The 56,041-nt window shown below is 57.2% G+C and carries 52 protein-coding genes and 4 pseudogenes (2 of these 56 only partly in view); 34 read left to right on the plus strand and 22 right to left on the minus strand.

Annotated features, from left to right (window positions below):
• From KGA85_RS27850 to KGA85_RS27860, 3 genes and pseudogenes are all read right to left on the minus strand, one after another.
• Positions 1-814, minus strand: the 5' portion of a protein-coding gene (locus KGA85_RS27850) for a hypothetical protein (RefSeq protein ID WP_223543550.1). The gene continues 551 nt to the left of window position 1, outside the view; the window shows 814 of its 1,365 coding nt (coding positions 1-814); the start codon lies at positions 812-814; its stop codon lies off the left edge, out of view.
• A gap of 708 nt (positions 815-1,522) precedes the next feature.
• Entirely contained in the window at positions 1,523-3,220 is a 1,698-nt protein-coding gene (locus tag KGA85_RS27855; RefSeq protein WP_223456241.1) for a right-handed parallel beta-helix repeat-containing protein, read from the minus strand.
• Positions 3,221-3,305: 85 nt separating this feature from the next.
• Positions 3,306-3,995 (minus strand): annotated as a pseudogene (locus tag KGA85_RS27860) (group II intron maturase-specific domain-containing protein); the annotation flags it as partial.
• A gap of 322 nt (positions 3,996-4,317) precedes the next feature.
• Here KGA85_RS27860 and KGA85_RS31200 point away from each other — a divergent pair.
• The 10 genes and pseudogenes from KGA85_RS31200 (at position 4,318) to KGA85_RS27900 (ending at position 11,501) form a co-directional block, all read left to right on the plus strand.
• Positions 4,318-4,608, plus strand: coding sequence for a recombinase family protein (locus tag KGA85_RS31200; RefSeq protein WP_263287520.1), 291 nt, complete (start codon positions 4,318-4,320; stop codon positions 4,606-4,608).
• Positions 4,608-4,943: a recombinase family protein gene (locus tag KGA85_RS31205; RefSeq protein WP_263287521.1), complete on the plus strand. Its 336-nt coding sequence runs from the start codon at positions 4,608-4,610 to the stop codon at positions 4,941-4,943. Before KGA85_RS31200 ends, KGA85_RS31205 begins: the two co-directional genes overlap by 1 nt.
• A gap of 262 nt (positions 4,944-5,205) precedes the next feature.
• A pseudogene (locus tag KGA85_RS27870) lies at positions 5,206-5,483 on the plus strand (hypothetical protein).
• Positions 5,484-5,613: 130 nt separating this feature from the next.
• Entirely contained in the window at positions 5,614-5,910 is a 297-nt protein-coding gene (gene ihfB / locus KGA85_RS27875; protein WP_108215432.1) for an integration host factor subunit beta, read from the plus strand.
• Between the two features lie 27 nt (positions 5,911-5,937).
• Complete coding sequence (locus KGA85_RS27880; RefSeq protein WP_223456243.1) at positions 5,938-6,177, plus strand: lipopolysaccharide assembly protein LapA domain-containing protein; 240 nt, start codon at positions 5,938-5,940, stop codon at positions 6,175-6,177.
• Positions 6,178-6,750: 573 nt separating this feature from the next.
• Positions 6,751-6,951, plus strand: coding sequence for a hypothetical protein (locus KGA85_RS27885; protein WP_223456244.1), 201 nt, complete (start codon positions 6,751-6,753; stop codon positions 6,949-6,951).
• A pseudogene (locus tag KGA85_RS31525) lies at positions 6,936-7,055 on the plus strand (UDP-N-acetylglucosamine 2-epimerase (non-hydrolyzing)); the annotation flags it as partial. The gene KGA85_RS27885 and the pseudogene KGA85_RS31525, both read left to right, overlap by 16 nt.
• A gap of 192 nt (positions 7,056-7,247) precedes the next feature.
• The gene (locus KGA85_RS27890; RefSeq protein WP_223456245.1) at positions 7,248-9,242 is read left to right on the plus strand and encodes a polysaccharide biosynthesis protein; all 1,995 of its coding nucleotides are present in this window, start codon (positions 7,248-7,250) and stop codon (positions 9,240-9,242) included.
• Positions 9,243-9,408: 166 nt separating this feature from the next.
• Entirely contained in the window at positions 9,409-10,386 is a 978-nt protein-coding gene (locus KGA85_RS27895) for an NAD-dependent epimerase/dehydratase family protein (protein ID WP_223456246.1), read from the plus strand.
• Positions 10,383-11,501, plus strand: a complete 1,119-nt coding sequence (locus tag KGA85_RS27900; RefSeq protein ID WP_223456247.1) for a glycosyltransferase — start codon at positions 10,383-10,385, stop codon at positions 11,499-11,501. Before KGA85_RS27895 ends, KGA85_RS27900 begins: the two co-directional genes overlap by 4 nt.
• On the opposite strand, the gene KGA85_RS27905 is transcribed toward KGA85_RS27900, so the two are convergent.
• From KGA85_RS27905 to KGA85_RS27915, 3 genes are read right to left on the minus strand one after another with little or no spacing between them, the layout of a single operon-like run.
• The gene (locus tag KGA85_RS27905) at positions 11,485-13,080 is read right to left on the minus strand and encodes a hypothetical protein (RefSeq protein ID WP_223533676.1); all 1,596 of its coding nucleotides are present in this window, start codon (positions 13,078-13,080) and stop codon (positions 11,485-11,487) included. The two genes, KGA85_RS27900 and KGA85_RS27905, sit on opposite strands and share 17 nt — an antisense overlap.
• Positions 13,077-13,988, minus strand: a complete 912-nt coding sequence (locus KGA85_RS27910) for a glycosyltransferase (RefSeq protein ID WP_223456249.1) — start codon at positions 13,986-13,988, stop codon at positions 13,077-13,079. Before KGA85_RS27910 ends, KGA85_RS27905 begins: the two co-directional genes overlap by 4 nt.
• A 10-nt stretch (positions 13,989-13,998) precedes the next feature.
• Positions 13,999-15,348, minus strand: a complete 1,350-nt coding sequence (locus tag KGA85_RS27915; RefSeq protein WP_223456250.1) for a lipopolysaccharide biosynthesis protein — start codon at positions 15,346-15,348, stop codon at positions 13,999-14,001.
• 609 nt (positions 15,349-15,957) lie between these two features.
• On the opposite strand from KGA85_RS27915, the pseudogene KGA85_RS27920 reads away from it, so the two are divergent.
• The 3 genes and pseudogenes from KGA85_RS27920 (at position 15,958) to fabF (ending at position 18,601) form a co-directional block, all read left to right on the plus strand.
• Positions 15,958-16,294 (plus strand): annotated as a pseudogene (locus KGA85_RS27920) (ComEA family DNA-binding protein).
• A 207-nt stretch (positions 16,295-16,501) separates the two neighbouring features.
• Positions 16,502-17,296 (plus strand): SDR family NAD(P)-dependent oxidoreductase, encoded by a 795-nt coding sequence (locus KGA85_RS27925; protein WP_223456251.1) that lies wholly within the window; start codon positions 16,502-16,504, stop codon positions 17,294-17,296.
• Positions 17,297-17,326: 30 nt separating this feature from the next.
• Entirely contained in the window at positions 17,327-18,601 is a 1,275-nt protein-coding gene (gene fabF / locus KGA85_RS27930; protein ID WP_223456252.1) for a beta-ketoacyl-ACP synthase II, read from the plus strand.
• Here the strand turns inward: fabF and KGA85_RS27935 are convergent.
• The 6 genes from KGA85_RS27935 to rfbB all read right to left on the minus strand — a co-directional run bounded on the left by KGA85_RS27935 (position 18,598) and on the right by rfbB (position 24,124).
• Positions 18,598-19,155 (minus strand): TetR/AcrR family transcriptional regulator, encoded by a 558-nt coding sequence (locus KGA85_RS27935; RefSeq protein WP_223533677.1) that lies wholly within the window; start codon positions 19,153-19,155, stop codon positions 18,598-18,600. The two genes, fabF and KGA85_RS27935, sit on opposite strands and share 4 nt — an antisense overlap.
• A gap of 166 nt (positions 19,156-19,321) precedes the next feature.
• Entirely contained in the window at positions 19,322-19,489 is a 168-nt protein-coding gene (locus KGA85_RS27940) for a DUF2897 family protein (protein ID WP_007985427.1), read from the minus strand.
• A gap of 141 nt (positions 19,490-19,630) precedes the next feature.
• Positions 19,631-20,995 carry an ethanolamine permease gene (gene eat / locus KGA85_RS27945; protein WP_223456254.1) on the minus strand — a complete coding sequence of 455 codons (1,365 nt, stop codon included), beginning with the start codon at positions 20,993-20,995 and terminating at the stop codon, positions 19,631-19,633.
• Positions 20,996-21,253: 258 nt separating this feature from the next.
• Positions 21,254-22,123, minus strand: a complete 870-nt coding sequence (rfbD, locus tag KGA85_RS27950) for a dTDP-4-dehydrorhamnose reductase (protein WP_223456255.1) — start codon at positions 22,121-22,123, stop codon at positions 21,254-21,256.
• A gap of 46 nt (positions 22,124-22,169) precedes the next feature.
• On the minus strand, positions 22,170-23,045 hold the full coding sequence (gene rfbA, locus KGA85_RS27955) for a glucose-1-phosphate thymidylyltransferase RfbA (protein ID WP_223456256.1): 876 nt from the start codon (positions 23,043-23,045) through the stop codon (positions 22,170-22,172).
• On the minus strand, positions 23,042-24,124 hold the full coding sequence (gene rfbB / locus KGA85_RS27960; RefSeq protein WP_223456257.1) for a dTDP-glucose 4,6-dehydratase: 1,083 nt from the start codon (positions 24,122-24,124) through the stop codon (positions 23,042-23,044). Before rfbB ends, rfbA begins: the two co-directional genes overlap by 4 nt.
• 343 nt (positions 24,125-24,467) lie before the next feature.
• Between rfbB and kdpF the strand changes: the two genes are divergently transcribed.
• From kdpF to KGA85_RS27990, 6 genes are all read left to right on the plus strand, one after another.
• Positions 24,468-24,557, plus strand: a complete 90-nt coding sequence (kdpF, locus tag KGA85_RS27965) for a K(+)-transporting ATPase subunit F (RefSeq protein WP_007899818.1) — start codon at positions 24,468-24,470, stop codon at positions 24,555-24,557.
• Between the two features lie 8 nt (positions 24,558-24,565).
• A complete protein-coding gene (kdpA, locus tag KGA85_RS27970) occupies positions 24,566-26,260 on the plus strand; it encodes a potassium-transporting ATPase subunit KdpA (protein ID WP_223456258.1) in 1,695 nt (564 codons plus the stop codon).
• Positions 26,261-26,270: 10 nt separating this feature from the next.
• The gene (gene kdpB, locus KGA85_RS27975) at positions 26,271-28,331 is read left to right on the plus strand and encodes a potassium-transporting ATPase subunit KdpB (protein ID WP_223456259.1); all 2,061 of its coding nucleotides are present in this window, start codon (positions 26,271-26,273) and stop codon (positions 28,329-28,331) included.
• A 122-nt stretch (positions 28,332-28,453) separates the two neighbouring features.
• A complete protein-coding gene (kdpC, locus tag KGA85_RS27980) occupies positions 28,454-28,999 on the plus strand; it encodes a potassium-transporting ATPase subunit KdpC (protein ID WP_223456260.1) in 546 nt (181 codons plus the stop codon).
• A 131-nt stretch (positions 29,000-29,130) separates the two neighbouring features.
• A complete protein-coding gene (locus KGA85_RS27985) occupies positions 29,131-31,782 on the plus strand; it encodes a sensor histidine kinase (RefSeq protein WP_223543551.1) in 2,652 nt (883 codons plus the stop codon).
• Between the two features lie 48 nt (positions 31,783-31,830).
• Entirely contained in the window at positions 31,831-32,529 is a 699-nt protein-coding gene (locus KGA85_RS27990; protein WP_223456262.1) for a response regulator, read from the plus strand.
• A 151-nt stretch (positions 32,530-32,680) separates the two neighbouring features.
• On the opposite strand, the gene KGA85_RS27995 is transcribed toward KGA85_RS27990, so the two are convergent.
• Positions 32,681-33,718 carry a patatin-like phospholipase family protein gene (locus KGA85_RS27995; protein WP_223543552.1) on the minus strand — a complete coding sequence of 346 codons (1,038 nt, stop codon included), beginning with the start codon at positions 33,716-33,718 and terminating at the stop codon, positions 32,681-32,683.
• A 221-nt stretch (positions 33,719-33,939) separates the two neighbouring features.
• Between KGA85_RS27995 and KGA85_RS28000 the strand changes: the two genes are divergently transcribed.
• The 3 genes from KGA85_RS28000 to KGA85_RS28010 all read left to right on the plus strand — a co-directional run bounded on the left by KGA85_RS28000 (position 33,940) and on the right by KGA85_RS28010 (position 36,035).
• Positions 33,940-34,218 (plus strand): hypothetical protein, encoded by a 279-nt coding sequence (locus tag KGA85_RS28000; protein ID WP_008000319.1) that lies wholly within the window; start codon positions 33,940-33,942, stop codon positions 34,216-34,218.
• A gap of 100 nt (positions 34,219-34,318) precedes the next feature.
• The gene (locus KGA85_RS28005; RefSeq protein ID WP_223456264.1) at positions 34,319-35,077 is read left to right on the plus strand and encodes a CHAD domain-containing protein; all 759 of its coding nucleotides are present in this window, start codon (positions 34,319-34,321) and stop codon (positions 35,075-35,077) included.
• Between the two features lie 160 nt (positions 35,078-35,237).
• Positions 35,238-36,035 carry an acyl-CoA thioesterase gene (locus tag KGA85_RS28010; protein WP_223456265.1) on the plus strand — a complete coding sequence of 266 codons (798 nt, stop codon included), beginning with the start codon at positions 35,238-35,240 and terminating at the stop codon, positions 36,033-36,035.
• On the opposite strand, the gene KGA85_RS28015 is transcribed toward KGA85_RS28010, so the two are convergent.
• The 3 genes from KGA85_RS28015 to KGA85_RS28025 all read right to left on the minus strand — a co-directional run bounded on the left by KGA85_RS28015 (position 36,036) and on the right by KGA85_RS28025 (position 39,013).
• The gene (locus KGA85_RS28015) at positions 36,036-36,401 is read right to left on the minus strand and encodes an Mpo1-like protein (RefSeq protein ID WP_008049048.1); all 366 of its coding nucleotides are present in this window, start codon (positions 36,399-36,401) and stop codon (positions 36,036-36,038) included.
• A 219-nt stretch (positions 36,402-36,620) separates the two neighbouring features.
• A complete protein-coding gene (locus tag KGA85_RS28020) occupies positions 36,621-38,102 on the minus strand; it encodes a methyl-accepting chemotaxis protein (protein WP_223456266.1) in 1,482 nt (493 codons plus the stop codon).
• 104 nt (positions 38,103-38,206) lie between these two features.
• Complete coding sequence (locus KGA85_RS28025) at positions 38,207-39,013, minus strand: TatD family hydrolase (RefSeq protein WP_223543553.1); 807 nt, start codon at positions 39,011-39,013, stop codon at positions 38,207-38,209.
• Positions 39,014-39,250: 237 nt separating this feature from the next.
• Between KGA85_RS28025 and KGA85_RS28030 the strand changes: the two genes are divergently transcribed.
• The 3 genes from KGA85_RS28030 (at position 39,251) to KGA85_RS28040 (ending at position 41,765) form a co-directional block, all read left to right on the plus strand.
• Positions 39,251-40,672, plus strand: a complete 1,422-nt coding sequence (locus tag KGA85_RS28030) for a transglycosylase SLT domain-containing protein (protein WP_223456268.1) — start codon at positions 39,251-39,253, stop codon at positions 40,670-40,672.
• Positions 40,673-40,775: 103 nt separating this feature from the next.
• On the plus strand, positions 40,776-41,210 hold the full coding sequence (locus tag KGA85_RS28035) for a DoxX family protein (protein ID WP_223456269.1): 435 nt from the start codon (positions 40,776-40,778) through the stop codon (positions 41,208-41,210).
• Between the two features lie 246 nt (positions 41,211-41,456).
• Positions 41,457-41,765 carry a hypothetical protein gene (locus KGA85_RS28040; RefSeq protein ID WP_008001428.1) on the plus strand — a complete coding sequence of 103 codons (309 nt, stop codon included), beginning with the start codon at positions 41,457-41,459 and terminating at the stop codon, positions 41,763-41,765.
• An 18-nt stretch (positions 41,766-41,783) separates the two neighbouring features.
• On the opposite strand, the gene greB is transcribed toward KGA85_RS28040, so the two are convergent.
• The 3 genes from greB to KGA85_RS28055 are packed head-to-tail and all read right to left on the minus strand — an operon-like array spanning position 41,784 to position 45,503.
• Entirely contained in the window at positions 41,784-42,281 is a 498-nt protein-coding gene (gene greB, locus KGA85_RS28045) for a transcription elongation factor GreB (RefSeq protein ID WP_007973570.1), read from the minus strand.
• Between the two features lie 34 nt (positions 42,282-42,315).
• Entirely contained in the window at positions 42,316-44,820 is a 2,505-nt protein-coding gene (locus tag KGA85_RS28050) for an ABC transporter permease (protein ID WP_223456270.1), read from the minus strand.
• A complete protein-coding gene (locus KGA85_RS28055) occupies positions 44,820-45,503 on the minus strand; it encodes an ABC transporter ATP-binding protein (RefSeq protein WP_223456271.1) in 684 nt (227 codons plus the stop codon). The genes KGA85_RS28050 and KGA85_RS28055 overlap by 1 nt, the downstream gene beginning before the upstream one ends.
• A gap of 10 nt (positions 45,504-45,513) precedes the next feature.
• Here KGA85_RS28055 and KGA85_RS28060 point away from each other — a divergent pair, with 10 nt between their 5' ends.
• The 4 genes from KGA85_RS28060 (at position 45,514) to KGA85_RS28075 (ending at position 50,159) form a co-directional block, all read left to right on the plus strand.
• Complete coding sequence (locus KGA85_RS28060) at positions 45,514-46,119, plus strand: arylesterase (RefSeq protein WP_008049055.1); 606 nt, start codon at positions 45,514-45,516, stop codon at positions 46,117-46,119.
• 56 nt (positions 46,120-46,175) lie between these two features.
• Complete coding sequence (locus KGA85_RS28065; protein WP_003226812.1) at positions 46,176-46,469, plus strand: hypothetical protein; 294 nt, start codon at positions 46,176-46,178, stop codon at positions 46,467-46,469.
• A gap of 767 nt (positions 46,470-47,236) precedes the next feature.
• Complete coding sequence (locus KGA85_RS28070; RefSeq protein WP_223456272.1) at positions 47,237-48,667, plus strand: IS1182 family transposase; 1,431 nt, start codon at positions 47,237-47,239, stop codon at positions 48,665-48,667.
• Between the two features lie 517 nt (positions 48,668-49,184).
• Positions 49,185-50,159 carry a L,D-transpeptidase family protein gene (locus tag KGA85_RS28075; protein ID WP_223456273.1) on the plus strand — a complete coding sequence of 325 codons (975 nt, stop codon included), beginning with the start codon at positions 49,185-49,187 and terminating at the stop codon, positions 50,157-50,159.
• 123 nt (positions 50,160-50,282) lie between these two features.
• On the opposite strand, the gene oprI is transcribed toward KGA85_RS28075, so the two are convergent.
• Complete coding sequence (gene oprI, locus KGA85_RS28080; RefSeq protein WP_003199355.1) at positions 50,283-50,534, minus strand: outer membrane lipoprotei OprI; 252 nt, start codon at positions 50,532-50,534, stop codon at positions 50,283-50,285.
• Positions 50,535-51,173: 639 nt separating this feature from the next.
• Between oprI and KGA85_RS28085 the strand changes: the two genes are divergently transcribed.
• Positions 51,174-51,461, plus strand: coding sequence for a GNAT family N-acetyltransferase (locus KGA85_RS28085; RefSeq protein ID WP_007973562.1), 288 nt, complete (start codon positions 51,174-51,176; stop codon positions 51,459-51,461).
• 71 nt (positions 51,462-51,532) lie between these two features.
• Here the strand turns inward: KGA85_RS28085 and KGA85_RS28090 are convergent, their stop codons facing one another.
• Both KGA85_RS28090 and KGA85_RS28095 read right to left on the minus strand, forming a co-directional pair.
• Positions 51,533-52,609: a 3-deoxy-7-phosphoheptulonate synthase gene (locus KGA85_RS28090; RefSeq protein WP_015094024.1), complete on the minus strand. Its 1,077-nt coding sequence runs from the start codon at positions 52,607-52,609 to the stop codon at positions 51,533-51,535.
• Positions 52,610-52,796: 187 nt separating this feature from the next.
• Complete coding sequence (locus tag KGA85_RS28095; RefSeq protein ID WP_150726280.1) at positions 52,797-53,240, minus strand: PilZ domain-containing protein; 444 nt, start codon at positions 53,238-53,240, stop codon at positions 52,797-52,799.
• On the opposite strand from KGA85_RS28095, the gene KGA85_RS28100 reads away from it, so the two are divergent.
• The 4 genes from KGA85_RS28100 to KGA85_RS28115 form a co-directional block, all read left to right on the plus strand.
• Positions 53,239-53,625, plus strand: a complete 387-nt coding sequence (locus tag KGA85_RS28100) for a thioredoxin family protein (protein ID WP_150726281.1) — start codon at positions 53,239-53,241, stop codon at positions 53,623-53,625. The genes KGA85_RS28095 and KGA85_RS28100 overlap by 2 nt on opposite strands.
• The gene (locus tag KGA85_RS28105; RefSeq protein ID WP_223456274.1) at positions 53,622-54,575 is read left to right on the plus strand and encodes a putative 2-dehydropantoate 2-reductase; all 954 of its coding nucleotides are present in this window, start codon (positions 53,622-53,624) and stop codon (positions 54,573-54,575) included. Before KGA85_RS28100 ends, KGA85_RS28105 begins: the two co-directional genes overlap by 4 nt.
• A 25-nt stretch (positions 54,576-54,600) precedes the next feature.
• Positions 54,601-55,506 carry a 5'-nucleotidase gene (locus tag KGA85_RS28110; RefSeq protein WP_223456275.1) on the plus strand — a complete coding sequence of 302 codons (906 nt, stop codon included), beginning with the start codon at positions 54,601-54,603 and terminating at the stop codon, positions 55,504-55,506.
• Between the two features lie 95 nt (positions 55,507-55,601).
• Positions 55,602-56,041, plus strand: the 5' portion of a protein-coding gene (locus tag KGA85_RS28115) for a universal stress protein (RefSeq protein WP_056727114.1). Its footprint extends 64 nt past the window's final position; the window shows 440 of its 504 coding nt (coding positions 1-440); the start codon lies at positions 55,602-55,604; the stop codon falls past the right edge of the window.

Raw genomic sequence — 56,041 nt, forward strand, 5'->3', positions numbered from 1 at the left:
TGTGAAAAGAATCTGGCTTGATGACTCCTGCGGCAAGCAGCCCCGCAACTACGCTCAGAGCGAGAGGCGCCAAGGTTGTGGCAGATCGGGTCAGCACCAGCCGAGCAGTAAAACCAGCGACTGTCAGCACTGCAAACGCCAAAGAAAACGAAAGCAGCCCGCCTACGAAAAGTAGGATGGTGGCTGTGGACCTGATCCGGAACCTATGGGCTGCGAGCAGAAATGCTGAAACGGTACCCACCATCCCCGGCTCATCATAAACCGCACACAAACGGTAGAGCGTTCCGCCCCATGGTAGAGACGTCACGTTATTCCCAAGCAATAGCACACCGGGCACATTCAGATAATAGCCCCCCGCTGCGGCCATTACAGGGTTTAGAAGCGGCCTGTGATTAAAGCTGATTTGAAGCCCGAGAATGGCGCCAATCGATACCAAAACACCTGGCAGCAAGCTCAACCCGAAGATAATCGAAAATGCTTTTATAAGCTCGGCTCTTCGACTGTCTTCGAATACGAAGAGCGCTAGCATAGTCGGCAGAACGAAATACCAACGTGTAAAGCTTCCGTCCGTTTTCGGGAGGAAGCTTATGTAGACTATAAAAATTGCCATCATGGCAAAGCCGATCATTTCACTTTTGCGTGGCCTATCACCAGCGATAAACGCGAGCACCGCAATGACGCCAGCCGTTAGTCCGGCAAGTGCAATATGCCTACTGGAGCCCCATAAAAAGTACGGATTCAAAGATGTCCATGAACACAGCGCTAAAGCAGGGGCAAGCAAGAGACTGCCACGATTGACGAATGATGAATACATTCCTGATTTCCTTGAAATACTAAGCCGATAGCCGGCAAGTGTATTGGGCACTCGGGATCTACCTGGCGCTTGCCACAATCGAGTCTCGCTTAGCTCGGGTGAGCTCCACGACGCATACCCTGTCGTAACTTTCCTATTTGATCACCCCCACTGTATCCAGAGAAGCTATCGCACAGGACATGTCAGATTGGGTTTGCTGGGTCCAAGAACGTGAGCCTACTTTGATTAGGCACCCCTCTTGATCTCTTACGGATTTTGGGACCGCATCAATCAGGTCCACATCCGGTATACTACAATCTCTCGCTTCCTGATCTGCCGTTTTCCAAGCTGCAGCTGCTTACTCTACCAAAGACGAGCCCAGCGCAGAGGAAGAAATCAAAACCAGAGCCAACCCCGCCAACCCCGCCAACGTAATCCGTTTCGGCGATGCACAGCGTATTACCTTGGCCAAAGTCATTGCCAGTCGTCCTTTAGGCGAACATATAGTCAGAAGGCCGGCATGCTATCAGCTTTGAGACTGGCCTGCGATAACACACCAGCCGTCCCTCGCATAGGATCGCTTGGGCTACTTCTCCGCTTCAGCCTTCTTGGCTGCAGCCAGAGCTACCTTTTCCGTATCGCAAGGAGGACCGACCTTATGGGTACCGTCGGCGTAGACGAGCTCCGCGCTGATCTTCCCGCTGCGCGGCCATTGTGTGTACTGAATTTTCATCCTACGAGAGCCTCCGCTACGACCGTACCAGAAGAGGCCAAAGCCGCTCCGTTGTAGTAGGTCTGATACTTGTCGAGGTACACCACAGCGCCTGTCACCCCATTGTTCACATGATACAAACGCGCCTTGTTCATATCGTTTCCGCTCAGCACCGTCTTGGTCGTGCCGTTATCGGTAGTTATGGTGCTTGACGGCAAAACGCTGTTTGCATAGTCGCCAGAACGGTTGTCGGGATTGATAGTGTTTCGATGCAGGTAAGGCTTAAAGCAACCCGACAGATAGATGAACGAATCGTAGATGCCCGTGTAGCGGGACGAGTAACCAGGGTGCTCCAACTGATTGATCGTGATTTGAGGCTGTTCGACGTTGATCAACGCCAGCGCCCCGCCGTTGGTCGTGATGTTGTTGTCATGGATGACCATCTGCTGAGCGCCAGACAAGCCGATCACCTCGATACCGCAGTTGCGACCGGTAATCGTGTTGTGCTGGATCGTGAGGCTGTCGCCCATGTAGGTGCCGTGGATGCCGCTGTTGATCCAGCAGCGCTCCACCACGCCTGTGAAGAACCCGTCGAGATTCTTGACGCTATTGTCGAACTCCAGGCCACGCCCCAGAACATCACCGATCTCAACGTAGCCGATACTGAAGTTGGACAGGAAGCAGCCGGCGTTCAGCTTGATGCGCATTCCGAAATCGCCGGTTCCAGCGGTTTTCGGAACCAGGCTGAAGTTATCCCAAGTCCAAAAGCGGCTTGCGGCCCGGCCGGTGGGTGGGGGCACCGTCAGACCAGAGCCCCCATTGAGAATGAAGCGGTCAATGCCTCTGCCAGCGCCGGACCATTTCGGTTGGGAGGTTTGGGTCAAGCCTTGGCTGATATAGAAATCAGCAGCGGGCACATAAAAGTTTCGAATGCCTGCTTGAGCGACATTCCGTGCTGCCTGTGATGGGGCGTAGTCGTCAGTCGTACCATCGCCGACCGCGCCAGCGTCGTATGGATCAACCGGGCGACCCGCACGGCGGCGAATGTAGCGGCCTGTCGCCACACTGGTGAGCTTGAAGACGTCGACCGAATCATCCGCGGCTGTGCTGGTTGCGTTCCAATCGAAGGCGTCACCGCCTCGAGGCACAGGATTCGCCCGCGCGTTGAAGCCACCGCGATAGTCACGCACGATGACCGTAGGTACAGCAGTTGTAAGTGCGCGCATCGCTGCCACCGAGTCGAGCGTCTGGCTACGCAGCGATATCAGTGTTTGCGCTACCGTGCCGCTCACAGGGTCGCCAATCAAAGCAGGACCGCCTTGGGCAGCGAGGCTCTGACGCAGCGATTGATCGCCGACGTCCACCAATCGAGCTAAGTCCATGGCCCACGTCCCGGACAATGTCGCAGGGAAGGAGGCTGGTGTTTTCACCCGCCAGACTGAACCGGCGTAGTCAATCAGCTGTGTGGGTCGCTGCACGGTCAGCGGGGAGCCGGCCACATAGGTGAAATGAACGGGCTCGAAACCGCTTGCCAAGATGAAAGCAGCAAAATCCGTTTCTATGCCTGCCCATGTCTTACGCACATTTCCAAATCGATCAACCCAAGATACCTTGGGTCCATTCATTGCCTCATCGACGTTCGACGCATTGTCGTAAAGCGCGCGTGGATCAGGCGTCCCCAAGGGCAGCGCCCGGGTGTCATATGTATTGGCCATGGGTTTCCTCAGTGATCGAGTAGGAGGCGGATTTCCATCCGCCGTCCTCTCACGCCACCGTACGTACGGTTCCGTATACGGCGGTTCAGGCCATGCGGCTAAGCCGGTTTATCGTATCCAGTATCGAGACCAGACCCAGTCGATCCCACAGTTTCTTCGGTAACGCCTGATTCATGTGTGGCGCTCCCGAGTTCCACCATGGGCCTCGGCCATTGGACGCTGATCTGCAGGCGCGCCCTTCGTTGAGCCCTAAGCGCATCAGGTTTCGTGCCCTCGTCGAGGGCTGCTTCCATTGACGCCGGACGACGCAGCGAAACTTGCGACGCACCCAGCCGTCCAGTCTCTCCAGCGGCCGCTTGCTCTGACTTAGCTTGAAGTAGCCAGCCCAACCGCGCAGTACGGGGTTTATCCGCTCGATGACATACGCCATCTTGTGGCCCCGCGCTCCACGCAGTAGCTCTGCGAGTCGGTCGCGCAAGCGACCCAGACTCATTGTCGCCACTCTCAGCCTTGGCTGTTGATGCCAGCTCATCCCGTAGCCCAAGTAGTCACACATCCATGACCCGGCTACCCGGCTCTTTTCCCGGTTCAGCGTCAGTTTCAGACGCTGCCTCAAGAACCGCTCGACGCCGGCCATCACTCGCTCACCGGCACGACGGCTGCGCACATAAATGTTCGCATCGTCGGCGTAGCGCACGAAACGATGGCCTCGCCGCTCCAATTCACGATCGAGTTCGTTGAGCAGGATGTTCGACAACAATGGCGAGATAGCGCCGGCAACAATAGAGCAAACTCTCGGATAAAATGGGGGCTGTGCATTGCCAGGGAGAGTTTTGCTCCGAGGTATGCGGGATGCCCCGACGTCGAGATTGTTCTCGTCATTGAGGTCATCGCCCCCACTGACGGGAGAATTCAGTCATGAGCCGAAAACCGCGGATCTGGCATATTCGTCTGGCTTTTGAGCCAAATCGATTCTTTTGTGAAGAGCTCGAGAGGGTCTACGAGCAGCTAAAACCGACAGAAACGCGGACTTCCTCAGAGTTGTCGCAATCCCGGTCCCCTGTGAAAAAGCATCGTACTGCCAAGCGAGGTGAGCAATGAGCCAGGCTGTGATGGTGGCGCTCTATGCCCGGGTATCCTCTGACCAACAGGCTAAACGCGGCACGATTGAAAGCCAGATTGCCGCGCTGATGGAGCGGATCGTGGCTGATGGCGCCCAAGTCGTTGAGGACATGCGCTTTATCGACGCCGGCGTCAGCGGCGCGACGCTGATTCGCCCACAATTGGAACGGCTCAGAGACCGCGCTGCACTTGGCTTGGTAGATCGTCTCTACGTCCTGTCCCCCCAGACCGGCTGCCGCGAAAATATGCCCACCAGGCATTGCTGATGGAAGAGCTATCGGCGTGCGGCGTACAGGTCGTATTCCGCAATCATGCCATTGGCGTGACGCTGGAGGAGTCGTTGTTGCTGCAGATGCAGGGCATGATTGCGGAGTATGAGCGGGCCAAAATCATGGAGCGCCATCGTCGCGGCAAGCTTCATGGAGCCAAGCGGGGCAGTATCAATGTGCTGTCGACTGCGCCCTACGGTTATCGCTACATTCGTAATCAACTTGATGGCGCACCCGCACAGTATGTTATCGACTTGGCGCAAGCGGCGACGGTCAGAGCCATCTTTCAATGGATTGGGATGGAGCGACTGAGCATTGTAAGCGACCCATAAACCACACCTCATTTTTGCCAGGTGTGGTTTATGGGTCGCTTACGAAAGAAGTAATCCAGAGCCTGCGCGACAAGCCATTAGCTACTGATGCTCCTGTGCTACCACTCGGGTTGAACAGGATATTGGTTCCCGGGGAGGATTGCAGAAACCCAAGGCGCTTCAGGTTGTCTCTTTCTTTAATCGGATCAGTCATTTATTTGCAGCTAGTCTTATGCCTGAAGGCGAACGACGGTCAGGCGAGGCGTCTGGCATAAGGATGTGAATGAAAAGGCTCATTGTCGTGATTGCCGTACTGACATTGGCGGGTTGTACGACTAATGCAAGGACCCATGCGGTACGCGGGGTCAGTGGCGTCGAGATCGATTGCTCGGGGCTGGATCGGGGTGGGAGAGGTGTCAAAAGCGAGCTGACAGGGAATGTAAGGGGGCAGGTTACAAGGTTGTGGCAAGGTCCGACGACGCCAAGGATGAAGATGAATACTTCTTTGGCTTCAATCCTGCGGGTTTATTGATACGGACCATGTTGGTTATCTGTAGGTGAGCTGTGTGCCGGGGCGCGGACGCTCATGCAGGGAGAGAATGCGGTAAATGCAATGGGCTGTTCAAAATCGTCCGGGCGTGCTAAAACCTTTGAAGCGCTGATCTAGCTGCTTGAAAAAGAAGGGAAAAATATGACGAAGTCGGAGTTGATCGAACGAATTGTCACCCATCAAGGACTGCTCTCATCAAAGGATGTGGAGCTGGCCATCAAGACCATGCTTGAGCAAATGTCCCAATGCCTGGCCACCGGCGATCGCATCGAGATCCGTGGCTTCGGCAGTTTCTCGCTGCACTATCGCGCACCGCGCGTGGGACGCAATCCGAAAACCGGTCAGTCTGTCAGCCTCGATGGCAAGTTCGTTCCGCATTTCAAGCCCGGCAAGGAGTTGCGTGATCGGGTGAATGAGGATGAGGAGGAAGTGTCGTGATAGTAAACGGAGTTTGGGTTGTTACTGATGCCTAATATTAAACGCGTAATGCTTGCGGTTTTGTTGTTGCTATTGATCTTAGTGGTCTTAGTGTTCGTCCTGGAAAACCAACAAACCATTTCGATGGTGTTTCTTGGGTGGACAGGGCCTGCATTGCCCGTGTCGGTAATTGTAGTGCTTTCACTGTTGGTAGGGATGGTGTTGGGGCCTCTATTGTTTTGGCTATTGCTTAGGATCAGGAAGGTGTCGCGGACGTCAGCCAAGTAAATTATAAAGAGATGAGCGTTCGGTTGACGGTTCAGTGATGTTTTCCGGGTATCGGTAATCCATCGTTTTCGATTTGTTATATCTGCAACTTTTTTCAGTTCGGTAGATAGAGCAGTTTCTCAAGAATGCAGGAGAAGTGCGCCTGCTAGTCTGCCTGCCTTGCTTGTCGATGAGATATAACTCTAGTGTGGTATTTATTGGAGTATCTGTACTGCTCAGTCTACGGGCTCGATGGTAGAAACTAGCAGGTTGTTAAGGCTGGAAGAAGATATTAACTTTCGGCAGCGGTAGCATGCTTGAGTTGGGGCAGGAACAGTAAAAATAATCACTGTTTTGATAATTTGTTATTGTTGGAGCGACGTTCTGTGGGTTGCATGTAATAAATATTTGAGAGTTTCTCAGTTTTGTTGGTTGGTTTAAGTAATGAGGAGATATCTCCTGCGCACTATGCAGTAAAGTCCAATCACATCTTGCGGCCGGTTGCCCTATCATGACGGCCTTGCAAGGAGAGAGATCTGCGTGATCGTTGAGTCGGGCGCCTGACTGGTTTGTGATCCTGATAACAGTGCCGCATTGGCGGCGCGCTATTACCGTATCCCAGCAGGTAGTCGTAATCTAAATTATAAAAAGTATTTTGTTGGAGGCGAAGAAGATATTTCTGAACTGGATGATTATACTTCTCATAAAGCGGGCCTTCAGGATGTGTCTGGTATCAAAGTGCTCCTGTTTAAGCTGGATTTTATTAGGGGGGCAGTTGAATGCTTAAGATTATGACTCTGCTTGGCGCTCGACCCGAACTTATTAAAATGAGTCGTGCAATTTTTGGGTTGGATAAGCAATCGAGTCATATTCTGGTGCACTCGAAACAGGGTACCGATATGGCAGTTCGGGTCTTGTAATTGCTAGTCTCCATTGGTCGTTCTGGCTAAGGTATTTCATCCGGGCGAGAAAGAAAAATTCAGGCCAGGCCCAGATGTTCGACTCTTACTGGTGTAAAATGACAGTCGTACGGGAATGAGCGCATTCTAAGCGTCATAAAAATAGGTGTGGTTGGAGCGTTCGAAGGGGTTATGGAAAGATTCCGGGCTTTGTTATTAGGTCTTCCGCGCCGCAGTAAACGACTGATCCAGGTTGCTGCTGATGTCGCGTTGGTGTGGCTAGCCCTGTGGATGGCATTTGTTGTCCGATTAGGCATCGATGAGATGGTCAACCCGCTCACTCAGCATCTCTGGCTTTTTTTGAGTGCGCCGTTTGTAGCAATTCCACTTTTCTTTCAATTTGGAATGTATCGCGCAGTCATGCGCTATTTTGGTAATGATGCCCTTATTACGATCGTCAAAGCGGTAAGTTTGTCATCGTTAATTCTTGGCGTCGTCGTGTATTGGTATAGTAATCATCAGAATATTGTGCCGCGGTCAATAATTTTTAATTATTGGTGGCTAAGTTTGGTCATGATCGGTGGTCTTCGACTGTTCATGCGTCAATACTTTCTCGGTGATTGGTTTTCCGCAGCTCAACATGTTCCTTTCACCAGCCGGGATAACGGATTACCTAAGGTGGCCATTTATGGAGCTGGTGCTGCCGGAAATCAGCTTGTAGCAGCTTTGCGAATGGGACGAGCCATGCGTCCGGTCGCCTTTATCGATGACGATAGAAGTATTGCCAGTCGAGTTATTTCTGGGCTTAAGGTTTATAAACCAAAGCATATCAAGGAGATGATTGAAGCTACCGGTGTGCAGGAAATATTATTAGCGATACCCTCCACATCTCGTGGGCGTCGTCGAGAAATACTTGGTTTTCTGGAGGAATATCCCCTTCATGTTCGCACTGTCCCCGGGTTCATGGATTTGGCTAGCGGACGCGTAAAAGTCGATGATATCCAAGAAGTAGATATCGCCGACTTATTGGGGCGTGATGCAGTTGCTGCCCAGCATGAATTACTCGAACATTGCATCAAACAACAGGTCGTACTTGTTACTGGGGCTGGTGGGTCTATAGGTTCTGAGTTGTGCCGGCAGATATTGTCATTGCAACCCACGGTCCTCTTATTGCTCGAACATAGTGAATTTAATCTCTATAGTATTTTGTCGGAGCTTGAGCAACGAATTGTTCGGGAGTCGTTGTCTACGAAAATTCTTCCGATCCTCGGATCGGTCCGTGATAAGGCTAAAATTTTAGATGTGATGTCAACATGGCATGTAGAGACCGTCTATCACGCTGCGGCTTATAAACACGTTCCGATGGTCGAACATAATATTGCCGAGGGTGTACTCAATAATGTAATGGGTACACTTAATACAGCCCAAGCTGCAATCCAGGCAGGCGTGGCTAATTTTGTATTGATTTCGACGGATAAAGCTGTACGGCCTACAAATGTCATGGGTAGCACTAAGCGTCTTGCCGAACTGACGCTTCAAGCTCTCAGCAAGGAGCCCGCACCGGTACTATTTGGTGACACTGCAAGCATATCTAGAGTCAATCGAACCCGATTTACGATGGTCCGTTTTGGAAACGTTTTAGGTTCTTCCGGCTCGGTGATACCATTATTTCACAAACAAATAAAATCAGGTGGCCCGCTCACGGTTACTCATCCTAAAATCACTCGTTACTTCATGACCATTCCAGAGGCGGCGCAACTGGTTATTCAGGCGGGCTCTATGGGGATGGGAGGTGATGTTTTCGTGCTGGATATGGGTAAACCGGTAAAAATTGTTGAGCTGGCAGAGAGAATGATTCATCTGTCAGGTTTAAGTGTTCGTTCAGAAAAAAATCCGCACGGTGATATCTCCATTGAGTTTACTGGGTTACGCCCGGGAGAGAAACTCTACGAAGAACTGCTGATTGGTGACAACGTAGTTGCAACTCAGCACCCGATGATCATGAGTGCTCACGAGGATTATTTGGCCTGGGAAGTCCTCAAGGTCAAGCTGAAGCATCTGCTTGCGGCGCTTGATGAGGATGATTACTCTCTCGTTCGACAATTATTGAGAGAAACAGTCCATGGATACACCCCTCAAGGAGAGATAGTGGATTGGATTTACGAACAGCGGCGTCTTGATCATTAAGCCGGTTATATTACGGATTTTAACTGAAAAAAATCTTGGATCCATGGCGGGCTGAGTAGGCGCACTGAATAGATGTATTATATTTTTTAAGCTGTTTTATATTTTTGATGGCGTTGGTACGAATACTAGGGCTTGAATTGTGTGTGCATTTAAGGAGTGAGTCATCTTGAATCTTGAGACAAGTGATACTGAATGCGAAGTTCACGCTACCATTGAACAGCGTATCGTTGTGATAGGTGGAACTGGCTTTGTTGGTCAGCATTTACTCAATTCTTTAGTTGATTGCAGCAAAGAGTTCGAAATTATTTTCGCGGTCCATCGAAACGAGCCACATTGGTTAACAGAATCGCCTATACAGGTTCGACATTTTGACTTGGATGATAGCGCGTCGTTAGAGGAAATTTTGAATTGCGGCAGCATCGTTTTGAATTTGCTGCGGCCAGACGGCACCGGATGGTTCTTGTCAGCGATCAAGAATATTTTGCGCGCTTGCGGCAATGCACGTGTTAAACGTTATATCCATGTTTCAAGTATTGACGTTTTTGGAGCAAGCCAAGACAGCATTTGTACTTCGGCTTCAGAGATCGTGCCTATCACGCCTTATGAGCGTGAGCATGCCGCTGCTGAGAAGTTTGTGAGCGCTGTCAATGCCGAGCATTTCGAAGCCTTGATTTTGCGCCTTGGCGCGGTATTTGGTGTCGGTGGATTAAATGTTGTTTCATTCGTAAGGGAAGTTTCGAGTGCCCCTGGCTGGAAACTCGCATTGCGCCGTTCATTGTACGGTGCGCGGCGAATGCATTTGGTCAGCGTTGAAAAAGTAGTCGAGGTTTTATTATTTGTTACAACGGCGGCACCAATAATTCAGGGGGAAATTATTGTAGTGACTGAAGACGCTGACGCTGATAATAATTTCGCTTATCTTCAGGATTGTTTGTTGGAAGTATTTAACCGTACGGCAGTATTGCATATACCTTACCTTCCCTCGCGAGTACTGCGTTTGGTATTAAATGCCAGGGGGATTAGTAATACCGATCCAATGCGCCGCTTCCATGAAGATCGATTGTTGCAACTTGGATTGTCTGATTCTGCACTATTCACCAATCGCCTAAAAGGTTACTTGAGTCACTTGAGGGCAACGGTATGAATATTTTATTGGTTAATATTTCTCTTGATGCACAACGTGGAGGGGGAACAGCTGAGCGTACGAGACATTTAGCCAATACCCTTGCGGATAAAGGCTGTCGTTGTGAAGTCATCGCGATGTCCGGTGATTCCTGGCAATCAGAATTTAATAGTCGAGGTGTTAAAACCTACATTACTGGAAAAATTGGTCAACGCCTTCCAATCCCATTGGTCAATTTTATGCGTCTGTGGAAAGCGGTGAAGTCTGCTGACATTATCCATATCATGGGCTATTGGAATTTGTTGAGCTTTATTACAGGCTTCTTCGCCTGGATCGCGCGGACTCCTTATGTACTTTGCCCCGCGGGTGAATTTTCTTCCATCGGAAAGCCTAGTCCAGTTAAGAAGCTGTTTCATTTGTTGCTTGGTAAATCACTTATAAAAAGGGCGTCGGGGTTTATTGCAATTACTCAGTTAGAGCGAATACTAATTGCAGAAGTTACAGGCTTTTTGCAGGATCGTATCCCGGTGTTTCCGAATGGGGTGTCGGAGCCCGCGTTAACTCCAATGCGTACACTGCAGTATCTGCCCGAAGAGCCTTATATTTTATTTATGGGTAGGCTTGCCCCTGTCAAAGGCCCTGACTTGCTTATTAAAGCCTATCTCTCTACAAAGGCAGCTCACCATTATCCTTTAGTGCTTGCCGGGCCAGACTTTGGAATGCAAGCCGAGCTTGAAGCCTCTTTGATTGGTCATGAAATAGCTCATCAGATTCATTTTATTGGATTTCTCAATGAGGCCCAGAGAAATGAAGCTTATCAACATGCATTGATGCTTGTCATTCCCTCTAGATCGGAAGCTATGTCACTTGTTGCTCTGGAAGCTGGAATTACAGGTTTGCCGGTGTTACTGACAAGTACATGTGGCTTTGACGAAGTACAGGCGATCAACGGGGGAAGCGTAGTCGAGCCGACAGCCGCAGGTATCAGTAGAGGGCTTCAGGTCATGTTATCAGAGATCGACGATTTGACGCTTAAAGGGCAGCGACTTAAGTCGTTTGTAATCGACCATTATAGTTGGCATGTGATTGTAACTAATATGGTCGATTATTTTGAGGGTTTTACTCAGGATAATTAGAATGGCTATTAATGTGAGGAGTTGATGGTTGCTTTTGTTTATTTAGCATCCATCTCAGCACGATTAATCCCATAAGAAAGGCGGTTATCTCAATCACGAAAAATAGAAATGCCCTGGGGAAATTAATTTGCACTATTAAGTATGCCATTGCAACGCCAATGGTAGCACTTGTCATTATGTTATTTAGTAATCGTTTGGCGGAAAGTTCGATGGTATAACCCAAGAAGAATAATAGAGCCATGCCAGCAAAGAGCGTGAGATAATTTCCGCTGTAATACAGTACTGCTATAGGACCAGGGATTGTCATGAATGTAAAGTTTTCTAATCTTTCATACTTTGCATTAGATATTCGCTGGTATATTGCTTGTGTGCCTTGTGCTGGATCTTCTTTTAAACCTCTCAGAAAAAGATCTAAATCCAGGCGATGTACGCTTGTTACTGCTAAAACTCCTTCAGCGCCAATCCAACGGTCTACGATTAGCTTGCTCATTTCGATTGCAATTAGTTTGACCTTCAGTTCGAGTGAAAGTGGATGCGGTGCGACGTACGGTTCTGGGGTGACGTCGTGTGTTAAAGCTTTTTCGGATAATTCCAAGGACGTGGAATTACTCCCGGATAATTCCAGATTCCCTGTCGCGGACGTGGAGCTATTCCCGGATTTTTCCAGATTTTCTGCCTCGATGGTTTTTTCTGTATAAGGTACTGCCTTTGCAAATGAAGAAAGGCGGTCAACTGATACGGAAATTATCGAAAATGCAAACAATAAAGCGGTCGTCGAAAAAATCTTTATCCAGCTAATTTTTGATATGTTCCACTCTAATTTTCTCCCTTGTATCAGGTAAGCAATAAAAGGGACCGAAACATGAAGGATCATTTGTGCACGACTGCCCATCGAAATTGATGTCAGCGCACCCTCAATAATGATGATATAAAAAAGCATGTTTGGGGTTAGTTTTTCGCTTTTTACCAACCAATAAGCCAAAGTAAAAATAGCAATAGCGTTGCCCCAGGCGACCATGAAGGAAAAGACTGCGTAAATATAACTATGCAGCTTTAAAGTTGGTTCGTATCCAACTTTGATGATTGAATGGTGATAGTTGAAAATTAGAGAGGCAATTGCGAAGATGATTGCCATGGCCAAGAGTGTTGATAGGAACTTTGTGTTTATATTGGTTTCTAGTTCTTTTCTTTTTTTCAAGCCGGCCACGACAATGAAGTAACAGATAAGCAGAGCGCTAAATGCCGTGATCAATACTACAATGGCGTTGTCCCATGCAGTTGGCGATTCATCAAAGCTTCCTATAGGCTCAATGAAATTGTTTCCAATGAGCAAATGTAAAGTTATTTTTGCCCAGCAACCTAAAGTCAAAAAAGAAAATAGAAAAAATATGAAGTAGCTTTTTGGTCGGTTTGTAATCGTGGCGTATATTATGGCAATGCTCAGCGTGCAATAGGTTGCAAATAAAGCGATCATGCCTGGGTAATAGAAACCTGCCCATATGCTAAGTAAAGTCACTGTGGCGACAATCCACTTTGTTGTCGCTTTATTATCTAAATGGCCTTCTGAGATTCCGTTCATTTCTTTACCGATGCGGATTTATAAATACCGATTACGTAGCTGATCATCTTGCGTGAAAGTATTGACGATGGGCTTAGTGTTGCGGCCCGAAACATCTGCTTTAAACTGATGAGGTAACGTCCGGAGAAACCATGCATGAATCCTGACAGCAGATAGGCGTTTGCCATCGCCCTTTTTTTCCAGCGAAGAAACCTTTTGGGTAAACCATTCGTATTATAAAAGTCTTTAATAACGGTAACTGGCTCATCTGAACGTTGAGCACTGGAGGGATTATAGGTAGTCGACCCAGAGTGAATGCGGAAATCTGCTAGCGCCTCCGGGACACGGATGAATGGGCCGTGTTGACAAAAACGTAGAAAAAAGTCCATGTCCGGAATATTTCTTAACCCAGTATTCCAGTCACCCACTAGCGCCCATGTTGTCCGTTTGAATAGCGCGCCCGGACCAGGCAAACATTGGAAATTGGCAATGAGCAGGTTTTCAGAGTATTCGGGGGCTGTAATGGTCCTGACATAGTTTGAGTCTTCGTCGATCACGCAAAAATCCGGGTATGCCAATACTGCTTCAGGTGACAACGCCATTCGCGAGACTATCGTCTCGATTGCATTAGGATGTAATCTGTCGTCAGCACTTAGATAGCCCAACAAATCACCAGAGCTTTGTTTCCATCCAAAATTCATGGCAGCGCTTTGCCCTGCATTTTCTTGTCTGAAATGCGAGAACTGCATAGGATGATTCATCAGCAAATTCGGAGTGTCATCTGTTGATCCATCATCAACCACAATCAGTTCGATATTTTGATAAGTTTGTTTTTTGACGCTATCAATTGCATCCAGCAAATATCGAGCAGTATTGTACGTGGGGATGACAATAGTGACTTTCGGTAGTGTTGTCGTTTTATCGTCCATGTGGATTCTCTTAGTGAAAATAGGATAGGCTGAATTTGATTGTTGATTTAAAGTTGGCAGTTGTTTTCAAGTTGAATATTCGATTTACATAATGAATCATCAAGGCTGACTGAATAATACTGCCCGAGCTATAAACGATCGCTAATCCAATTATGCCGAAATATATGAACGCCACACTTCCTCCGGCGATCATCAATACACCGCTGACAATAGAGATTCGCATGGTGATATGTTGTTTTTGCAACATGACCAAGACCATGCCGGCGGTTCCAGCAAAGGTCTGAATAACTTGAGCGAAACCGAGAATGATAAATATGAAGTAAGCTTCTGAATACTCTTCTGGCCAAGCTAGCGCAATAATGAGTTGACCTAAAATGGCAAATAATAGATAGCCCGTGATTGCCATTCCCGTTGCTGCACCCGCACCGATACCCATCACTTTTTGCAAGTAACGTTTTTTTCGTCGAACCCACAGACGCCCAATTGATGGTGCGATGACTGTATTGATTACTGCCAAGGGAATTATCACCAAGATAGCAAGCCGTGATGCCAGGCCATAGATTGCCACATCAGCGGTGCTGCCAAAGAAAACAATGATCCACAAGTCTGCTTGAGCTACGATAAATAGCACGCTTGTAGTGGTAAGGTTAGGTATGGTTTGCCACAGTATTTCGGAATAACCTACAGCTTCTTTGGTTTCCCCATCATGGGTATTATGCCAGCGCCACAGGGAATATCCACCCAGTAATGCGGTACATAAAACACCAAGAACTCCCGAGAAGAGAAGGGTATCCAATGGAAGTGTTGTTTTTGACTGCCAGGCAATAATGACGGCAGCAGCACTGGCGACACTAGCACCAACCATCAGGAAGCTCGCCTGAACAAAGTGTCCTAAAACCCGGTGTTGCTCGGATAGTAAAGTTACCGTGGCAGCTAACATCATGCTGATTGAGATAAGTGGTGCTAATTTCTGCAGCGCGCCTGCCAACTCTGAGTGCAACAGGTTTTCCAGTACCGTTAGTGTTATCCAAAAAGTCAACGCGAACAGACTTGCCGCTGAGCATCCAATGATTAAAGTGCGCCGTAAAGTTTGCTTTATCCTGGCAGTGTCTTTGTCACCCATGGCTCTGGAGATAATAGCTGGAGCTGTAATGCTTAAACCTAACTGACCCAAAGTGGCAAGCGCTGCTATTATGGACTGGCACAAAAAAAACAAGCCCACGGTCTCTTGCTTCATAGTGAGTGGCAGTAGAATTCCAGTCAGGGCCCCCGTACCAAGCAGGAGAAATCGACCGACGATAGCTGCAGCACTCGCAGCCACTGGAGAGGATAGAGCGCTGATATTTTTCTTCGCAGTCATTTATTGAGATTTCGCAGCAGGTCATAAGGCAGCTGCCGATTTTCACGGTTTTTCAATGCCCTGTCTACAGCCATGGTCCTCCAGTTCTAACCGATCGGCGGAGGCTGTGATTTCTGCCGTGGCTGACCAAACTTGCTCGCCTGGAAAATGCAGCGGTTGGTGACTCGGCAATCCACAGGCTATTTTAGCAACGCAAAAGGGGGGAGTAATCAGTTCCATCCACTGCCTCTTCACGGAGCGCTATCTGGTTTCAATCGTGCCATAGACCTATTGATGGTGCATCTTCTCAAGACGCTACACGCAACTCTTATAGTTAATCTTTCTGTTTTTATTTAATTTTCGATATGGCTAGATAAATTATTCGGAAAGATTCGCGATTTAAATATAGTTTTTTGGGACATTCTTCGTTCATCACACTGCTGCTGGAATCGTACTGCCAGTTCCTGCGTTTACATTGAAGAAAGTTATCTGGCCAAACTCATTTATCTCGACGTTTGATTGTCTCACATCCCGCAACAGACACATTTTTGACATCCTCCTACGTCGCCCGGTTTGAGGAAGCCGTTTCGGAAAAGCTGCTTCCTCAACCGATGTCATGAAGCGCCATTTATGTGTACGGGCTATTTCTACTCACAGGTTTTTGCCCTACTCACCAGCACCCCTATTGCTGCGAATGCAGCGCCTGCAGCGAAGCCGCAGGCTACCAAGGCTCCGGTGGCGATGCAGGCTTCAGCGAATGCGCAATCTGGCACAGTGGATCTTGGCAAGGCCGATGTGCCGACTTTGTAGCGTGAGTTAAGCGGTGTTGGGGGAGACCAAGGTTCTGGCGATTGTTGCGTATCGCGAAAGTAATGGTCTGTTTGTGTCCTTCGACGAGTTGTTCGAAGTGAAGGGTATCGGCAAGGCCCTTCCAGATAAGAATCGCGAGAAGTCTCGGTTGAACTAAGCTTATAGATCAGCCTTGGAGGCCGGTCATTGACCGGCCTTTTTTCATTTTGGTGACGGCTGCGAAGTTTTGCCTTCCGTCGGCGATGAAAAAATTACGACTATCATATACTGATTAAATTATGCGTATAATAAATGCTCCGCTCGTCCAGGCGCGCTGAGGCTCAGGCGCTTATCTATCCCTCTGGTATCTCCCAGGAGCAAAGTCATGACGTCCATTCAGTCCCAAGGCACCGCCCTCGTCACTGGTGCTTCTTCCGGTATCGGTGCGATTTACGCGCAACGGTTAGCAGCGCGAGGTTTTGATTTGTTGCTGGTTGCTCGTGACCAAGAGCGGCTTGAAGCCGCGGCAAGCGCGTTGCGCAATGCTCATGGGGTTCAGGTGGAGGTGCTCAAGGCAGATCTGACGCAGAAGGACGACGTGCTGAAACTTGAACAGCGTCTGCGCAGCGATTCGAGCATCAGCCTTTTGCTGAACAATGCTGGCGTGGCCGCGGATGGCTTGTTGGCCAACGCCGATACCGATCAACTGGAGCGAATGATTCAGTTGAATGTTACAACGGTGACGCGATTGGCATCGGCCGCGGCGGCCAGTTTTGCCAAGGCGCGCCGGGGTACCATCATCAACATTGCTTCAGTGGTAGCGCTGTTTCCCGAACGCTTCAACGCCACCTACAGCGCCAGCAAGGCCTATGTATTGAGCCTGACCCAGTCGTTGAATGCCGAACTCGATGGCACCGGGGTCAAGGTCCAGGCCGTATTGCCTGGGGTGACGCGCACCGAAATCTGGGAACGCTCCGGTATCGATGCTTCGCAGATTCCGGCCGAGATGGTCATGGAAGCTGGCGAGATGGTCGACGCGGCACTGTCGGGTCTGGATCAGGGCGAGTTGGTCACCATTCCTTCGCTGCCGGATGCCGCCGACTGGGATGCCTTTGTTGCGGCACGCCATGTGATGGCGCCCAATCTTTCCAAAAGCAAAGCCGCTGCGCGTTACAAATGAAACGCCCCTAATCGACTGAGGTATTGCGGTATGAGTGATCGTCGTGTGGTTGTAACGGGCATGGGCCTGGTGTCGCCGCTGGGGAGCGGTGTCGAAGCAGTCTGGGCGCGGCTGTTGGCCGGGCGCTCCGGGCTGCGTAATTTACCGCAAGAGGTGGTTGCCGATCTGCCGGCCAAGGTTGGCGGTGCAGTGCCTGCGCTGGCTGACGATCCGGAGGCGGGGTTCGATCCGGACCGGGCAACCCCACCCAAGGAACAAAAGAAGATGGACCGCTTCATCCTGTTCGCCATGGAAGCGGCGCGTCAGGCACTGGAGCAAGCCGACTGGCAAGCATTGGACGCCAATGCCCAGGAGCGCACGGCCACCATCATCGGTTCAGGTGTAGGTGGTTTCGGCGCGATTGCCGAGGCGGTGCGCACCACCGATAGCCGTGGTCCGAGACGTTTGTCGCCATTCACCATCCCTTCATTTCTGGTCAACCTTGCGGCAGGTCATGTGTCGATCCAGCATGGCTTCAAGGGGCCACTAGGCGCGCCGGTCACGGCATGCGCCGCCGGGGTTCAGGCGATTGGCGACGCGGCGCGGCTGATTCGTGCGGGTGAGGCGGATATCGCGGTGTGCGGCGGTGCGGAAGCGGCGATTGATCGGGTCAGCCTTGCCGGGTTTGCGGCTGCTCGTGCCTTGTCCAGCGCTTACAACGAAACGCCTGAGCGCGCTTCGCGACCTTTCGACAGTGGTCGCGATGGATTTGTCATGGGAGAAGGGGCCGGGTTGCTGGTCATCGAGTCTCTGGAGCATGCGCTGGCGCGGGGTGCCCACCCTCTGGCGGAGCTGGTCGGCTACGGCACCAGCGCCGATGCCTATCACCTGACCGCCGGCCCCGAGGACGGCAGCGGTGCGCGTCGAGCAATGTCGTTGGCATTGGCACAGGCCGGTGTTTCACCGGCTCAGGTTCAGCATCTGAATGCTCATGCAACCTCGACTCCAGTGGGGGATCTGGGTGAACTGGCGGCGATCAAGGCGTTGTTCGGTGCACAAAATGGCATCGCTGTGACATCGACCAAGTCGGCGACCGGGCATTTGCTCGGTGCCGCGGGTGGACTCGAAGCGATCTTTACGCTGCTGGCGATCCGTGACCAGATCGTGCCGGCGACCCTCAATTTCGAGAACCCGGACCCTGCCACTGAAGGTGTCGACATCGTTCATGGCAAAGCGCGGCCAATGGCCATCGAGTACGCGTTGTCCAATGGCTTTGGATTTGGCGGGGTCAATGCCAGTGTGCTGTTCAAGCGTTGGCAGGGTTAATCCTGCGAGTGCTTGAGGTGTTCGCGTGCGACGTCGAGAATCCGTTGGGCAAACTCGGCGTCGGCGACGCTGCGCGATAACAGCAAGGCGCCGACCAGCGTAGACATGATGACGATGCTGCGTTCGTCGGTGCGCTCTCCGTCAAGGGTGTGCTGGATCTGATCGAGTCGCGCCTGGAGCACGACGTCGCTGGTCGGACTCGGTTGACCACGCAGTCCCAGTTCCGAAGAAATGGTCAGCAGCGGGCAACCTTCTTGGGGTGAGGTTTGATGCCATTCGGACAGATAAGCGTCGATGAAGGCTTCGAGTGGCTGTTCCTCGGCGAAGATTTGCGCGCACAACTCGTCGACTTGTACGCCAGCCTCTTGCAAGGCTTTCTCTACCAGTTCGTCTTTGGACTTGAAGTGCGAGTAAAAGCCACCGTGGGTCAAGCCCAGTGCTTTCATCAGGGGTTGCAGCCCGGTCGCGCCTATACCGTCGCGTCGAAATCGCGCTGAAGCTTCCTTGATTATGCGTTGGTGGGTCTGGGCTTTATGGTCCTGCGAGTAACGCATCTGATATCTCCGCATCAATGCGGCCATATTAACCAATGAAAATTGCATGGTGACTGTACTTCTACTTCTTAAAAGCATGCAGATGCATCGATATGGGCACTAAGCGGCATGATTTCAGGAGATTTCACGCAAAAACAAACCCCGCCGTTCAAGGCGGGGTTTTCAGTCAGCGGTCCTGCGCTTCCTTGGCGTCCATTTCCGCATTGCGTTCGGCGACGCGCTTACGTTGCTCTTCGGTCAGTTCGACCTTGTTGGCGGTGTCGCGCAGCAGCATCAGACCACCAACGATCGAGCCGATGGCAACGACCAGAATCAACCAGGCATACCAGGGCATAGGACTCTCCTTGAAAAGCCGGCGGTCGGCGAGGGCTCGCCAACCGATCGTGCATACCACTTTGAGTGATGGGGTTTCATCGCAGCTCCATCGCTATCACCCCCATTCTATGCCTGTTGTTCAAGGTTCACTCGAACGCTTTCAAAGTCCGGTCAGCATCGCATCCGCCGGTGCGTCGGCACGCAATTGCGCGGTGAGCATGAAGTAAACGAAACCTACCGCCATGAAACCCAGGAAGATCAGGCCGATCAACGTGTTGAACCAGGCCATCGCCACCAGGCACACCACCGCCAGCATCAGCGCAATGAACGGCACCAGCGGGTAGCAGGGGGCGCGGAAGGTGCGTTCCAGGTTCGGCTCGGTTTTACGCAGTTTGAACAGGCTGAGCATGCTCATGATGTACATCACGATGGCGCCGAACACGGCCATGGTGATCATTGTGGCGGTTAGCGTCATGCCACCGAGGTTGATCAAACCGTCGCTGTAGATGGCTGCAATGCCGATCACGCCACCGGCGATGATCGCCCGGTGCGGGGTTTGAAAACGCGACAATCTGGCCAGGGACGCCGGCAGGTAACCGGCCCGGGCGAGGGCGAAGAACTGCCGCGAGTAGCCGAGGATTATCCCGTGAAAACTCGCCACCAGACCAAACAGGCCGATCCACACCAGCATGTGCAGCCAGCCCGAGCTTTCGCCGACCACGGTTTTCATTGCCTGTGGCAGCGGGTCGTTGATGTTCGACAGGGTGCGCCAGTCGCCGACGCCACCGGCGAAGAACATCACGCCCATCGCCAGCAGCACCAGGGTCAAAATACCGCTGATGTAAGCCTTGGGAATCGTGCGTTTCGGGTCCTTGGCTTCTTCGGCGGCCATGGCTGCGCCTTCGATGGCGAGGAAGAACCAGATGGCAAAGGGGATCGCTGCGAACATCCCGGCAATCGCCGGAGCACCGAATACGTCGGAACCGGCCCAGCCATTGAGGGCGAAATTGCTGAAGCTGAATGCCGGGGCAACCACGCCCATGAACACCAGCAATTCGGCGACGGCCAATACGCAGACCACCAGCTCGAAGGTCGCTGCCAGTTTCACGCCGAGGATGTTGAGGCCCATGAACACGATGTAGGCACCGACTGCCGCGTGTTTCGGGTCCAGGGCTGGAAACTGGACATTGAGGTAGGCGCCGATGGCCAGGGCAATCGCCGGTGGGGCGAAGACGAATTCGATCAGTGTCGCCAGCCCGGCGATCAACCCGCCTTTCTCGCCAAAGGCGCGACGACTGTAGGCAAAGGGACCGCCAGCGTGAGGAATGGCGGTGGTCAGTTCGGTGAAACTGAAGATGAAGCAGGTGTACATGGTGGCGACCATGAACGAAGTCACCAGAAAGCCCAAAGTCCCGGCCACGCCCCAGCCATAGCTCCAGCCGAAGTACTCTCCGGAAATCACCAGCCCGACCGCAATGCCCCACAGGTGCAAGGTGCCCAGCGTGGGTTTGAGTTGTGTGTTCATGGATTTGCTCCCTGAGTGGTTTGGAAAGCTCGGGGGAGGCCAGTGCAGTGGGCGTGCCATTTCGCAATTGTGCGTCGTAATGGGCTGAAAGGCGTCGTATCGGGGATGTTCGCCACTGGATGCACAAATTTGTGCGTCAGTCAGGGGCGCAGTTGTTGCAAATGCGGCTTTCGCGAGCAAGCCCGCATACCCGCTCCCCAACACCGCTGCAACACGCAGGTTTGGTATTTAAATGCAGGTGCGGGCAGCGGTTGATGCTCAGGCTTGCTGAGTGAGGCACTCGCGCAACGCGGTTTGCCAGTCTGGTTGACTGACACCCCAATCACGCTGCAAGCGACTGCAATCCAGGCGCGAGTTGAGCGGCCGGGCTGCGGGTGTCGGGTAGTCGCTGGACGGGATCGGTAACAGGTCGGCGCAGGGCTTGCCCTGTTGTCGCAATGCTTCGCCGATAGCCTGGGCGAAGCCAAACCAGGAGGTTTCACCTTGAGCGCTCAGGTGATAAGTACCCCAGTTGGCAACTTCGTTCGCCTGCCAGCGTTCAATCATGGCGAGGGTGCTGTTGGCGATTGTACCGGCCCATGTCGGTGCGCCGATTTGATCGGCGACTACGCGTAACTCCGGTTTCTCTTGGAGCAAGCGCTGCATCGTCAGCAGAAAGTTGCGGCCATGAGTTGAATAGACCCAACTGGTACGCAGGATCAGATGCTTACCTTGCACGCCCCTGATGGCCTGTTCGCCGGCCAGTTTGCTCTTGCCGTACACCCCGAGCGGATTTGGCGTGTCGTCCTCGTTGTAAGGTCCGACTTTACTCCCGTCGAATACATAGTCCGTGGAGTAATGTATCAATGGGATGTCGAGAGCCAGCGCTTCTTCGGCAAGGATGCCGGGAGCTACCGCGTTAATGGCAAAGGCTGATTGCGGCTCGCTTTCTGCCAGATCAACCGCTGTATGGGCTGCTGCGTTGATGATCAGATCGGGACGGACGTTTTGCACCTGACGGCGAATCTGATCGGGTTGCGCGAGGTCGAGCTGATCGCGACCCAATACGATCAGTTCGCCGACAGCCCCCAGCCGCTGTTGCAATTCATGTGAAACCTGACCGTGTCGGCCATTGATGAGTATTTTCACGGGAACAGTCCAGTCTCGATACCGGGCGAATCGGGCTCGCACAGATTCATTGCTCTTCCCCTGCCAGTTTGGCCAGGTACTGGCCATACCCGGTTTTGCCAAAGTACCGGGCACGCTCCAGCAACTGTTCGCGGTCGATCCAGCCATGTTCATAGGCTATCTCTTCGAGACAGGCGACTTTGAGGCCTTGGCGGTGTTCGATGGTTTGCACGTACTGAGAGGCTTCGAGCAAGCTATCGTGGGTGCCGGTGTCGAGCCAGGCGAATCCTCGACCAAAACGCTCGACCTGCAGATCGCCACGTTGCAGATAGGCATTGTTGACGTCAGTGATTTCCAGCTCGCCGCGAGGCGAAGGCTTCACCGCCTTGGCGATCTCGATCACATCGTTGTCGTAGAAATACAGGCCGGTAACGGCATAGCTGGATTTCGGCTTTTTCGGTTTCTCTTCGATCGAAAGCGCACGGCCATCTTTGTCGAAATCGATCACGCCGAAGCGCTCGGGGTCCTTGACCCAGTAGCCGAATACGGTGGCACCGCAAGTGCGTTTTGTCGCGTTCTGCAATTGTTCGCCAAAGTGCTGGCCATGGAAGATGTTGTCGCCCAGGATCAGGCAAACGGGGTCATCACCAATGAACTCTTCGCCAATCAGAAAAGCCTGGGCCAGACCGTCCGGTGACGGCTGCTCGGCAAAGCTGAAGTTCACCCCGAACTGGCTGCCGTCCCCCAGCAGATTGCGATACTGGGGTAGATCCTGCGGGGTGGAGATCAGCAGGATATCCTTGATGCCGGCCAGCATCAGTACTGAGATCGGATAGTAGATCATTGGCTTGTCGTAGACCGGCAACAGCTGTTTCGACACTCCAAGCGTAATCGGGTGCAGGCGTGTGCCCGAGCCACCCGCCAAAACGATGCCTTTCATCATGCGAGCAGCTCCTTGGGATTGATGGCGCCAAGGCGTTCACCCTGATAGCTGCCGTCTTGGACACGGCGGCACCACTCCATGTTTTCCAGGTACCATTTAACGGTTTTGCGCAGGCCGGTTTCGAAGGTCTCTTCGGGCACCCAGCCCAGTTCGCGTTCAATCTTGCCGGCATCGATTGCATAGCGCAGGTCATGACCAGGACGATCCTGGACGAACGTGATCAGGTCGGCGTAATGCGCAATGCCCTCAGGCTTGTGCGGTGCCAGTTCTTCAAGCAGGGCGCAGATGCCACGCACCACGTCGATGTTCTTTTGTTCGTTGTGCCCGCCGATGTTGTAGGTCTCGCCGACGGTGCCGGTGGTCACCACTTTGAGCAGTGCCCGGGCGTGATCTTCGACGAACAGCCAGTCGCGCACTTGCAGGCCATTGCCATACACCGGCAGCGGCTTGCCGGCCAAGGCATTGAGGATGACCAGCGGAATCAGTTTCTCGGGGAAGTGGAACGGCCCGTAATTGTTCGAGCAATTGGTCAGCAGCACCGGCAAGCCATAGGTTCGCTGCCAGGCACGGACCAGGTGATCGGACGCAGCCTTGCTGGCGGAGTAGGGCGAGCTCGGCGCGTAGGGTGTCGTTTCCGTAAACAGATCGTCGACACCGTGCAGGTCGCCGTAAACCTCGTCAGTGGAAATGTGATGAAAGCGGAAGGCGCTTTTCTCAGGCTCCGGAAGGGCTTGCCAATAGGCGCGGCTGGCTTCGAGCAGGCTGTAGGTGCCGACGATGTTGGTCTGGATGAATTCCGATGGCCCGTCGATGGAACGATCGACGTGGGACTCGGCTGCCAGGTGCATGATCGCGTGAGGCCGGAAACGTGCCAGCACTGCACTGACGGTCGCCTGATCGACAATATCGGCCTGAACGAACTCGTAGCGAGTGTCGTTGGCAATGCTGGTCAGCGATTCGAGATTGCCGGCATACGTCAGTTTGTCCAGGTTGAGCACATCATGCTCAGTGTGTTGAATCAGCTCGCGGACAAGGGCCGAGCCTATGAAACCGGCTCCGCCGGTAATAAGGATACGCACGTTGGGCCAGCCTTTTTCAGTAATGCGAATAGCGGTAGCTTGCAGGCGCGAGCGGGGAGGTGCAAGAGTTCTTGACCCCATTCGGTTGCGTCGCGCCAATCGGGCGGGATTATCCACGACTTGCAGCAGTCACTCACTACTCTTGCGCACAATTTAGAGTTCTACCTGCGACATTCCCGGTTTTTCCGCACCGGAGCTCCTCCCCGCACCCTGTAACCCCGGCGTAAACCCACTCTTTACGCTTTCTTTATGCCTGGCGCGCCCCCTCGATCTCGTTCCTTTACAGCCTCCTTTCCGACAATGACTCCACACGCGGCAATACGCCGTAACACGGAGAACTTCCATGAGCGTTCTGGACGGGGTGTCGCTGCTGCTCGCAGTGGGGCTGTTCATCTATCTGTTGGTTGCGCTGTTGCGCGCGGACCGGAACTAGGAGCGGCTATGCACAGTTATGACTATTGGCTGATCCTCGGTTTTTTTGCCCTGGTTTTGGTCCCGGCGCCGTTTCTCGGGCGCTTCTACTACAAGGTAATGGAAGGTCAGCGCACGTGGCTGTCGCCGGTCCTCGGGCCAGTCGAACGTGGCTGTTACCGACTGGCCGGGGTTGACCCGCAAGCCGAACAGAGCTGGCAGAAATACGCCCTGGCCTTGCTTGCCTTCAACCTCGCGGGTTTCCTGCTGTTGTTCGCCATCCTGATGTTCCAGGACCACCTGCCGCTGAACCCGCAGAACCTGCCGGGTCAGGAGTGGACGCTGGCGTTCAACACCGCCGTCAGCTTCATGACCAACACCAACTGGCAGGCCTACAGCGGCGAAGCGTCCCTGAGCTACTTGAGCCAGATGGTTGGCCTCACCGTGCAGAACTTCGTCAGCGCTGCCACCGGTCTGGCGGTACTGGTCGCGCTGTGCCGCGGCATCGGTCGCAAATCCACCCAGTCCCTGGGCAACTTCTGGGTCGATATGACCCGCGCCACCCTCTATGGCTTGTTGCCGCTGTGCCTGCTGCTGGCGCTGTATCTGGTCTGGCAGGGTGTACCGCAAACCTTCGCACAGTATGTGAATGCAGTGACGATGCAAGGCGTTGATCAGGTGATTCCACTGGGGCCTGCTGCCAGTCAGATTGCGATCAAGCAATTGGGCACCAACGGTGGCGGCTTCTTTGGCGTGAACTCGGCGCATCCGTTCGAGAACCCGACCGCCTGGGCCAACCTGTTCGAATTGGCCTCGATCATCCTGATCCCGGTGGCGCTGGTGTTCACCTTCGGCCACTACGTGAAGGACCTGCGCCAGAGCCGCGCGATCATCGCCTGCATGCTGGCGCTGTTCCTGATCGGCGGCGCGACCTCGCTGTGGGCCGAATACCAGCCGAACCCGGCCCTGAACAACGTCGCCGTCGAACAGACTGCGCCGCTGGAAGGCAAGGAAGCGCGCTTCGGCACTACCGCCACTGTGTTGTGGTCGGTGACCACCACTGCAGCGTCGAACGGTTCGGTGAACGGCATGCACGACAGCCTCAACCCGCTGAGCGGCATGGTGGCGCTGGTCAACATGATGGTCGGCGAAGTGATCTTCGGCGGCGTCGGTGCCGGGCTCTACGGCATGTTGCTCAACGTGTTGATCGCGGTGTTCCTCGCCGGCCTGATGATCGGCCGCACCCCGGAATACCTCGGCAAGAAACTGCAAGCCAAAGAAGTGCAATTGCTGGTGGTCACCCTGATGGTCATGCCGATTGGCGTACTGGTGCTCGGCGCGATCGCCGCCAGCCTGCCAGGCCCGGTGGCCGCCGTGAGCAACCCCGGCGCTCATGGTTTCAGTCAGCTGCTCTACGCCTACACCTCGGCCAGTGCCAACAACGGTTCAGCGTTTGGCGGTTTCGGCGCCAACACCCCGTTCCACAACCTGATGCTGGGGCTTGGCATGTTGATCGGTCGCTTCGGCTACATCCTCCCGGTTCTGGCCCTGGCCGGCAGCCTGGCGATGAAGAAAACCGCACCGATCGGCCAGAACAGCTTCCCGACCCATGGCCCGCTGTTCGTGACCCTGCTGACCGTGACCATTTTGCTGGTGGGCGGCCTGACCTTCCTGCCGACGTTGGCACTGGGTCCTATCGCTGAACACTTGAGCATGGGCTTCTGAGGACTATTTGATGAATATGCCCGTAACTAAACCGGTCGCCACCGTCAAGGCACCGGAGCAACCGAAAACCGCGATCTCGGCCCTCTGGCGTCCGGCGCTGGTGCAAGCCTTCGTCAAGCTCGACCCACGGCAATTGCAGCGTGCACCGGTGATGCTGGTGGTCGAACTGACCGCGATCCTGACTACCGTGCTGTGTTTCATTCCCGATACGGCCGTGCCGACGTTCGTCGCCGCGCAAATTGCCGTGTGGCTGTGGTTCACTGTGCTGTTCGCCAACTTCGCCGAAGCCCTGGCCGAAGGCCGCGGCAAGGCTCGCGCCGACAGCCTCAAGGCCGGCAGTGAAGGCTTGAGCGCCCGCCGCAAGACCAGCAACGGCACGTTCCAAGTGGTGCCGGCCACCAGCCTGCGCAAGGGTGATGTGGTGCGCGTCGAAGCGGGGGAGATGATCCCCGGTGACGGCGAAGTGATCGAAGGCATCGCAGCAGTCAACGAAGCGGCGATTACCGGTGAATCGGCGCCGGTGATCCGCGAATCCGGCGGCGACCGCTCGGCCGTCACCGGCAACACCCGGCTGGTGTCCGACTGGCTGCTGGTGAAGATCACCGCCAACCCCGGCGAGTCGACCCTGGACCGCATGATCGCCCTGGTCGAAGGCGCCAAACGCCAGAAAACCCCGAACGAAGTGGCGCTCGATATCCTGCTGATCGGCCTGACCCTGATCTTCCTGCTGGTGGTCGTCACCCTGCAACCGTTCGCCCACTTCGCCAGCGGCAGCCTGCCGCTGGTGTTCCTGGTGGCGCTGTTGGTCACGTTGATTCCGACCACCATCGGCGGTTTGCTGTCGGCCATCGGTATCGCCGGGATGGATCGTCTGGTACGCCTGAACGTGATCGCCAAATCCGGTCGTGCGGTGGAAGCGGCGGGGGACGTGCACGTTTTGCTGCTGGACAAGACCGGCACCATCACCTTCGGTAACCGTCGTTGCTCGGCGGTGTATGCCGCGCCTGGCGTGACAGCCAGGGAGCTGGCCGAAGGCGCATTGCTGGCGTCGCTGGCCGACGACACCGCGGAAGGCAAGTCGATAGTCGAATACCTGCGTGGCACTCATCCGCAACCGGAACCGTCCGCTGAGGTGCTGACAGGTGTGCCATTCAGTGCCGAAACCCGCCTGTCCGGTGTCGACTATCAGGGACGCGTGTACCGCAAGGGCGCGGTGGATTCGTTGCTGGCTTTCGTTGGCCTCAAGCGTGCTGACCTGGCACCGGCCTTGTCCCGCGAAATCGACAAGATCGCCCAAAGCGGCGGCACCCCGCTGCTGGTGTGTGCCGACGGCAGGTTGCTCGGTGCGATCCACCTCAAGGACGTGGTCAAGCCCGGTATCCGCGAGCGTTTCGCCGAGCTGCGCAAGCTGGGGATCCGCACCGTCATGGTCACCGGCGACAACCCGTTGACCGCCGCTGCCATTGCTGCTGAGGCGGGTGTGGACGATGTGCTGGCGGAAGCCACGCCGGAGAAAAAACTGGCGCGCATTCGTCACGAGCAAAACGACGGTCGCCTGGTCGCCATGTGCGGCGACGGCGCCAACGACGCCCCGGCCCTGGCCCAGGCAGACGTCGGCATGGCGATGAACGATGGCACGCAAGCGGCACGTGAAGCGGCCAACATGGTCGACCTCGACAGCGACCCGACCAAGCTGTTGGACGTGGTGCAGATCGGCAAGGAGTTGCTGGTCACCCGCGGTGCGCTGACGACCTTCTCCATCGCCAACGACGTGGCCAAGTACTTCGCAATCCTGCCGGCACTGTTCGCTGCGATCTACCCGCAACTGGGCGTGCTCAACGTGATGCACCTGAGCAGCCCGCAGAGCGCGATTCTCTCGGCGATCGTGTTTAACGCCTTGATCATTGTGGTGCTGATTCCGCTGGCGCTGCGCGGTGTGCGGGTTCAAGCGGCGAGTGCGGCGGCGTTGCTGCGGCGCAATCTGCTGATCTATGGCCTGGGCGGGATCCTGGTGCCGTTCGTGGGCATCAAGGCGATCGACATGCTGTTGACCGCGTTGCATCTGGTTTGACCGATCGCGAGCAGGCTCGCTCCCACAAGGAGCACCGCATTCCCCTGTGGGAGCGAGCCTGCTCGCGATGAGTGCACCACGGTGCAACGGATTGAACACTTTACGAATTCGAGGATTTTGCAATGTCCACATTGATACGCCCGGCCCTGAGCCTGCTGGTCCTGATGACGCTGATCACCGGCGTCGCTTATCCACTGGTGGTCACCGGCGTGGCCCAGGTCGCATTCCCGGATCAGGCCAACGGCAGCCTGGTGCGGGATGCCGAGGGCAAGGTCCGCGGCTCCTCGCTGATCGCCCAGGATTTCGTCGGCGACGCCTGGTTCCACCCGCGTCCTTCGGCCGGTGCCTTTGCCACCGTGTCGAGCAGTGCCAGCAACCTGGCGCCGAGCAACCCGGCGCTGGCGACACGGGTACTCGACGATGCCAGCAAACTGCTGGTGCCTGGCCAGGGGCCGGTGCCCTTGGCGCTGGTCACTACGTCTGGCAGCGGTCTCGATCCGCACTTGCCACCGGCGGCGATTGCCTATCAACTGGCGCGTGTCGCGACGGCGCGCAACCTGCCGGTGGCGACCCTGCAGCAACTGCTGGATGCCCACATCGAGCAACCACTGGTAGGCCCGCCTGTGGTGAATGTGCTTGAGTTGAATCTGGCACTGGAAAAACTGTAAATCGGCGGTGCAGCCATTCGCGAGCAGGCTCGCTCCCACAGGAGTATGCATTCCAATTGTGGGAGCGAGCCTGCTCGCGATGACGGACTCACAATCACCACAACAACATCTGAAAAAAGAGATTCCCAAGCATGAGCAACTCCGGCCGCGCCGACGCGCTGTTAGCAGACCTGTCCCGCGATGGCCGTGGCCGGCTCAAGGTGTTTCTCGGCGCCGCGCCGGGTGTCGGCAAGACCTACGCCATGCTGCAAGCGGCCCACACCCAGTTACGCCAAGGGGTGAAAATCATCGCCGGCGTCGTCGAAACCCACGGTAGGGCCGAAACCGAAGCCCTGCTCAGCGGCTTGCCGCAGCAGCCGTTGGTACGTTCCGAGTACCGTGGCGTGTTGCTCGAAGAAATGGACCTCGACGGTCTGCTCCTCGCCAAACCGAAGCTGGTGCTGGTCGACGAACTGGCGCACACCAACGCTCCGGGCAGCCGTCACGAAAAACGCTGGCAGGACATTCAGGAACTGCTCGCCGCCGGCATCGATGTGTACACCACGGTCAACGTCCAGCACTTGGAAAGCCTCAACGACCAGGTGCGTGGCATCACCGGCGTGCAGGTCCGCGAAACCCTGCCGGACTGGGTGTTGCAGGAAGCCTATGAACTGCTGCTGATCGACTTGCCGCCACGGGAGCTGCTGGAGCGCCTGCGCGATGGCAAGGTCTATGTGCCGGAGCAGGCGCGGGCGGCCATCGACGCGTTCTTTTCCCAGACCAACCTCACGGCCCTGCGCGAGTTGGCGATGCAAACCGCGGCGGCTCAGGTCGATAACGATCTGGCCCAAGGGTATCGTCAGTTGGGGCAAGCGGCGCCGGCCGTGCGCGGGCGTTTGCTGGTGGGGGTCGACGGCGATGCGCAGGCCGAGCGCCTGGTACGGCATGCCAGTCGCGTGGCCCAGCGGCGGCACCTGCCCTGGAGTCTGGTGCACGTGGACAACGGCAGCGTGCGTGACGAGCAGTCACGCCTGCGTCTGCAGAGCGCCCAGCAACTGGCTGAGCGCCTGGGCGGCGAAGTGGTGTTGCTGCGCGCCGGTGAAGTGGCGAAAACCCTGATCCAGCATGCCGCCGAACGCCGCGCCAGCCTGGTGCTGGTCGGTCAGTCCCGGCCGCGTTTGAGCCGACGTCTGTTCGGGGGCGGGCTGGCGGCGCGTCTGCTGCGCAATGCTCGCGGACTGGAAATCAACGTTCTCGACAGCGATCACCAACAGCATCAACCCCATCAGCGGTCGATGCATTCACTGGTCTGGTTCGACTACTCACTGGCCGTGGTCGCGACGGTTCTGGCCAGCGCCCTGGCCTGGGCCGTGGCGAGCGTGCTGCCACTGCCGAACATCTCCCTGGTGTTCCTTGCAGCGGTATTGCTGGTGGCGGTGCGCAGCAGTCTCGGGCCGGCGCTGGCCTGTGCGGCGCTGTCGTTCCTGACCTATGACTTCCTGTTCATTCCACCGAATTTCTCTTTCAGAATCCAGCGCGAAGAAGACGTGCTGACCCTGCTGTTCTTCCTGCTGATGGCGGCCCTCACCGGCAACCTCGCGGCGCGTCAGCGCAGGCAATTGCAGGCACTGCGCGATACTCAGGAAGAAACCACCGAATTGCTCGACCTGTCACGCAAGCTCACCGCCGCCACCGACCGCCAGGCTGTGGTCAGCGCGGCCGCCCAGCACCTCAATGGTTGGAACGATGTACAACTGTGCCTGCTCAATCGCGACGGGCAAAGCGGCTGGAAAGTCGAAACCGGTGGCCCGCTGGAGTTCACTGAAGCCGAGCGCGCCGCCGCCGATTGGGCCTGGCAGCACGATCAACCGGCGGGTGCGGGCACCGGCACCTTGCCGTTCGGCCGCTGGTGGTGGTGGCCGTTATCGGTAGAGGACGGCCCGCTGGCGTTGCTCGGCGTATGCGCCAGGGAAGGCCAGACCCTGAGCGGCCAGCGCCGACGCTTGTTGACCGCGCTGAGCCAGCCGCTGGCCCAGGCGCTGGCCCGGGCGCAACTGGCCGATGATCTGGAAGCGGCGCGGCTGCACGGCGAAACCGAGCAACTGCGCAGTGCCTTGCTGGCGTCGGTGTCCCACGATTTGCGCACTCCGCTGACGTCCATGCGCGGCAGTATCGACAGCCTGCTGGCCCTGGGTGAAGCGATCCCGCTGGAGGATCGACGTGAGTTGCTCGAAGGCACCCGCGATGAAGCCGAGCGCCTCGACCGCTACATTCAAAACCTGCTCGACATGACCCGCCTCGGCCACGGAGCCTTGAAGCTGGCGCGGGACTGGGTGTCGCCGGCGGACATCGTCGGCAGTGCGCTCAATCGGCTGCGGACAGTCCTTGCGTCGTTGCAGGTCAGCACCGACGTGTCGGCCGAGTTACCGTTGCTGTATGTGCATGCCGCGCTGATCGAACAGGCACTGATCAACGTGATGGAAAACGCCGCGCGGTTTTCGCCGCCCCACGGGCGTATGCAATTGCGCGCCGGGGCCGATGACAGTGAGCTGTTTTTTTCAGTCAGCGATGAGGGCCCGGGGATTCCGGAGGCGGAACGGGCGAAGATTTTCGACATGTTCTATACCGCGGCGCGGGGTGATCGCGGCGGGCAGGGTACCGGGCTGGGGCTGGCGATTTGTCAGGGCATGGTCGGTGCCCATGGCGGGCGCATCACCGTTACCGACGGCATCGAGGGGCGCGGCACTTGCATCATGTTGCACCTGCCGCTGCAGGCACAGCCGGGATACGAAAGTGAAGCCTGATCGCGCTTGCGCTACTCTCTTGCCACTTCTTTGTATTGATGTGAATTCATGAGCCAGACCGCGACCATTTTGGTCATCGACGACGAACCGCAGATCCGCAAGTTCCTGCGCATCAGCCTCGCTTCCCAGGGCTATAAAGTGCTGGAGGCGGGCACCGGCAGCGAAGGGTTGGCGCAAGCCGCGCTGAACAAACCGGACTTGCTCGTGCTCGATCTCGGCTTGCCGGACATGGACGGCCAACAGGTATTGCGCGATTTTCGCGAGTGGTCGACGGTGCCGGTGCTGGTGCTCTCCGTGCGCGCCAGTGAAGGGCAGAAAGTCGATGCCCTGGATGGCGGCGCCAATGACTACGTGACCAAGCCGTTCGGCATCCAGGAGTTCCTGGCGCGGATTCGGGCCTTATTGCGCCAGGCGCCCGCAGGCGAGGCGCAACAAGCGGCGCTGAGCTTCGGTCCATTGACGGTCGACCTGGCGTATCGCCGGGTGTTGCTCGACGGAGTCGAGGTCGCGCTGACCCGCAAGGAATACGCCGTGCTGGCGCAACTGGCGCGACATCCCGGACGGGTGATCACCCAACAGCAATTGCTCAAGGACATTTGGGGGCCGACTCACACCGAAGACACTCACTACTTGCGTATCGTGGTCGGGCACTTGCGCCAGAAACTCGCGGATGATCCGACCCAACCCAGGTTCATCGTCACTGAGGCGGGGGTGGGGTATCGGTTGTTGAGTGAGGGCAGCCTTTAGTTTTGTGCTGAATGATCCGGCCCCATCGCGAGCAGGCTCGCTCCCACAGGAGTTTCGGCCAGATACACATTTTGTGAACACCAAAGATTCACTGTGGGAGCGAGCCTGCTCGCGATGAGGCCCTTACATTCAATCGAGAGTTTTCAGGCGCTCAGTTCTGCTCATTCTCATACCGGTCCAGCGTATCCCGCGCAATCTCCCGTCCCAGCGCGATCAACTCCGGCGCCTTGTAGAACTCGAAAAACCGACATACGCGTTTGGGCACGTTGATCAGGATGTCAGGCGGATACCCGGCAATCTTGTACTGCGCCAGCGACGTCTGCATCACCTCGAAACTCTGGTTGATCAAATCCAGCAAGGACGCCGGTCCGACATTGTCGATGATGAACGAACCGGTGGCGGAGCGAGGGGCGCCACTGGCTTGCGGAGCGGCCGCGGGTTGCTGCGCTTCGGGCTCGGCGGATTCGATCCACGGATTGAAGTCTGCACCTTCGGCCTTCAAGGCTTCCTGTTCCAGAACCAACAATTGTTCAGCCTGTTTGCGCCGGAACGGCAGCTTAGAGCCGACGGAGTTGATCAGGCTGTCGAAGCGGGTCTTGAAGGCGGCGGGACGCTGGATGACCGGCAATTGATAGTGGCGCTGGTTGGTGGAGTTGAGGTTGACCGCGATGATCAAATCGCAATGGCTCGACACTACAGGCACGATCGGTAGCGGGTTGAGAATGCCGCCGTCCACCAGCATGCGGTTGCCCTGCATCACCGGGGTAAACAGGCTGGGAATCGCTGCCGAGGCGCGCATGGCCTGATGCAGGCAACCTTCCTGGAACCAGATTTCCTGCTGGTTGGTCAGGTCGGTGGCAACGGCGGTGTAGGGGATACGCAAATCTTCGATGTTGATCTCGCCGACGATCTTGCGGATCTGCCCGAAGACTTTCTCGCCACGGATCGCCCCCAGACGAAAACTGACGTCCACCAGACGCAACACGTCGAGATAGTCCAGGCTCTCGATCCAGTCGCGGTAATCATTGAGTTTGCCGGCGGCGTAGATCCCACCCACCACCGCGCCCATGGAGCATCCGGCGATACAGGCAATGTCATAGCCGCGCCGTTCGATCTCTTCAATGACCCCGATATGTGCATAACCCCGGGCTCCACCCGAGCCCAATACCAGTGCGACGCGCTTTTTCATGGATCGCCCTCGTTTGAATGGTTCAACAATGCACCCATCGAGGGCCATGCTTCAATCGCCATGGTCGTTCGATGGGGCAAGAGCGTCGTATTTTCGACACTCCATGGCGGCACATGGTTATTCTCGGCAGCGCTATAGTTTGCACAGCGGACCAACGGCACTTTTCAGGTGCCACAACGTCTTACCTGCACGACTGTTGACCTATCTTTGAGGAGTGAGTGATGAAAGCCTGGATCTGCGTGCCATTGATTGCCCTGGCGCTCGCCGGTTGTGCCGGCAAAACCGCTTATCGCGACAGTTGCGGTAGCAACCTGGATGCTGCATGGCATGAACTGGACCTGGCCAAGGCCGAAGGTTTTGCCGGGACTGTCAGCTACTCCAAGGCCCTGTCGCTGTTGACCGCGGCCAAGACCCAGCAGCAATTCGAGGGGTTCGAAGGCTGCACCACCAAAGCCGAGAAGGCCCGTTTCTATATTCGTGAATCGCGCGCAGGGCGTTAAAAGCGAAAAGCGGTTACAAGCTCTAAGCTGCAAACTGCAAGACTCATCGAGTTTGCAGCCTGGAGCTTGCAGCCTGGCGCTGTTTACGGAGTAAACCCCCATGATCGATCGGTTGGTGGCTCAGGTTCTGGGCCTGGAAGTTCGTCTGCTGGCCTGTCAGGCCCGCTTGAAAGAGCGTACAGACCCTGAAGCGTTACACGATCTGCGCACAACCATGCGTCGGTTGCGCAGCCTGTTGCGACCCTTGCGCGGGCAGCCCGGTGTCGAGCAACTGGAAGCGGCCGCCTCCAGGGTGGGCGAACTGAGCACGCCATTACGTGATCGCGAAGTGCTGGCGGCGTACCTGCTCCAGCACCATCAACCCCAAGCCGCACAGTGGCGCATGGCGCAAATGGCCGAGGCCTATCCGGCTGTGGCGGCCAGTCCCGAGCTCGCGCAAATGCTGATCGTCCTCGATGCGTTTCCGCGTTTTCTGCGTGCCGCCCAGCGCCAGGGATTGCTCAAGGGCCTGCGCAAGCGCATCGAAAAGCGCCTGGGCAAGCAGTGGAAAAAACTCGACAAGGCACTGCACGATCCGACCCACGACCGTCATCGATTGCGCCTGCTGATCAAGCGCGTGCGCTATGGCATCGACGCTTACCCCGAGCTGGACCGTTTGCCGAAAGCGGCCATGCCCCGATTGAAATCGGCCCAGGGCGCGCTGGGTGACTGGCACGATTGCGTGCAATGGCTGGCCATGGCTGAACGGGAAGCGGATTTGCAGCCCTGTGCTGCGGTCTGGAAAACTACCATGGTCGAGGCTGAACAGCGTGCGGACCTTGTGCTGGAGAAACTCAGCCGCGACTGCTTCAAATCCTGATATCTATCCAGATCCCTTGTGGGGGCTCAATGTTGGCCAGAGATTTTGTGTTAGAGCCGAGCACGGCTCATCTGTCAGTCAATTTGGCCGGAATGGGTGCTGTATAGCCTTCGCTGGCTGGTTAAGATCCCTTCATCTTTTTCCGATCCCAGAGGTTTTCATGCGTTTTTCCGAACTGCTCGATGCTGTCCGCAGCCAGCCGCTGGAGCTGTCTATCCCGGCCTCCTGGGCCCAGGGACGGGCCAGTTTCGGTGGCCTGGTGGCTGCTTTGCAGTACGAAGCCATGCGCGCCCGGGTTCCGGCGGATCGGCCGGTGCGTTCGTTGGCAATCACCTTCGTCGGCCCGGTTGAACCCGAGGTTCCGGTCAGTTTTGAGGTCGAGGTGCTGCGTGAAGGCAAGGCCGTCAGCCAAGTGCTGGGCCGGGTGATGCAGAAGGGCCAAGTGGTGACGTTGATCCAGGGCAGCTTTGGTGCCTCGCGCCCCTCGGAAGTGGCGGTGGCCGCTGAACCGGCACCTGAAATGAAGCACTGGGACGAATGCCAGGAATTGCCTTTTGTCGAAGGCGTCATCCCGGAGTTCATGCGGCATCTGGCGATGCGCTGGAGTGTCGGCGGGCTGCCGTTCAGTGGTAGTACATCCCGGCAAATGGGTGGCTGGGTACGCTTGCGCGGTGATGTAAAGGAAGAGGCCATCAGCGAGGCGCATATCCTGGCGCTGGTGGACGCCTGGCCGCCGGCCCTGATGCCGTTTTTGAAGAAACCGGCGATGGGCAGCACGCTGACCTGGACCATCGAGTTCGTGCAACCGCTGCTGCAACTGACCACCCTGGACTGGTGCAAATACCTGGTCGAAACCGAATACGCCGCTGACGGCTACGGACATGCCGCCGCAAAAATGTGGAGCGCGGATGGCCGGTTGATCGCCATGAGCCGGCAGACGGTGACCGTATTCGCTTGATCAGTGACGGCGGTGGCGCTCACGCCAGGCGCGCCACCAGCCGCCGCTGAGGAAAAACCGCGGAAACGTCAGGAACTGCTCGACCAACAGGCGCGATACCGCATCCTTGCGATCACTGAAGGGTTCGGAGGCTTGGGTCTCCAGGCTGTGGCCGTGGCGTTGCAAGGCCAGCGCCGCAATCACACCGATCACGCCGATGGCGATGTTTGCCAGGCTCAGGCTGAACACCCCGGACACAATCAGCAGAAACGCCACGATGAACAGCGGCACCGCGATCAGGTGCAGCACCAGATTGGTCGGGTGCTGGTGATTGTTCGGGTACGCTCGCCATTGCCAGGCGGGAAGGTTGGGGTGACGTTTGCCCATGATGCTGATCCTCGATCCATGTTGAACACATGTAGGAAGAATAGGCCCGGTCAATGCTGGCGGCGAATCAAGGCTGGCTATTGGCTTGATAGGTGTCATGGTCTGGATTGATGTTGCCGGTTCCGGCCTCATCGCGGGCAAGCCCGCTCCCACATTCGTCCGCATTCTAATGAAAGAACTCGGTCACCTGTGGGAGCGGGCTTGCTCGCGAAGAGGCCCTCAAAGTTTGAGCTGACCTATCGTCTTGCTTAATTCCCCAGCCAACGCCGCCAGCTCATTGCTGGTGGTCGCCGAAGTCACCGTCTGCTGCACCGTGTTCTCGGTCACGTCACGGATGCTCACCACCGCCCGGTTCATCTCTTCTGCCACCTGGCTCTGCTGCTCGGCCGCCACCGCGATCTGCGTGTTGCTTTCACGCATCTGCGCCACTGCGCTGGTGATCTCGGCCAATGCCGCCCCGGCCTCTTGCGCCTGTTGCACGCAATCGTCAGCCTTGAACGAGCTCTCTTGCATGAAATCCACGGCGTCCCGCGTGCCAGCCTGCAACGCCGAGACCATGAGGGTGATTTCATCCGTGGAGGCCTGCACGCGTTTGGCGAGGTTGCGTACTTCATCGGCGACCACCGCGAAGCCGCGACCCATCTCGCCGGCCCGGGCCGCTTCGATGGCTGCGTTCAGCGCCAGCAGGTTGGTCTGCTCGGCAATGCTGTGAATCACGTTGACCACGCCGTTGATCTTCTGGCTGTCCTTGGCCAGGCGTTGAATCATCTCGGCGGTCTGCTGGACGCCAGTGGACAGCCCGGCAATCGACCGCTGCACCCGTGTCACGACCTCCTGCCCGCTGCCGGCCAGGGTATTGGCCGATTGCGAAAGGTCACGGGTGGCACCAGCGTGTTGGGCGATGTGATAGACCGTGGCGGTCATTTCATTGATCGCCGTGGCGGCCTGATCGGTTTCGCTTTGCTGGCCCAGCATGCCGTGGCGCACTTCATTCATGCTGGCCGCCAGCCGCGCGGCGCTGATGTCCAATTGCCGGGCGGTGCTGGCGACGGTGTTGACTACCCGTTGATAACCGGCCTGCATGGCATTGAAGGCGTTGGCCATTTGCCCGACTTCGTCGCTGCAAGCCAATGGCACGCGGGCCGACAGGTCGCCGGTTTTCTCCACGTGCAACATGACGTCTTTCAAGGTGTTGAGCTGGCTGAGCAGGAAGCGGATCAATAACTGCGATGCGCCGAGCATTGCCAGCATCAGGATGAACACGGCCAAGGCGTAGTTGGCGAAGCGCTCGTTGAACACCTGGCTCAAGCTCGGGCCATGGGCAATCAGGGCGACCCGTTGGCCGTCGGCACGGGTAAACACTTCGGCACCCATCAACGGATTGTCACCGAACAGCGGCATCGGGTTGATCTCGACCCAGCCATTAGCGTCGGCCAGTTCTTGCACGGGTTGCTCATTGAGCGTGGGTGCCTGCCCGCGGCTGAACGCCAGCAGGTTGTCGACGTGGGGCAGCGGTTGCCCGGCGGGCCAGGCTTCGAGCAATCGCGCCTGGGCCTGGGCCGAAGCCTGGGCAGCGTGACTGCGGGCCTGCTGTTCGATCTGCACCGCGTACAGCGCCAACAACAGGGTGGTGACGAAAGCGACGGCGTTGACCGCCCAGAATTTGTATTTCAGCGAGATATTGCTAAGCCAGGCACCCATGGAGGTCTTCTCTGATAGCGGAAACAGTTTTGGCAAGGTGCCATCATTGTGCCGCTACTCAGGTGGTTGATTCTTGATGCAGATCAACTTCAAACCTGTGGGAATCAGGAGATCAATGGCAGGCCATAAAACGCCCGTGCGCACGCTGTCGTGTGCGCCGCCAGATCTTCCTGGCTTTCCCCGCGATGCAGCGCCACTTCGCGCAATACTTCGGTCAGATACGCCGGCTCGTTGCGCCCGTTTTTCGGCTTGGGGCGCAGGCTGCGCGGCAGCAGATACGGTGCATCGCTTTCGAGCATCAGGCGTCCGCGCTTGATCTCCTTGACCAGCGGATGCAAATGCGTGCCCCGGCGCTCGTCGCAGATCCAGCCGGTAATGCCGATGTGCAAGTCCAGGTCGAGATAGCTGAACAGTGCCTTCTGCTCGCCAGTGAAGCAGTGCACCACCGCGGCCGGTAGTCGGTCGCGGAAGTCGCGCAGGATTTCCAGCAAACGCTGGCTGGCGTCGCGTTCGTGCAGAAACACCGGCAGCTGCAATTCGACGGCCATGGCCAGGTGTTCTTCGAGGACTTTCTCCTGTTGCGGGCGCGGCGAGAAATTACGGTTGAAATCCAGCCCGCACTCACCCACGGCCACCACATTCGGCTCGTTGAGCAAGCTGCGCAAACGTCGGGCGCTGTCGGCGTTCCAGTCGCTGGCGCAATGAGGGTGAATACCGGCGGTGGCGAACAGGCGCTGGGCGCTTTCGTCCAGTTGCTGGCACAGCTCAAGAGCCTGTTCACTGCCCTCGACACTGGTGCCGGTCAGCACCAGTTGGCACACGCCGGCCGCGTAGGCACGGTCGAGTACGGCCTGGTGTTTGTCGGCAAAACTGGCGTTGGTCAGGTTGACGCCGATATCGATGAGTTGCATGGTGCTACCTCGGCCCAAAGGCCGGAAAGCATATCAGAGCCGTGGATTTATAAGAAAAGCCAAGAACTACAACGGGTTAACGCTGTCTCTTGAGCCGCGGGGCAAGCCGGGTTGGTAGTTTTGCCATCATTGTGCCAGTCTTTCGCACTTTGCCAGCGCCTTGGGCGCTCTGTTTTTGTCGCCGCGCTTGATGGTTTTCGTCATTGAAGCGGGCCTCATATTCTTTCCGGAGAGTGGATGATTCGTCCCTCGGTTTTGCTACTGCTGTGTTGTTCGCTGCTACTGCCGATGTCGGCGGTCGCGCGTCTGCCCGGGCCGCTGCAAGCCGTACCGGCCAGCAAGGTGCGCGACCTTGCGGAAATTCGCAGCAGTCGTGTGCTGCGGGTGTTGGTCAACCAGAGCCGCAACAGTTCCGGCGAAGTCCAGGGGCAGGCGATCGGGGTTGAATACCATCGCCTGAGAGCGTTCGAGCAATACCTCAACGGCCACGCCCGTGACGGCCAGGAAATCACCCTCAAGATCATTCCCAAGGCCAAGGATCAACTGCTTGGCGCATTGCAGCGCGGGGAGGGCGACCTGGTGGCGCCAGGCGAGTTGCTCGATCTGCAACCCGGCTTCGCCGTCAGCACCAGTGAGCCGATTGCCAGCAACATCCCGTTGGTCCTGGTGGGCATCAAGGGCGAACGCCGCTACACCAGGCTTGAACAGCTTTCCGGCAAGACCCTGGCGTTACCCGCCGGCAGCGCCGCCGGAGATGCCGTCAGCCAGATCAATCAAAAGCTCGCCTTGCACAAACTGCCACCGGTCACAATCGAATGGGTCGATCCGAGCCTTGCCGTCGAGGATGTGCTGGAGATGGTGCAGGGCGGGATCTTCCACCTGACCATCGTCGAGCAGCCGATCGCCGAACGCTGGGGCAAGATCCTGCCCAAGCTGCGTTTCGACAAGCAGGTACTCGTCAGTGATCCAGGGGAAGAGTTCTGGTTCGTGCGCCGCGATGCCTCGATGTTGCGGGCCAGCATCGATCGCTTCCTCACCGTCTACAAAAAACCATCGGATCAGGACGTCGCGTTCCTGCGGATCTATCGTCGTCTCTATCAAGTGCACTATCCACTGGCCAAGGCGGACCGGCAGCGTCTGGAAAAACTTCGCCCGGTGCTGCAGAAACACGCCGATGCCCAGGGCATGGACTGGCTGAACCTGGCGGCGCTGGCCTTCAAGGAGTCAGCCCTGCAACCTGCCGCCCGCAGTGATGGTGGCCCGACCGGATTGATGCAGATCACGCCTTCTGCGGCGCAGCGGGTAGGGGTCAACAATATTCAGGACCTTGATGGCAATGTGCAGGCCGGGGCCAAGTACCTGGCGATGATCCGGCGCAAGTTCTTTGCCAGCCCGAAACTCAACGAGCGCGAACGCATGGCCTTCGTGCTGGCGGCCTACAACATCGGGCCGGAGCGGGTCCAGGGCATGCGCGCCGAAGCGCGGCGGCGAGGCTTGAATCCCAACCAGTGGTTTTTCCAGGTCGAAAGAATTGCCATGGAGCAAGTAGGTATGGGGCCTGTCAGCTATGTTAATAGCGTGAACAAGTATTACTTGGCGTTCGACCGGGAGCGCGAGTCGTTGGAGCCCCAGGAGCAAAAGGTTGCCTCACGCAAATGATCAACTAATCTGATTGTTATGGCGGGTTTTTTGCGCTTTTAACATGCGGTTTACTGATTAATATGGCGGCCAACCAACACACACTTACAAGGAATGAAACAGCATGAGCACTCTGATCAACAAGGTACTGTCTACCCGCGCTGGCTACGGCCTGACGGTTCTGCGCATCGTGGTCGGCATTATTTCCGCCGCTCACGGCTCGCAGAAACTCTTCGGGGCATTCGGTGGCTATGGTCTGGCTGGAACCGCGCAGTACATGGAAAGCCACGGACTGACGCCGGGTTACCTGATGGCGACACTGGCGGGCGGCATTGAATTCTTCGCCGGCCTGGCTCTGATCATCGGCTTGCTGGTTCGCCCGGCCGCGCTTGGCCTGGCCTTCCTGTTGCTGGTCGCGATTTTCTCGGTGCACATCAGCAACGGACTGTTCATGGCCAACAACGGTTATGAATTCGCCCTGGCCTTGCTCGGTGGCAGTATCGCGGTATTGATCGAAGGTGCGGGCAAACTCTCAGCGGACCGCGCCATCGCCGGTTGACCGCTCTGGTTCAACGAAAAGGCCCGCATTGTGCGGGCCTTTTTTGTTGCGCGTCATTCTTGACACTGTCCAGTCAGCTTCTCTAGGATGTTGCTCATGCGCCGATTTAAACAGCTACTTGCGGGGCGCCAGGTGACCATCCAGTTGCCGATAGAAGCCGGAACAGGCTTCGAAATACCGCTAAAGCGCTGGTTCGGTGTTGCCTCTCACCTGCCATGCAGACTTTTGAGGCAGAGACACGACACAATGAATGCACTAAACCCCGTTGTACGTCCCGCGCCGATTACGGCACATCTGACCCAGCGCAATCCAAAAATCCTGCTTGGCGGCAAACATCAGCCGACGCTCTTGCGTTATCTCGATGGCTGGCCACGTCGTACCGGCGGCCCCGCTGCCTTCCTGATCCAGTTTGTCGAAGACGGTGAGTCGCTCGCTCGTTTCGCCGACGACAGTTTCGATCTGGCAGTGATTCAGTCCCCCAGCCTCGAAGATGCGCCTGAAGTGATCCGGCAACTGACCCGCGTTGCCCGGCAAGGGTTGATTACCCGGCGTTAAGGTTCAGAGCGCCGCAGGTCAGGGATAGTCGATCGCCACGATATACACACACTGCTCACCCGTTGGCGTCTGGACCCGAACTTCGGCGTCCAGTGCCTTGCCGATCAGGGCGCGAGCCAAGGGCGAGTCGATGCTGATCAGGCCCTGTTTGAGATCCAGTTCATCCGGCCCGACAATGCGGTAGCGTGACTCTTTGCCGTCCTCGTCCTCGATCGTGACCCAGGCGCCGAAATAGACCTTGTTCGGATCGCTGGGTTTTTCGCTGACGACCTTGAGCGCTTCCAGGCGTTTGGTGAGAAAACGCACGCGGCTGTCGATCTCTCGCAGCATCTTTTTGCCATAGGTGTATTCGGCGTTCTCCGAGCGGTCACCCTGGGCCGCGGCTTCGCTGACAGCCTGGGTGACCTGGGGCCGACGTACATGCCACAACTCATGGAACTCGGCGCGCATCCGCGCTTCACCCTCGGGGGTGATCAGCGCGGTGCCAGCGGTGCGGGGAGGGCGGTAACGGCTCATGACAGCTTCTTGTGGTGAGGATGGCAGGAGTCTATCAACCCTCACGCAGGACTGTCAGCGGGCTGGCGTTCAATGCCCGACGGGTGCCGAACACCCCGGCACCGCCAATGAGCACGGCGCCCAGCAGTGGCAGCAGCAACAGCCATGGGTGCGGATGCCACGGCAGATCAAAGGCGTAGCGGTAGAGCACCCAACTCACCACTTCCGAACCCAGCGCCGCCAGCAAGCCACTGACTGCGCCCAGCAAGCCGAACTCGATACGTCGAGCCTTGACCAGTAATTGTCGCTCCGCCCCCAGCGCACGCAGCAACGCGCCCTGGCGAATGCGCTCATCCAGCGTCGCTTGCAGGCCGGAGAACAGCACCGCCATCCCCGCCGCCAACACAAACAACAACACGTACTCCACCGCCAGGGTCACCTGGGCGAGGATGCTGCGCAGTTGCTCCAGCAAGGCTTCGACCTGCAGGATGGTCACCGCCGGGAAGGCGCGGGACAGGTCGACAATCTGTTGGTCATGACCCGATGCCAGATAGAAACTGGTCAAGTAGGTCGCCGGCAGATCCTTGAGGGTGCCGGGCTGGAATATCATGAAGAAGTTCGGCTGGAAGTTGTCCCAGTTGATCTCCCGCAGGCTGGTGACCTTCGCCTCGCGATTGACCCCGCCCACGCTGAAAACCAGATGATCGCCGAGCTTGATTTTCAGGCTTTCGGCGACCTTGCCTTCTACCGACACGCCGGGAACATCTTCCGGCGTCTGTTCGTTCCACCAATTGCCGGCCGTGAGTTTGTTGCCCGATGGCAGGTCCGCGGCCCAGGTCAGGCTCAGGTCGCGCTGGATCGCCCGGTCGCCTGCAGATTCCTTGGTGACGATTTGCTGTACCGGTTCGCCGTTGATGCTGATCAAGCGCCCCGGCACCACCGGGTACAGCGGTGCCGATTGCGCCGACACGGCGATCAGGTGATCGATGAAGGCCTGTTTGTCCGCCGGCAGGATGTTCAGCGCGAAGTAGTTTGGTGCGTTTTTCGGCAGCTGGTTCTGCCAGGTGTCCAGCAACTCGCCGCGCAGCAGCGCAATCAGCGCCATCGACAGCAGAATCAGGCCGAACGCCAGGGACTGGCCCGCGGCAGCGAGCGGATGACGCAGCAGTTGGCCGAGTCCCAGGCGCCAGGGCAAGGATGCACGCGCGAGCATGCGCCGCAGACTCTTCAACAGCAGCAGCAACAAGCCGCCCAGCACCAGCGCTGCAATCACGCCGCCGCCGAGCAGGGCAAAGGTCAGCACCAGGTCCAGGCTCAGGCGCCACATGATCAGGGCGAGGGCGCCCAGCGCTGCGCCGTAGACCATCCAGGTGCTGGAAGGGATCGGCAGCATGTCCCGACGCAGCACGCGCAATGGCGGAACCCGGCCCAGAGCCGCCAGTGGCGGCAAGGCGAATCCGGCCAGCGCCACCAGTCCGGTGCCGATCCCGGCAACGGCCGGTAACAGCCCGCCCGGAGGCACGTCGGTCGGCAGCAAGTCGCGCAGCAGGGCAAACAATCCCAGCTGTGCGAGCCAGCCGAGGAGGGCGCCGCTGATGCTGGCCAGCAGCCCGAGCACGGTCAGTTGCAGGCTGAACAACACCATGGTTTCCCGGCGTGACAGCCCGAGGCAGCGCAGCAAGGCACTGGCATCGAACCGGCGGGTGGCGAAACGGGTTGCCGACAGCGCCACCGCCACGCCGGACAGCAACACCGCCACCAGGCTGGCCATGTTCAGGTAGCGTTCGGCCTTGCCCAGGGCGCCGCCGATCTGCCGGTTGCCGTCGCGGGCGTCCTGCAAGCGTTGATTGGCGGCAAGCCCCGGTTTGATCAGTTGCCGATACGTCTCGAGTGCTTGAGCATTGCCTCGCCATAATTCGCGATAGCTGACCCGGCTGCCGGGTTGCACCACGCCGGTGGCCGCAAGGTCGTCGAGGTTGATCAGCACTCGCGGCGTCAGGCTGTAGAAATTGCCGGCGCGATCGGGTTCGTAAGTCAGCACCCGCGCCAGTTTCAGGGTTTTCATGCCGACATCGATGCTGTCGCCGATCTTCAGGTCCAGGGCTGTCAGCAGGCGCGCTTCGACCCAGGCTTCGCCGGGTTGCGGTCCGCCACCGACGGTTTCCGCGGCGAAGGGTGCGGGCGCGCTTTTCAATTCGCCGCGTAGCGGGTAGGTGTCATCGGCCGCCTTTATGCTGGACAGCTGAATGCCGTTGTCGGTGGCGATGACGCTGGAAAACTCCACCACCTGCGCATGTTCCAGTCCCAGTTCGGTGCCGCTTCTTATCTGTTCGGGGCGCGCAGGCGAACTGCCTTCGAGCAGCAGGTCGGCACCGAGGAATTCGGTAGCGCGCAGCATCATGGCGCCGTTCAGGCGGGCGCCGAAATAGCCGATGGCGGTGCTGGCGGCCACGGCCACCAGCAAGGCGAAAAACAACACGCGCAATTCACCGGCGCGGGCATCGCGCAGCAATTGGCGGATGGCGAGACGGAACAGGCGCAACAGCGGCAGACGTGCCATCAAGGCTCCAGAGGGGCGACCAGCAGGCCGGCTTCAAGACGGATCAGGCGCCGGCAGCGATGGGCCAGGCGTTCATCGTGAGTCACCAGCACCAGGGTCGTGCCGCGCTCCTGGTTGAGCTCGAACAGCAAGTCGCTGATGCGCTCGCCGGTGTGGCTGTCGAGGTTGCCGGTAGGTTCGTCGGCGAACAGCACATCGGGCTCGGCGGCAAACGCGCGGGCAATCGCCACGCGTTGTTGCTCGCCTCCGGAGAGCTGGCGCGGCGAGTGAGTCAGGCGTTGGCCCAGTCCTACGCGTTGCAGCAATTGGGTGGCGCGTTCGCGGGCGTCTTTGCGGCCATCGAGCTCCAGCGGCAGCATGACGTTTTCCAGGGCATTGAGGCTGTCGAGCAATTGGAATGACTGGAACACAAAACCCACGTGTTCGGCGCGGATGCGCGCACGCTGGTCTTCATCGAGGTTGCTCAGGCCTTGCCCGGCGAGAGTGACTTCGCCGCTGCTCGGCAGGTCGAGGCCGGCGAGGAGGCCCAGCAGGGTGGACTTGCCAGAGCCGGAAGCGCCGACGATGGCCAGGCTATCGCCCTTGTTCAGTTCCAGGCTGAGTTCGTGCAGGATGGTCAGTTCACCTTCCGCGCTGGGAACCACTTTGCTAAGGTCCTTCGCGATGAGAATGCTTGCGCCCATGGAGAGTCCGATGCGTGTCTGGTTTTTGAGTGCTGGCCTGGCCTTGATGTGCATGGCCCAAAACGCAGCGGCGGGTACAGTCCTGATCGTTGGCGATAGTATCAGCGCCGGTTTCGGGCTGGATACCCGGCTGGGGTGGGTGTCGCTGCTTGAGCAACGGCTCAGGCGCGAAGGTTTCGACGACAAAGTGATCAATGCGTCCATCAGTGGCGACACCAGTGCCGGAGGCCAGGCGCGCCTGCCCGCGCTGCTTGCAGAGCATAAACCGGAGCTGGTGATCCTCGAGTTGGGCGGCAATGATGGCCTGCGCGGGATGCTGCCAACTCAATTGCAACAAAATCTTGCTTCGATGATCGACAGCTCCCGGGCCAGCGGTGCCAAGGTGTTGCTGCTCGGCATGCAATTGCCACCCAATTATGGTGCGCGTTACACCAAGGCGTTCGCCGAGGTCTATAGCAACCTGGCCGATGAGAAAAAGATCCCGCTGGTGCCGTTTTTCCTCGACGGTGTGGGCGGTCATCCGGACTTGATGCAGGCCGACGGCATACACCCGGCGGCCGGGGCCCAGGACAAGTTGCTGGAAAATGTCTGGCCTACTCTAAAACCGCTGTTATGACACTTTTCTAGAGGCAGGCTTTCGGCTAAGGTGGCGCCCCCGATTTGGAGCCCCCGATGCCGCGTCCCGCCTGGTCACTATTTGCCTATCAACTGATCGAGCCTGACGAACAGCTGGATCTGTTCGCCTGCCAGGAAGTGCGGGTGCATCTGGTGACCCGTCAGCTGGAGTTGGGCGGTTCGGCGGACCGGACCTTGTGTGGCAGTCTGTTGCCGGCGCAACCGCGCTGGTCGAGTGTTGATCGCCGGGTGTTTCAGGACCAGCGGCTGTGTTCGTTGTGCCGGGCCATACTTGAGTCGCAGAAGCGGGGGACGTCGCCGATCTGGCCTGAGTTGCGGTTCGAGCTTTGATCCGTAGTTGCGTGCTAGCCCTGTTATTTGTTGATTGTGTACATATCCGTTGTTCAGGTAACGGCGGCTTATGGTTTCGCCCTTACGGCGACTCACTTTTTTTACAAGCGCCTAAAAAAAGTAAGCAAAAAAACGCTCGCCCCGAACGTACGGCCCCTCGCTAAGGCTCGGGGTTCCTTCGCTCCGGCATTCATCCGGGGGCATCGCCTCCGGTCGGCTTCGCTCGACCTCCTCTCGATGTGTTCGGCTGCGCCGAACGGCGCTTCGCGCCCACCCCCGGATGAACGCCTCCACTCAGCCTGCCGAGGGGGCGGGTGGATCAAGATCAAGAGCTGCAGGCGAGCTAACGCTCGGCCTGATGAGTGGTGAAGAGCGAAGGTGTACGCCGATCCGCCTTTGCTCTTCTGTGGGAGCGACGGTGCGGCGATCCGACTTGCTCGCGATGGCGGCCTGCCAGCCGACCAATGTCTTGCTGATGTCCACCGATCAAATTGTGGGAGCGAGCCTGCTCGCGATGACGGCCTGTCAGCCGACCAGTTGCATCACAGGCGAACGAACCCCGCGATCAGGCCGGCCGGTAGGCCGCCTCGCTTTTGCTTTTGCTTTGGCTTTTGATCTTCTTGCCCCCTCGAGAGGCCGAGTGGAGGTTCTGCGTAGTGGGCAACCCGGCATGGATGCCGGGTTAGCCGCCGCCGGCCCAGAGTGTGTAAAAACATCCAAGCTAACCCTTGCGATGAAATCCTGGGGAATCATAGCAAGGGTTGCCCATGAAACGCTTTATTCAAGGTGAACACCGAGGTCAAAGTAACTTGCTCCCCGAGAGCCTGGACGATTACGTCAGCGACACCAATCCGGTGCGCGTTGTGGATGTCTTCGTTGATGAACTCGACCTGATCACCTTGGGTTTTGAAAGCGCTGTCCCCGCTGAAACCGGCCGACCGGCTTACCACCCGGCAGTCCTGCTGAAGATCTACATCTACGGCTATCTAAACCGCATCCAGTCGAGCCGACGCCTTGAACGCGAGGCGCAGCGCAACGTCGAACTGATGTGGCTGACCGGTCGCTTGATGCCGGACTTCAAGACCATCGCCAACTTCCGCAAAGACAACAGCAAAGCCATTCGAGGCGTCTGCCGCCAGTTTGTTGTGCTGTGCCAGCAGTTGGGACTTTTCGCGGAAAACCTGGTTGCTATCGACGGCAGCAAATTCAAGGCGGTGAACCACCGCGACCGCAATTTCACCAGCGCCAAGCTGAAGCGGCGGATGGAAGAAATCGAATCGAGCATTGGCCGTTATCTAAAGGCGCTGGATGCGGCTGATCGGGAAGAGCCCATGCCCTCGGGTCCCAAAAGCGGCGGCCTTGAAGAGAAAATCGCCAAACTAAAGGAGCAAATGAAAGCGCTTCAGGCGATTGAAATTCAGCTTGAGGAATCGCCTGACAAGCAGGTTTCACTGACCGACCCGGACGCCCGCTCGATGATGACGAGCGGCAAAGGAATCGTGGGTTACAACGTACAGACCGCGGTCGATACCAAGCACCATCTGATTGTCGCGCACGAAGTGACCAATGTGGGTCACGACCGTGATCAGCTCAGATCGATGGCGCTGCAGGCCCGTGAGGCGATGAAACTCGAATCTTTGTCGGTGGTGGCTGACCGAGGGTACTTCAAAAGCGGGGAAATCCTTGCCTGTTACGAGGCCGGAATTAGCGCTTATGTGCCGAAGACGCTGAGCTCGCGCGCCAAATTCGATGGCCGCTTCAACAATGACGAGTTTGTTTACGACGCGGACAAAGATGTGTACGTCTGCCCCGCCAAGGAAGTGCTGATCTGGCGCAACTCTTACGTCGACAATGGCAAGACGCTGAACAGTTACTGGAGCTCCAACTGCCGGGCCTGCTCGATAAAAGCACAATGCACACCGGCCAGAGAGCGAAAGGTTCGTCGCTGGGCACATGAGGCGGTGCTGGAGGAAATGCAGGTCCGCTTAGACAATGCGCCGCAGATGATGAGCATCCGCAAGCGGACCGTCGAACATCCCTTCGGGACGCTCAAACAATGGATGGGTGCGACACATTTTTTGACCCGACGGCTTGCCGGGGTGAGCACCGAAATGAGCTTGAATGTGCTCGCTTACAACTTGAAGCGAGTGATGAAAATCCTCGGTGCGCAGAATCTGATGAAAGCGCTGGCGGCCTGAAAAGCCTCCTTTTTTGCCCGATGGACGAGCTGAGAAGCGTTACTAGCGGCATTAAAAGCGGGCTGGAGCTACGAAGAACGCTTTAGGTGTAATTAGCCAGCCAAACATCGTCGGCGCTACGCGCCGACGATGTTTGAACTGGTTTTTACACACTCTGGGCCATGGATGGCCGATGGCGGCGGGCCCACGGAGCAGGACCGGAGCGAGGGCATGCCGAGCCTTGGCGAGGCACCGAACGTCAGGGGCAAGAGCCCTTGGTTACTTGGGGCTTATCCAAGTAACCCGCCGTAAGGGCGGAACCCTAAGTGGCCGTTACCGCAGAAACGGATATGTACACCCGTAAAAAACACGTCACCGAACACACAGCCATCGCAAGCAGGCTCGCCCCCACACAGGATCGAGGAAAATCGAAAAATCGCCTTGCACTGCCTGCAATCGGGCCATCTCCCCGAAATAACGGACAGCGGTGTACAATCGCGCTCTTATATCTCTGTTGATCATGCGAAGGATTTTCCGGATGTTGTCGCGCTTTCCTGCCGTCACCCGCTGCCTGACTCTTGCCGCCCTCTTTGTGGCCGGTCCAGTCGCAGCATTGGAGTTTCCCCTGCCACCGCCAGGTGAGGACATCATCGGCCAGGTGCAGGTGATCAAGGCCAAGTACGAAGATACCTTCGCCGACCTTGGTACCGCCTACGATCTGGGCTACACGGAAATGGTCGCGGCCAACCCGGGTGTCGATGCTTGGTTGCCAGGCGTCGGCACGGAAATCATCCTGCCGACCCGCTTCATCCTGCCACCAGGCCCGCGTGAAGGCATCGTGATCAACCTGGCCGAGTACCGCCTCTACTACTACCCGAAAGGCAAGAACGTGGTGTACACGTTCCCGCTGGGTATCGGTCGTGAAGGCTGGGGCTCGCCGATTGCCCACACCAGCATCACCGCCAAGACACCTAATCCGACCTGGACGCCTCCGGCTTCGATCAAGGCCGAGCACGCAGCAGACGGTGATCCGCTGCCCAACGTCGTGCCGGCCGGCCCTGACAACCCGCTGGGGCCGTTCAAGTTCACCCTGGGCACACCGGGCTACCTGATCCACGGTTCGAACAAGAAGTTCGGTATCGGCATGCGCACTAGCCACGGTTGCTTCCGCATGTTCAACAACAACGTGCTGGAAATGGCGGGCATGGTGCCGGTCGGTACGTCGGTGCGGATCATCAACGACCCGTACAAGTTTGGCCTGAGTGGCGGCAAGGTCTATCTGGAGGCGCATACGCCGCTGGACGACAAGGGCAACCCGTCGGTGGTCGACAAGCACACTGCAGTCATCAATGCGATGCTCAAGCGTGAAGACATCACCAACAACCTGCGCATGAACTGGGATGTGGTGCGTGATGTGGTCGCCGCTGAAGACGGCCTGCCGGTAGAGATCGCTGTGCCGGGCAACGGCGTCGTACCGATGGTGTCGAGCACTCCGGTCGACCCGCTGCAGTAACGCTGGCAAAGAGCCCGTCGGCGCGGACCGCGTCGACGGGTTTTTTATTGCCTGGAGAAACGCCGGGCAATAAAAAAGCCGACCCAAAAAATGGGTCGGCTTGATAACAATCCCGAAGGATTATTACTTGCGGCTAGCTTTGTCCAGCATGCGCAGAGCACGCTCGTTAGCTTCGTCAGCAGTCTGTTGTGCTTTTTGAGCAGCAGCCAGAGCTTCATCAGCTTTACGGTAAGCTTCGTCTGCACGAGCCTGGGAGCGAGCAGCTGCGTCTTCAGTAGCGGTCAGACGTGCTTCGGTTTCTTTCGATGCGCTGCTGCAACCGGTAGCCAGAACTGCGGCCAGAGCCAGAGCAGAGAATTTCAGAACGTTGTTCATCGTGTTCCCCTTCAAGGACTTTCTATTAAGTAGCTATCTCCTCCGATTGAGGAAATAGCCGGCGTACATACTACCCATTACTTGTAGTAAGTAAAACTGACGTGACGCAAGAAGCAAAAAAAATTGTAGGCGTTGATTCTTTTTCGAGCAACTTTTAACTGAATTGTTTAAAAAGTATCCAGCTGCAAGGCCCGTGGCTGAGCGAGCAGGCGAGAAAAAGTTCCTGTGGCATGGTGCTCTTTTTCCTGGTCCGGCTAAAGTCCCCTACATGGATTCGTCTACACTTTTGTTCGGTTTGTGTGTGGCGCCTCTCAATATCTTTCTCGATGTTCAGGTGACTTTAACAACGGGCGCTCGTCTTAAGTCTCAACATCCGGCAATGTACAGGCTATCGACCTGGAGTGATCTTCGGTCGAGCCAATCCTGCGTGATCCGGAGCAGCACCCGCCAACCCGCACGATGACGAGCGCACCTTGAGCATTTCTGCCAATGGTGCCTACTATTTGTACGTGCTCGGTAGCGCGAGATCGGTGCAGCTCTTCTCGGTGTCCATTCAGGCACGGGGTGGCGTAGATGTTCCTTCGCCGGAAAAACATCGGTAAGGTAGGGGTCAAAATTCCAGACCCGCGAGGAGTAGTGATGAGCGAGGCGTTGTCCATCCACCATGACCAGGCTGGTCATCAGTTCGAGACCAATGTGGACGGTCATCGTGCCTATCTGACCTATATGGATCTGGGGAAACAGACCCTGGATATCTATCGCACCTTCGTGCCCAACGCATTGCGTGGTCGCGGTATTGCGGCAGCCTTGACCGAGAAGGCGCTGGAGTACGCTGACGAAATGGGCTACACGGTTATTCCATCGTGCTCCTACGTCGAGCGCTACATGGAGCGTCACCAGCGGCATGCGGCCAAGCTGAGTCAGTGACCTTCAACAAAACGAACGCATAAAAAAACGCCGGGCTCAGCCCGGCGTTTTTTTGTGTGCTGCAAAAACGATCAGCTGCGATCGCGTTTAGGCAACACATCCTTGAGCTTGGCATGCATGCTGCGCAAGGTGTTTTCGGTCGCGGTCCAGTCGATGCAGGCGTCGGTGATCGACACGCCGTACTGCAGGTCGGCGAGGTCTTTCGGAATCGCCTGGGCGCCCCAGTTCAGGTGGCTTTCAACCATCAGGCCGATGATCGATTTGTTGCCTTCGAGGATCTGGTTGGCGACGTTCTCCATCACCAGCGGTTGCAGGGCCGGATCCTTGTTGGAGTTGGCGTGACTGCAATCGACCATGATGTTCGGCTTGATCTTCGCCTTGTTCAGCGCCTGCTCGCAGAGCGCAACGCTGACCGAATCGTAGTTCGGCTTGCCGTTGCCGCCGCGCAGCACCACGTGACCGTAGGCATTGCCCTTGGTGGTCACGATCGACACGCCACCTTCCTGGTTGATGCCCAGGAAGCGGTGCGGGCTGGAAACCGACTGCAGGGCGTTGATCGCCACGGTCAGGCCGCCATCGGTGCCGTTCTTGAAGCCGACGGCCGAGGACAGGCCGGAGGCCATTTCACGGTGAGTCTGGGATTCGGTGGTGCGCGCGCCGATGGCCGACCAGCTGATCAGGTCCTGCAAATACTGCGGGGAGATCGGGTCGAGGGCTTCGGTGGCGGTCGGCAGGCCTTTTTCGGCCAGGTCCAGCAGCAACTGGCGACCGATGTGCAAGCCGTCCTGGATCTTGAACGAGTCGTCCAGGTACGGGTCGTTGATCAAGCCTTTCCAGCCCACGGTAGTACGTGGCTTCTCGAAATACACGCGCATGACCAGATACAGGGTATCGGACACTTCGGCAGCGAGAGCCTTCAGGCGCTCGGCATATTCGTGGGCGGCCTTGATGTCGTGGATCGAGCAAGGCCCGATGACGACGAACAGGCGGTGGTCGGTGCCATCCAGAATGTTGCGAATGACTTCGCGGCCCTTGGTGACGGTGCGCAGTGCGGCGTCGCTCAGGGGAATATCGCGCTTGAGCTGATCGGGAGTGATCAGAGTCTCGTTGGAGGCGACGTTTAGGTCGTTGATCGGTAAATCAGCCATCGTTTACTCGTCAGGTCACGGGTGCCGGCCGCCAGCGAACCCGCGCGGCGGAGCACAGCAAATTAAGCGCGTCGGGGAGCCGAACCTTAGCGCGTTACACCGTGGCTCGACAATGGGCAGACGCCGGTTTGGTGGGCTTTCGCAGTCAGTTTCCCTGCCGTGAGGGGCAAACCGATCAAGAACACCCCTATTCCAGCACCGGCTGCGCAAAAGCCTTGCGCACCGAATCGTGAGAGAACTCGTCGGCATGCTCCTGGACCCATTCGAGGGCCAGGGCCTGGATATCCTGCAAGTCTTCGTGGGCGTCATGCAGGCGGCAGTAGCGTTCGATCTGGCACACCTGCTCGCCCATTCGAGCGCTGAACAGCGTTTGTTCATCGACGAAGGCGATGCCCACCAGGTAACCGCGCTTGCGCCGCAGGCACCAGGCGACATAGCCCAGGTAGCGCATGTCCGGGTTCACGGTCGGCATGCGTACCTCCAGCGCCGTGCCGTGGCGCCACGCGCGGTGATAATTGCAAGCCATGCCCCCGAGACTGATAGTGTGCAGCTGTCGTCGCGAAAGACACTCAGGTTTCAGCAACGTTAACTCGACGGGCACATCGTCAGGGTGAGGAATGAATCGTCCCATGAACACAGACTCCATGTGTCGGCCATCTGACATTGTTCCCTCCAGTATAGTGGTCGAATTGGAACTGACCGATTTTGACGTCGACCAACGACTGCTGGCGATGAGCGGTGTATCGCTGGTCATTTTCACCAGTGTCGGCTGCGCCAGTTGCCGTTTTGCCCGCGAGCAATTGCCGACACTCGACCTGGCAGTCGATCGACTGTGCTGGATCGATGCTGGCAACAACGGCGGGGTGGTCGAGCGTTATCAGGTCTTTCACTTGCCGGCGCTGTTTGTCGTTCGCGACGGCGAATTCTTTGGAGCACTGAAATCGCGCCTGACCGACACCGAGCTCAATCGGGCCGTGCGCCAGGCGCTGAGTCGAACAGCAGAGGAGTTGCCATGATGGGAACAGTTGCCAGGCCGACGATCGGCATTATCGGGACCGGCGCAATCGGCGGTTTCTACGGAGTGATGCTGGAGCGTGCCGGTTTTGATGTGCATTTTCTGCTGCGCAGCGAGTTTTCCGCGGTGGCTGAGCATGGGCTGCGGGTCGATAGCGCGCCCCACGGGGCACTGACATTGAACCCGGTACAGGCGTATTCGAACGCTGAAGACATGCCGCCCTGCGACTGGCTGCTGGTGGGCGCGAAAACCACCAGCAATGCCGACCTGGCACCTGCCATCCTGCAGGCGGCGGCACCGAATGCCAAGGTACTGCTGCTGCAAAATGGCCTGGACGTCGAAGACAGCCTGCGCGCGTTGCTCCCCGATTCGCTGCATGTGCTTGGAGGGCTGTGCTACATCTGCGTCCATCGCGAGGCGCCGGGTGTCATTACCCATCAGGCGCTGGGTGCTGTGCATGTGGGTTATCACAGCGGTCCCGCCGATGGGCCGGCACGCAGCGCAATTGTCGAGGAGGGCGTCGGGCTGTTTCGCAGCGCCGGCCTCGATTCCCAGGCCATGGCGAATTTACATCAGGCACGTTGGCAAAAACTGGTCTGGAATATCCCTTACAACGGTCTCTCGGTTTTGCTGGGAGCGAGCACCACACCGTTGATGGCCGATGCTGACAGTCGCGTGCTGATCAAGGCGTTGATGGCTGAAGTGGTGCAAGGCGCTGTTGCCTGCGGGCACGACGTACCGGCAGGGTATGCCGAGCATTTGTTCATGGTGACCGAAAAGATGCCCGACTACTGGCCGAGCATGTACCACGATTACTTGCACAAGCGACCGCTGGAACTGGCCGCGATCTACGCCCGGCCTTTGGCGGCGGCGAAGGCATCCGGGTGTGAGATGCCACGCATCGAAGCCTTGTATCGCAGTTTGAGTTTCATTGATCGACGCAACACCTGAGTCGACCGACCTGAGGGGGAAGGGCATGCCAAAGGCAATTGACGACAAGCTGGTGCTGGCGATTTCTTCGCGGGCGCTGTTCGACCTGAGCGAAAGCCACAAGGTCTACCTGTCGAGTGGCGTCGAAGCCTACCGGCAGTATCAGATCGAACACGAAGACGAAATCCTCCAGCCCGGCGATGCCTTCCCGTTGGTGCAGAAACTCCTGAACCTCAATAACAGCCTCGGCCGCGCCCGGGTCGAGGTGATTCTGGTGTCGCGCAACAGCGCCGACACCGGGCTGCGGGTGTTCAACTCGATTGACCACTACGGACTGGCGATTTCCCGGGCGGCCTTTGTCGGCGGGCGCAGTCCGTATCCCTACCTCAAGGCCTTTGGCTGCGACCTGTTTCTCTCGACCCACGCCGAAGACGTACGCAATGCACTGGACGCCGGGTTCGCTGCAGCGACCATTCTGTCGGGCGGTGCCAGCCGTGCGGCCAGCGATGAGTTACGCATTGCCTTCGACGGAGACGCGGTGCTGTTTTCCGATGAGTCGGAGCGCATTTATCAGGCCGGTGGTCTGGAGGCGTTCCAGGCCAGCGAGCGTGAGGCCGCCCGCGAGCCGTTGCGCGGTGGGCCGTTCAAGGGCTTTCTCGCGGCCCTCAACCTGTTGCAACGTGAGTTCCCGGAGGACACCTGTCCGATCCGTACCGCGCTGGTCACGGCACGATCGGCACCGGCCCATGAGCGGGTCATTCGCACGTTGCGCGAATGGGACATCCGTCTCGACGAGTCGCTGTTCCTCGGCGGCCTGACCAAGTCGGCCTTTCTTGAAGCCTTCGCGGCCGACGTGTTTTTCGACGATCAGGCCGGCCACTGTGAGTTGGCCCGTGAAGTCGTCGCCACCGGTCATGTGCCCCATGGCATAAGCAACGAGCAAAAGGTTTAAGCCCGCCGTTCAATGCGTTGCGCCGGACGTCGTAGTCGCCAAGGCACTGCTAAGCTGAATCAAATCTCCGCCATGTTGGCAGTCGAGGAGGTCATATGATTCGTTCGATGCTGTATGCCACTGATCTCGGCCTGTACGCGCCCGTGGTGATGCAGCATGCCCTGGAGCTGGCCCGGACCTTCAATGCCAGTTTGTATGTCGTGCATGCGGTTGAACCCATGGGGTTGTTTGCCGAATCGGTGCTGCAAAGTTACCTCGATGAACAGGCGCTGAACGAGTTTCACAGCCAGGGCCTGAATACGGTGATTGCCAGTATCGAGCAGCGGGTGCTCGACAGTTTTCGTGAAGAGCTGGGGGATGAGGGGGAGCATGACCTGGAGCGGATTCAGGCGGTGCGGGTGCTGCAAGGCGACCCATCGCAGGTGATTCTGGACCAGGCGCAGAAACTCTCCGTGGATTTGTTGATCGTAGGTAGTCACAGCCACGGTGCCGGTGCGGAAACGCCTTTGGGCCGAACCGCCGCCCGTGTGTTGCA

Source organism: Pseudomonas sp. GL-B-12, assembly GCF_019955895.1.
GTDB lineage: Bacteria > Pseudomonadota > Gammaproteobacteria > Pseudomonadales > Pseudomonadaceae > Aquipseudomonas.

Excerpts from the sequence above, each read along its gene's own strand:
- KGA85_RS27990 (WP_223456262.1), top strand. The coding sequence starts at position 31,831 with ATGAGCCAGACCGCGACCATTTTGGTCATCGACGACGAACCGCAGATC.
- KGA85_RS28095 (WP_150726280.1), bottom strand. The coding sequence starts at position 53,240 with ATGGGACGATTCATTCCTCACCCTGACGATGTGCCCGTCGAGTTAACG.
- KGA85_RS27940 (WP_007985427.1), bottom strand. The coding sequence starts at position 19,489 with ATGCCCTGGTATGCCTGGTTGATTCTGGTCGTTGCCATCGGCTCGATC.
- KGA85_RS28050 (WP_223456270.1), bottom strand. The coding sequence starts at position 44,820 with ATGGCACGTCTGCCGCTGTTGCGCCTGTTCCGTCTCGCCATCCGCCAA.
- KGA85_RS28035 (WP_223456269.1), top strand. The coding sequence starts at position 40,776 with ATGAGCACTCTGATCAACAAGGTACTGTCTACCCGCGCTGGCTACGGC.
- KGA85_RS28015 (WP_008049048.1), bottom strand. The coding sequence starts at position 36,401 with ATGGGCAAACGTCACCCCAACCTTCCCGCCTGGCAATGGCGAGCGTAC.
- KGA85_RS28020 (WP_223456266.1), bottom strand. The coding sequence starts at position 38,102 with ATGGGTGCCTGGCTTAGCAATATCTCGCTGAAATACAAATTCTGGGCG.
- eat (WP_223456254.1), bottom strand. The coding sequence starts at position 20,995 with ATGAACACACAACTCAAACCCACGCTGGGCACCTTGCACCTGTGGGGC.
- KGA85_RS28060 (WP_008049055.1), top strand. The coding sequence starts at position 45,514 with ATGCGTGTCTGGTTTTTGAGTGCTGGCCTGGCCTTGATGTGCATGGCC.
- KGA85_RS28075 (WP_223456273.1), top strand. The coding sequence starts at position 49,185 with ATGTTGTCGCGCTTTCCTGCCGTCACCCGCTGCCTGACTCTTGCCGCC.
- KGA85_RS27900 (WP_223456247.1), top strand. The coding sequence starts at position 10,383 with ATGAATATTTTATTGGTTAATATTTCTCTTGATGCACAACGTGGAGGG.
- KGA85_RS28010 (WP_223456265.1), top strand. The coding sequence starts at position 35,238 with ATGCGTTTTTCCGAACTGCTCGATGCTGTCCGCAGCCAGCCGCTGGAG.
- fabF (WP_223456252.1), top strand. The coding sequence starts at position 17,327 with ATGAGTGATCGTCGTGTGGTTGTAACGGGCATGGGCCTGGTGTCGCCG.
- KGA85_RS28025 (WP_223543553.1), bottom strand. The coding sequence starts at position 39,013 with ATGCAACTCATCGATATCGGCGTCAACCTGACCAACGCCAGTTTTGCC.
- KGA85_RS28005 (WP_223456264.1), top strand. The coding sequence starts at position 34,319 with ATGATCGATCGGTTGGTGGCTCAGGTTCTGGGCCTGGAAGTTCGTCTG.
- kdpB (WP_223456259.1), top strand. The coding sequence starts at position 26,271 with ATGAATATGCCCGTAACTAAACCGGTCGCCACCGTCAAGGCACCGGAG.
- kdpA (WP_223456258.1), top strand. The coding sequence starts at position 24,566 with ATGCACAGTTATGACTATTGGCTGATCCTCGGTTTTTTTGCCCTGGTT.
- ihfB (WP_108215432.1), top strand. The coding sequence starts at position 5,614 with ATGACGAAGTCGGAGTTGATCGAACGAATTGTCACCCATCAAGGACTG.
- KGA85_RS28070 (WP_223456272.1), top strand. The coding sequence starts at position 47,237 with ATGAAACGCTTTATTCAAGGTGAACACCGAGGTCAAAGTAACTTGCTC.
- KGA85_RS27855 (WP_223456241.1), bottom strand. The coding sequence starts at position 3,220 with ATGGCCAATACATATGACACCCGGGCGCTGCCCTTGGGGACGCCTGAT.
- rfbA (WP_223456256.1), bottom strand. The coding sequence starts at position 23,045 with ATGATGAAAGGCATCGTTTTGGCGGGTGGCTCGGGCACACGCCTGCAC.
- KGA85_RS28105 (WP_223456274.1), top strand. The coding sequence starts at position 53,622 with ATGATGGGAACAGTTGCCAGGCCGACGATCGGCATTATCGGGACCGGC.
- KGA85_RS27935 (WP_223533677.1), bottom strand. The coding sequence starts at position 19,155 with ATGCGTTACTCGCAGGACCATAAAGCCCAGACCCACCAACGCATAATC.
- KGA85_RS27925 (WP_223456251.1), top strand. The coding sequence starts at position 16,502 with ATGACGTCCATTCAGTCCCAAGGCACCGCCCTCGTCACTGGTGCTTCT.
- KGA85_RS28090 (WP_015094024.1), bottom strand. The coding sequence starts at position 52,609 with ATGGCTGATTTACCGATCAACGACCTAAACGTCGCCTCCAACGAGACT.
- KGA85_RS27910 (WP_223456249.1), bottom strand. The coding sequence starts at position 13,988 with ATGGACGATAAAACGACAACACTACCGAAAGTCACTATTGTCATCCCC.
- KGA85_RS28085 (WP_007973562.1), top strand. The coding sequence starts at position 51,174 with ATGAGCGAGGCGTTGTCCATCCACCATGACCAGGCTGGTCATCAGTTC.
- KGA85_RS27915 (WP_223456250.1), bottom strand. The coding sequence starts at position 15,348 with ATGACTGCGAAGAAAAATATCAGCGCTCTATCCTCTCCAGTGGCTGCG.
- KGA85_RS28055 (WP_223456271.1), bottom strand. The coding sequence starts at position 45,503 with ATGGGCGCAAGCATTCTCATCGCGAAGGACCTTAGCAAAGTGGTTCCC.
- greB (WP_007973570.1), bottom strand. The coding sequence starts at position 42,281 with ATGAGCCGTTACCGCCCTCCCCGCACCGCTGGCACCGCGCTGATCACC.
- KGA85_RS27995 (WP_223543552.1), bottom strand. The coding sequence starts at position 33,718 with ATGAAAAAGCGCGTCGCACTGGTATTGGGCTCGGGTGGAGCCCGGGGT.
- KGA85_RS31205 (WP_263287521.1), top strand. The coding sequence starts at position 4,608 with ATGGAAGAGCTATCGGCGTGCGGCGTACAGGTCGTATTCCGCAATCAT.
- KGA85_RS27905 (WP_223533676.1), bottom strand. The coding sequence starts at position 13,080 with ATGAACGGAATCTCAGAAGGCCATTTAGATAATAAAGCGACAACAAAG.
- KGA85_RS27985 (WP_223543551.1), top strand. The coding sequence starts at position 29,131 with ATGAGCAACTCCGGCCGCGCCGACGCGCTGTTAGCAGACCTGTCCCGC.
- kdpC (WP_223456260.1), top strand. The coding sequence starts at position 28,454 with ATGTCCACATTGATACGCCCGGCCCTGAGCCTGCTGGTCCTGATGACG.
- KGA85_RS27880 (WP_223456243.1), top strand. The coding sequence starts at position 5,938 with ATGCCTAATATTAAACGCGTAATGCTTGCGGTTTTGTTGTTGCTATTG.
- KGA85_RS28110 (WP_223456275.1), top strand. The coding sequence starts at position 54,601 with ATGCCAAAGGCAATTGACGACAAGCTGGTGCTGGCGATTTCTTCGCGG.
- KGA85_RS28030 (WP_223456268.1), top strand. The coding sequence starts at position 39,251 with ATGATTCGTCCCTCGGTTTTGCTACTGCTGTGTTGTTCGCTGCTACTG.
- KGA85_RS28040 (WP_008001428.1), top strand. The coding sequence starts at position 41,457 with ATGAATGCACTAAACCCCGTTGTACGTCCCGCGCCGATTACGGCACAT.
- KGA85_RS28000 (WP_008000319.1), top strand. The coding sequence starts at position 33,940 with ATGAAAGCCTGGATCTGCGTGCCATTGATTGCCCTGGCGCTCGCCGGT.
- KGA85_RS31200 (WP_263287520.1), top strand. The coding sequence starts at position 4,318 with ATGAGCCAGGCTGTGATGGTGGCGCTCTATGCCCGGGTATCCTCTGAC.
- oprI (WP_003199355.1), bottom strand. The coding sequence starts at position 50,534 with ATGAACAACGTTCTGAAATTCTCTGCTCTGGCTCTGGCCGCAGTTCTG.
- KGA85_RS28065 (WP_003226812.1), top strand. The coding sequence starts at position 46,176 with ATGCCGCGTCCCGCCTGGTCACTATTTGCCTATCAACTGATCGAGCCT.
- KGA85_RS28100 (WP_150726281.1), top strand. The coding sequence starts at position 53,239 with ATGAACACAGACTCCATGTGTCGGCCATCTGACATTGTTCCCTCCAGT.
- kdpF (WP_007899818.1), top strand. The coding sequence starts at position 24,468 with ATGAGCGTTCTGGACGGGGTGTCGCTGCTGCTCGCAGTGGGGCTGTTC.
- KGA85_RS27890 (WP_223456245.1), top strand. The coding sequence starts at position 7,248 with ATGGAAAGATTCCGGGCTTTGTTATTAGGTCTTCCGCGCCGCAGTAAA.